Genomic DNA, 57671 nt, shown 5'->3' with positions numbered 1-57671 from the left:
ATTGTTTTGTTACATTTTCAAAACGAATGATTGTTTTCTTCCCCACTTTTTACTCCCTCCTGTAAAAAAAATTTTAGTAGGAAAAGTTGGATGTCCTACCTCTATTAAACTATGACTTATTTATCCATACGTCCCTAAGTCTACCCTTATTATCATAAAAATTAAATAATAAATTTTACTTATTCAAATATAATACTAATTTATTTCATTTGGAGATATATCATAGTATGTTATATCTCCAAATGAACATAATGAATATAAAATTTATATTCCTATAATAAGCAATAATAAGATAGTGAATATTTTCTAAATAATATTTGACAATTATGTGAACATTTAGAATAATGTAATTACAGGAAAGATTATGGAGGAGGTTTATTAAATGAACTCACATGAGAAAATCATAGGGATCACTAAATTAATTACCATTCTACTGTTTATAACTGGGACTTTGACTTTAGCATATGGTATTGTAAGCGGTTTCTCTTCTGTTATCGGAATTGGTATTGGCGTTGAAGTTGGGGCTATCTTTATTGTCCTGATGGGGATGTTCTTTGTCGCTACGGAGGAGATGGTCGAAACTACCTTTAAAGGGATTGAAATAGCTCCAATTGAAAAAAAGAAGCGTCCTCATTTATATGTGGTGAAAAGATAATTTTTTTGCCATTTACATCAAGACTTTTATACATATAAATATTTAACATAGATTTTTTCATCATGATTTAATTTTTTGACAATTTTGTGAACACTCTTGAATAGCATATTCTATAAGGGGGATGATTAAAATGAATCCATTTATCAAAATGATTACGGCTACAAAGATGGTTGGCGCGATAGTTCTCACTCTTGGAATTGCTATTTTTTTATACGGAATGATGATACAGGATTATATTTTCATAACTGGAATTGGTGTTGGAGCTGTGATGGGGGCAGTATTTATCTTTTTAATCGGCATGTTTCTTGTTGCTGCTGAAGAGATGCTTAGAAATGTCCATAAAAAATAAAGAGAGCGTCTACCCCAATAGACGCTCTCTCTTTTCCATTTTACATATCCCATAGGAAGATTAACAATGTTCCTAAGATGGTAACTATAGCAGCAAAGAGCATAAAGAATACTTTACCGTAAATATACCATTTATCCTCTGTTTCCCCTGCATGCATGAATACAACTAGCTGAAGAGACGCTTGAGCAAAAGCAGTTATAATTAAAATGGTCATACCTGTGTTAAATGACAGGTCAAAGAAATATACAGATAGGGCAACTAAAGTTAAAAGAATCGAAGCAATAAAACCATTTATCTGTTTGACAGGAAATAATTCTTTCATTCTTACATCATTCCTTTCAAGTAGATGAAGCTGAAAATAAAGATCCAAACTACATCTAGGAAGTGCCAGTAAAGCGAGAAAATGAATGATTTATTCGTCGTTCTAGGAGTCAAGCCTTCTCTTTTCACTTGAATCATGATAGCTAAGCCCCAGAACAAGCCAAATGTAACGTGGGCACCGTGAGTTCCTAATGTTGACAGTAAAGCGGCTGTAAAGGCACTTACTTGAAGTCCTGCGCCTACATGTACATAATGAATAAATTCATAAATCTCAACACCTAAGAAAGCTAAACCTAATACAAGCGTAATTCCGAAGAATGTCATCATCGCTTTCTTATTTCCAAGACGCATGGCATGAACGCCAAGACCAATCACAAAACTACTTGTTAATAGAATAAACGTTTCGATTAGAACCGGAGTAATTTCAAAAATTTCCGCTCCAGAAGGTCCATTTCCAGTACGATGTTCTAATGTAAAATAAGTCGTAAAGAGTGTTGCAAACAACATAATTTCACATGCAAGGAAAACCCAAAAACCAAAAATATTTAAATCATTTTGTTTTGTACTATATTCTAATGGGAGCGAGTGATCCATTTTCATTAGTTAGCACCTCGCAATTTCGTTTCAGTTTCTTCAATTTCTTTAACCGTAATGTGGCGACCGTCGTCTTTTTCAAATGAACGGAAAGCCATAACGGCAAAGAAAGCAATTGTACTAATGATGACTAATGGCCAGATTGCAAACACGAACGAGAAGCCCCATACAAAGAAGATTGCTCCAAAAATAAATGGCATACCACTGTTGTTTGGCATATGAATTTCTTTGTATTCATCCGGGAATAGATCATGTCCTTTTTTCTTTGCATCCCAGAATGGCTGTCTTGAAGCAACCTGTGGGTCAACCGCAAAGTTGTATTCTGGAACTGGTGTATGTGTCGCCCATTCAAGTGTACGAGCATCCCATGGATCTGCGCTAATATTTCGTGGTGAATAACGAATGCTGTAATATACGTTGTAAACAATTAGCGCGAAACCAATAGCCATAATTCCTGCGCCTATGAATGAAAGCATATTTAATGGTCCAAAGCCAGTTGCCTCAGAATACGTGTACATACGACGTGCTTGCCCATCTAAACCAGTGATATACATTGGGAAGAACGCCAATACAAAGCCGATTGATAGAAGCCAGAATGTCCATTTTCCAATTCTTTCATTTAACATGAATCCGAACATTTTTGGCCAGTAATACGTAAATGCCGCAAGCATTGCATAAACAACACCTGGGATAATCGTATTATGGAAGTGAGCTACTAGGAACATCGTGTTATGGTATTGATAGTCAGCTGCTGACATCGCAAGCATAACCCCTGTTACCCCACCAATTGTAAATAACGGAATAAATCCTACTGAATAAAGCATTGGAACGGTAAAGCGAATCTTCCCTTTCCACATTGTTAGAAGCCAGTTAAATATTTTAACCCCTGTTGGTACTGCAATCGCCATTGTTGTAATCGAGAAGAAGCTGTTAGCTAATGCTCCTTGACCCATTGTAAAGAAGTGGTGGGCCCAAACAAGTAGCGAAAGAACCGAAATAACGACAACCGATCCAACCATTGACTTATAACCGTATAGGTTACGTCCTGAGAAGGTTTGGATAATTTCACTATAAATACCGAATGCAGGTAAGATTAAGATGTATACTTCAGGGTGTCCCCATATCCAGAAAAGGTTGGCCCAAAGCATATCCATACCGCCATTTGTTGATGTAAAGAAATTCGTTCCAAATAGTCTGTCCATCGTTCCCATTCCTAAAGCGATCGCAAAGATTGGGAATACAGTCACAATAATTAAGTTTGCAACAAAAGACGTCCAAGTAAACATTGGCATTCTCATTAATGTCATACCAGGTGCTCTCATTTTGATGATGGTTGTAACCATGTTAATACCTGTCATTAATGATCCTAGACCTGAAATCTGAATCGCTAGCATATAATAGTTCGTTCCAACTGATGTACTGAAATCAGTTCCTGCTAGTGGGAAGTAAGATGTCCATCCAGCATCAGGTGAACCCCCGATGACGAAAGAGATATTAAATAGCATAGCTCCAAAGAAGAACAGCCAGAAACTAATCGCATTCAATCTTGGGAATGCAACGTCACGAGCCCCAATTTGAAGCGGAATTAGATAATTCATAAAAGCAAAGATAAAAGGCATAGCCATGAAGAAAATCATGACAACCCCGTGTGTTGTAAAAATTTCATTATAGTGCTGTGCATCTAGTAATTGATTTTCCGGTGCCGAAAGTTGTGCACGCATCATTATCGCGTCAACACCGCCGCGGAATAACATTAATAAAGCAGCAAGCATATACATAATACCGATACGCTTGTGGTCTGATGTTGTTAACCATTCACGCCATAAATAACCCCATTTTTTGAAATAGGTTAACCCTGCAATAATGGCAATGACTGTTAAACCAATAGCAACCATCGACGCATAAATCGCTGGACTTGGATGTGGTACGGCAAATCGTTCAAAGAACTCCATCCTTAAAAGACTCCTTTCGAGAGAAATTGATAAAACTAATATTTTCGGGCTTAATTAAAGATTTAATGATTACTGTGATCTGAAGAATCATCAGTAAAATGTTCCTCATCTTCTTTAGCTGAAGGCGCATGATCATGCTCAGGTGCTGGTGAGAATTCTAAGTGTGTACCTTTAAATGTCATTTGTCCAAGATGTCCTGGTTCTAATAACTCTTCAAACTTTCCTTCTGTTAAAGGTTCCGCTGTTTCATGTACTTCCTCAACCCACTCATCAAAGTCAGCTTGAGTCATAGCTGTGACATTGAATGTATTTTCGGCAAATCCTTTACCACTAAAGTTAGCATTACGTCCCACCATTTCACCTGGGTGATCTGCTGCTAAGTGAAGTGTCGTCACCATGTCTGCCATCGCGTACTTTTGCCCACCTAATTGTGGAATCCAGAAACTTGTGATTGGTCCAAATGAATATAACTTAAATTCAAGCGGACGATCTTCTGGGATGTATAGATAGTTAACTGTCTCAATATCTTGTTCTGGATAACTAAAATGCCATTTCCAGTTTGAAGATGATGCATAAATGACTAATGGTTCTTGATCTTCGTATTTTTGAGGTGTCGCTTCGACAATGTAGTTACTTTGTACAGATACGAAAGATAGATAAGCCACGATTAAAATCGGGATTCCAAATAAAATAGCTTCAAGCCAAGGATGCCCCTCAATTTCAGGCGGTTCATAATCTGGACTTTGTTTTGAAGCACGATACTTAAATAAGATAATGATTAGAGCAACAAATACAGCAATTACAATAAATGACATAATTCCGATGGAAAGCATTATGTCTTGAGCTTGCCTTTCAGCTTGTGGACCCTTTGGATCGAGAACTAATAACGGTTCACATCCTGAAAGTATGGTGGCAATGGTCATAATCACCATTAAAAAAGCCCCTTTTAACTTCATAATGAATACCCCTTTCTCTAAATATACTAAAATAATTTTTTGATTTTATAGATAGTAAAAGACAAGTAAACCTCAAAAAAAATAATGGTGATTGCAGAAAAGTTCACAAATTGTTCAAATATTATTCGAATATTTGTCACAAATCTCCCCTTCTCCTTTTCGTTTGTTTATATTACCACTATTAACATGATGATAACACAGTTTACGCGAGAAGGTTGTTACAAATTTGTGAATAAAATCTCATCAATAATTATTTTCTGATTATTGGAATGTTTTAACTTGATGACTTTATTAAACCTCTTAATATCACGATTGTAAACCGTTTCAAAACTATTATTTACGAAATTTCGAAAATATACTAATATACGATTCATATCTATTAAAACAGAAAACTGCAAAAATTGGAAATAAAAAACTTCACAAATTATCAACAACTTGTCAAAAATATTTTTTATATCGTAAATAAGGGAGAGCCAACTAACGTTGATTCTCCCTTTTCCCCATAAGTTATTGTTATATTTTTATGTGTGACTTAAATCGTTGACTCTTTATGCCTTAAAACCATGTTTCATTAGCCTGCGATGCCGAATAACCATTCGTACATAATAAAACAAACTGATAACGAGCATTCCGATACTTCCATATAAAAGATATAACTGATTTAGATAGTAACTTACATAGGTGAAAACTAGACTTAGTAGAACAAGCAGAAATGCATCCCGTTTTCTTGAAATAACCATTTCATGTTTCATATTCATTAACTGGCTCGTCTTTTGCCATTCGCGATATTTCTTGGGTTCATCGAGTACTTGTTGAATTTGGTTTGGCAGTGAAACAAGTGGTTTGAGAGTAGATTTTGCAAAGTTTATAACCGTATCCTTTGCCCCTTCCATATTATCCTTTAACCACTGCTTTATGATTGGACTACACATCGCTAATAAATCCATTTTAGGGTCTAATGTATACAAATTTCCTATAAACGTTGAAATCGCTCGTCCTAAAAAGGCATATTCACTTGGCAGTTGAATCGGTTGCTCATTTACGATCTTTTCTATATCCGTCATAATTTCTTCGACAACTTTTGTGTCCTGTGCTTTAATTCCATTATCGCTATATGTATCAACTAACAGTTGGATAATTCTTGCAATCTCATCTTTGTCTGCATGCGGAAGCAGAAATCTCATTCCTTCTAATGCATGTACCACTTTATCATAATCCTTCAACATGATGCCGACAACAATATCACGAATGTGCATAGCATCCTTTTTCTTTATAACCCCAACCATTCCAAAGTCAATCAGTACAATGGTACCGTCCGCTTTCACCATGATATTACCTGGATGTGGATCAGCATGGAATTTACCTTCTTCTAGTAGCTGACCTAGAAAAGCTTCTAGTAAAACATTTGAAATTCTGTATTTATCTATATGATTCTTCTCTAAAAACTCGAGATCAGTAATCCGATTTCCTTCCATCCACTGCATCACTAGTACCCTTTTAGTGGAATAATCTGAGTAATAAGAAGGGATCTCTATTCCAGGAAAATCTTCGTATTTCTTTTTAAAATAAAGACCGTTTTCAAGTTCTTGTTCGAAATTAAGTTCGTCTCCAATGGTTCTCACGAATTCTCGATAAAAAAGCGAGAGATCCATCGAGCTTTCTAGTTTGGTAAATCGTTTTAACATCCATAAAACAATCCGTACCGCTCTAAAATCACTGTAAATGATTTTTCCGATCTTGGGGCGCTGAATTTTAACAGCTACCACATCTCCGTTATGTAATACCCCCTTATAGACCTCACCGATTGAAGCTGAAGCAATCGGATCCTTAGAAATGTCTTTCAGGACGGTTGTATAAGGCTTACCCCATTCCTCTTCCAGTACCACTTTAGCTTTTTCCCAAGAAACGGCTGGAACTTGATCAAGTAAATCAGTTAATTCCTCTAAATAGGCATCGGGCATTATATCTTTACGAGTACTTAAATATTGTCCGAGTTTAATTAAAACACCTTCTAAAGATAATGCTTTTTCCTTATATCTAATCGCCTGCTTTTTAAGCAGTGCCTCCCACTGCTTTTCTGTTTGGTCCGTCCAACTTTGACGATGTCTTTTCCGAAATAGAATAATTTCTATAAAGATTCTAACGGCCATCCACACGATAGTAAAAATCCGATAGAGGGAGAAATACTTCATTATCTTGCCCCTTCCTAAATGATGTTACCTTCATTTAATACCATTATAACCTTAAGCGCATTTTTCAATATGGCTTAAGCCTTAACATTCAATAGAATTATATCGAAAAACGTCATAATTTTGTAACTTATGTCAATCCAATAAAAATACTTTGACAACCGCTTAAAACCAATGTAAATTCAAATAGTATGATATTCAAATAATTAAATATATAAATATAAATAAGGGAGATAGGTTAAAAAATGGTTGGAAAGTTTTTTGTTGATGAAAGGTTCCAACAGTATAGTTGGAAGTCATTGCAAAAGGATTTAGTTTCTGGTATTATCGTTGGAATTATCGCGATTCCATTAGGAATGGCCTTTGCAATTGCATCAGGAGTGAAACCTGAATATGGAATCTATACAACCATTATAGCAGGGATACTCATTTCATTATTCGGTGGGTCAAAATTTCAAATTGGTGGACCCACTGGCGCTTTTATCCCCATTCTCTTTGGAATTGTGGCTGCATATGGCTATGAAAATTTACTTATTGCAGGCCTGATGGCTGGAGTAATCTTGATCTTAATGGGTATTTTCAGACTAGGATCATTGATTAAGTACATCCCGCGACCCGTAACGATCGGTTTTACTACGGGTATTGCTGTTACCATCTTTACTGGGCAAATCGCTAACTTTTTTGGTCTAACTAATATTGAACAAAAGGAAAGCTTCCTTGAAAATCTAGCTGAGATTTTTGCTAATTTTAATACACTCAACGTATATAGCATCTTAACAGCTTTAATCTGCTTGCTTACGATTATTTTCACGCCAAAGTTATTTCCAAAGATACCCGGACCCTTAATGGGTTTGCTTCTATCTACTTTTATAGCAGCCTTTCTTTACCCAGGTGAAGTTGCAACGATTGGTAAAGTTTATGGAGAAATTCCTAATTCATTACCTACGATTTCATTCCCACAAGTTGATCTACAAACGATTGGAAAGCTGATTGGACCTGCCTTTGTTATTGCCATGTTAGGTGGTATTGAGTCCCTGCTTTCAGCGGTTGTAGCGGATGGAATGACGAATAGCCGCCACAATAGTAATAAAGAATTGGTTGGACAGGGAATTGCCAATCTCATTACCCCACTTTTTGGTGGAATCCCTGCGACTGGTGCGATTGCAAGAACTGCAACCAATATTAAGAGCGGTGCCGTTTCCCCGTTATCAGGGGTGATACATGGTCTTGTAGTTTTAATGGTCTTACTGATATTTGCGCCTTATGCTTCTCATATTCCTCTTGCAAGCCTAGCACCGATCCTGATGGTTGTGGCCTGGAATATGAGTGAAAGACATGTTTTTTCCTATATATTACGAACAAAATCTTCAGATTCACTCGTCTTAACCGTAACGTTCCTATTAACAGTATTTGTGGATTTAACCACAGCAGTATCAGTCGGATTACTACTAGCCCTTGTTCTTTTCACAAAAAGAATGGTTGATACACAAGTCATTGCAAAGGCATTACCGAACTTAAACAGTATAAATAAAAAGGTTGAAACCCAAATGGTGTCAGATGGTCATGACTGCCCACAAATCACCATATATAATATTGAAGGTCCCCTATTCTTTGGGGTCGCTCAAACATTCCAACAAACCGTCATGAATACCATCCATCATAAACCTCAAATTCTTTTATTACGAATGGGGAAGGTTCCCTTTATCGATATTACTGGAGAAGCTCATTTAGCTAGTATCGTTAAGGATTTCTCAAAACACGGAACGGTCTTAATATCTGGTTTAAATGAACAACCGAAAGAAATGTTAATGAAAACCGGTTTATATGATATGATAGGAAAGGAATTCTTTTTCGAGCATACTGGTCAGGCCATCCAATTTGGCTTAAATCAGCTTGATCGATCAAAATGTTTAGGTTGTCGACACTTCGCTTTCAGTGAATGTAAAGAATTCTCTAATTCAAAACAATTGGTACATGACATCAAAGAAGTATATACTTCAGTTAATCAATAATAGGACGTCTTATTATTTAAGCGTCCATCTCTTAAGGAGTTGGATTTATGGATCTGGAATTGCAGCAATTCAAGGCTGATTTTTTCAAAGCTCTTGCTCATCCATTACGAATTAAAATTTTGGAAGTACTGACACAAGGTGAATTTAGTGTAAATGAAATTCAAACTGCATTAGGTAGTGAAGGATCAACCGTTTCTCAACAACTTATGGTATTAAGGAATAAGAATATCGTTGTTGGGACAAAGGATGGGAATCGAGTGATTTATTCCCTACGGGATCCGCTAATTATTGATTTACTAGCTGTTGCAAAACAAATCTTTAATAATCATCTTATCGATACCATTACCATTCTGGATAAGTTCCAGGATGGTGATGATGAGGATAAAATGAAAGAAGCATCTGATGAATTATCTTAAAGAGAAAAGGATGTCGGTCATTCCGAAACATCCTTTTTCTTCTTTCTTAAGATTAATCACTAAGCATATTAAAAAATCCACCGATACCGCCTTCACCTTTTGAGGAACCTCCTCCTTGTGGAGCAGCAGCAAATACACGGCTTGCTAGACGGCTGAATGGAAGGGATTGAATCCAAACAGACCCAGGACCTCGAAGTGTCGCAAAAAACAGCCCTTCCCCACCAAACAAAGCTGTTTTAACACCTTTTACCATTTCAATATTATAATCAATCGTGCTTGTCATCGCTACTAAGCAGCCCGTATCCACACGAAGAACTTCTCCTGGCTCTAGATCTTTTTTAATAATCGTCCCGCCTGCATGAACAAACGAAAGACCGTCTCCTTCAAGCTTTTGCATAATAAAACCTTCTCCACCGAAGAAACCTGCACCCATTTTTCGTTGAAACTCAACTCCAACTGATACCCCTTTTGCAGCGGCAAGAAAAGCATCTTTCTGACAAATAATTTTCCCGCCAAGCTCACTTAAATCCATCGGAATAATTTTTCCAGGATACGGGGATGCAAAGGAAACATGTTTTATTCCGCTGCGTTCCTCATTTGTAAAAGCTGTCATGAATAGACTTTCTCCTGTAATGACCCTTTTACCTGCGTTAAGCAACTTGCCCATGAGACCACCACTGCCACCGCTTGATCCATCCCCAAAAATGGTTTCCATTCGTATCCCATCTTCCATCATCATTAATCCACCGGCTTCTGCAACAACTGTTTCACCAGGATCTAGTTCTACCTCAACAAACTGCATGTCATCTCCATAAATCTTGTAACCAATCTCATGATTATTCATATGGACTTCCTCCATTTCAAATTGAAAAGCATTAGCGCCTTTGGAACAAAAGCCATTTTTCCTATAATGCAAACTCAAAGGAGCTTTTCCCTTAGTTGCTCATATCCAATGGACTGCCTTGCACAGGATGTGCAGACATCGACGTTCGTCATAGGACGTAATCGCTTTTAGTCGATGTTCTTCCCTTGAGATAAAGGAAACACGATAAGCACGTTAATGCGAATCGATGTTGACACAATCGTTGAGGAAGATACGAGAAGTCCATTAGGAACTAGACGCTGTAGCTAGTCATTAATCTAATTTCATAAACATATACTTCTGAAGCATAAAATAGGACCAACATTCACTCTATGATTATTGTACTGAAGCTTTTCTCCTGTTTCAATCCATTCTAAAATTATTTTTTGACTTTTAAAAAATTTAGTCACTCAGCCTTAAGTCTTACAGCAAAATACTCTTTGAGTTCATTTCTAACGATTTATAGGATAGGTAAAATATGTTCAGAAAGGGGAGAACATTTTGCGTATTTAGTTATAACGTCCTGATATTTGCTTCATGTATTTTCTCTTTATTAACAGTTTTTTTACAATTTTTGTAAAAGAACTATGCTATGATTTAAATCAGTGTTCAACTTGAAACAAAGGGAGGAGACATTCACGTGTCAATATTTACAAAATGGTCTTTTAGTAACAAAGCAGCAGTAACTTTAATGACGATATTGGTTTTAGTCATTGGAGTGGTTAGCTATTTTAGACTGCCTATGGAGTTTTTGCCGAGCGCAGATAACCCTCAAGTAACCATCATCTCGATGGGGCAAGGAACGGACTCAAAAACAATGGAATCTGAGGTTACAGAACCCATTGAAAGATCCGTTACAGGTATTAACGGAAAAACCTCTGTTATTTCAACAACAGGTGACGGTTTTTCAAAAGTAGACTTATTCTTTAATGCAGGATCGGATATGAAACAGGCAAAACTAGATGTTCAAGAAGCCCTTAACAACGTGTCCCTACCACCATACATAACAAAACCAATCGTATCCCAATTAAACACTTCTATGATTCCCATCGTAAACCTTGCTGTCACATTCCAAGATGGACTAACAACTGAGAATATTGAGTTTGCTCGAGAAACACTTAAACCTTTATATGAAGACATTGAAGGGGTAGCCAATGTTGATGTCTACGGGGCGACAGATTCTGCCGTTACTGTAAAAATCGATAACGAAAAATTAGCGGAGCAACAAGTTCCTCTTCAAGCCGTTATGGGCGTTTTACAAGGGCAAAATACAGCCTTAGCAATTGGAGAACAAATTATTGACGATAAAACGAGTAATATTAAGGTTATTGGTAACTTATCAAGCCTAGATGCTCTAAAAAACTTAACCGTTGCCCCTAACGTTACACTTAATGATATTGCATCAGTCGAAGAAACAAGGGATTCTAATTTTATTAGTCGTTTTAACGGAAAAGAAGGATTGGACATCAGCATTACAAAAGATAGTCAATCAAATGCTGTTGAAGTAAGTAAACAAGTTGAAGAGGTAACAAAAGAAATCAATGAAAAGTACGATCAACAGGAATCCGTTATTTATGTTTCTTCATCTGATTTAGTTGAGACTTCTGTTCAGACGATGATTAAAGAAGTTCTTCTTGGAGCCTTTTTTGCAACTATCGTCATTATGGTGTTTTTAAGAAATATTCGTTCTACTTTTATTACAATTATCTCGATCCCACTGTCCCTTTGTTTAACGCTATTCTTGTTATCTTGGTCAGGGGTAACACTAAACATTTTAACACTCGGTGGCGTAGCCGTAGCAGTCGGTCGATTGGTGGATGACTCGATCGTAGTCATTGAAAACATCTTCCGGAAAATGCAAACAGAAAAATTCTCAGTACAATTAATCATTGATGCTACAAAACAGGTAGGGGTTGCCATCACATCCTCAACGCTAGCAACCGTTGCTGTCTTCTTACCAATGAGTTTACTAAACGGTGGATTACAGGAATTCCTTTTACCATTTGCCTTAACTGTCACATACTCTTTACTCGCTTCGTTACTTGTTGCACTTACTGTTGTTCCATTAATGAGTGCCGGATTATTGAAAAATACAAAACTACGTGAACCAAAACCAGCTGTCCGTTTTCCAAAAATGGTAACCTGGTCTTTAAATCATAAATGGATTGTGTTTACCATTTCAATTTTACTATTAGTTGGTTCTATAGCTACTTATTTTGCTATTCCAAAGGGTGCAGTCGATAATTCCTCTGCCGACTATGTGGTAGCTACTCTAAGCTACCCGAATGAAACACCGATTGAAGAGGTTAAGAAAAATGCAATCGAACTAGAATCTTTCATTTCTGAAATTGATGAAGTAAAAGATTTATTCATGCAAGTTGGATCCCCTTCTGAAGCCGCTCAGTATGGCTGGGTTGGATCTCCTACTGAAGCAAGTTTCAGTATTTTATTAAACAATAAAGAAGATACAGATAAAGTGGTAGAAGAAATTGAAAAGAAAAAGGATCAATATAGCGATGCAACACTGACTGCTACTGCTGCTTCTTTCATGATGGGTTCTTCAAGTACCAACATCACAATAGACATCATTGGAGATGACCTTGCTGATCTTGAAAGTGTAGCAAACACAATTAAAGAAAAAGTAGAAGATATCGATGGAGTAGAAAAAGTGACAACCAATCAAGATGAAAAGAAGACTGTCTATTCTTTAGTGGTTGATCCAACAAAAGGGAATACCGAACAAGTCGCTGGGCAAGTAGGGGTCATGTTAAACAAAACACCAATCGGCACCATCACCTTAGACGGTAGACAAACACCTGTTATTCTTGAACCTGTACTTGACACAAAAACAACAGAAGACATTAAGAATATTCCTGTTATGACAGATACAGGAATGGTTCCGGTATCACAAATTGCAACATTGGAAAGTGAAGAACGCTCTACAACCCAATTCCATAAGGATGGAGAACCATATCTGCAAGTTACAGCCTCTGTAGATCCAGCGCAACTTTCTGATATTGCTACAAAGGTAAATATAGAAATATTCGGTGATCAAGCTGAAAATAAGGGAATCGAAATTCCTGAAGATGTAGAAGTTGCTGTTGGTGGAGCCAGCGCACAACAATCCGAAGATTTTACCGATTTATTCTTAACGATGTTGGTTTCAATTGGGGTAGTATTCTTAATCATGGTTATTACGTTTAAATCTATTAAGGCACCGATTGCGATTCTATGCTCCCTTCCATTAGCTGCAATTGGAGCGATCTTAGGAATTGTCATCAGTGGAATTTCAGTTGATATTACAGCACTTCTTGGGGCATTAATGCTGATCGGAGTTGTCGTCACAAACGCAATCGTTCTGTTAGATCGAGTAAGGCAGAATGAGCAAAAAATGATTATTCGCGATGCGATTGTTGAAGCGGCAGCTACTAGGATGAGACCGATCTTTATGACGGCAGTAGCAACCATTTGTGCCATGCTTCCACTTTTATTCAAACAAACTGAAACGGGCAGCTTAGTTTCACAAAGCCTAGCGATCGTGGTAATTGGCGGTCTAGCAATGGCTACGTTATTAACATTGATTGTGATTCCATGTGTTTACGAGTTACTTTATTTTAGAAAGTCGAAAAAGCAGCGTTTAGCTGAACAAAGCACAAGTGAATTAACAATCTAACAATAGTAGACTGAGGGCTGTCAAGATTTTTGGCAGCCCTTATATATGTTTTTGTAAAACATTAGATTTCTTCTTTTCGACTGTTTTCATAAAAATACAATCAGAATATTGTCGAAAAATGTTTCATGTGAAACTTTTTTGTAGTAATAAACTAGAGCATTCAACGATATCTTATAAACATAAGCTATTATGGTTATTATTAAAAAGAAATCAATTTTAAATAATTTTTTCATTGCATTACAATGTACCAAATTTTCTTAAGGGGATTAAATCATGAATCCATTAGCATCTGAATTTTTTCAACAATCCACACTAGAACTTGCTAAAAGCCTATTAGGTTGTCTTCTTGTAAAAGAAACAGCTGAAGGTACTGCTGCAGGTTATATCGTTGAAACCGAAGCCTATATGGGACCAGAGGATCGAGCAGCCCATAGTTTTGGGGGGCGACGGACGAAACGAACAGAAATTATGTACCATGAAGCAGGTCTTGTCTATACGTATCAAATGCATACCCATACATTAGTCAATGTAGTCAGCGGATCAATTGAAAAGCCAGAAGCGATTCTAATTAGGGCAGTAGAGCCTCATATCGGAGTTACCCTTATGAAAAAACGCCGACATACGGAAAATATGAACAATTTAACGAATGGGCCAGGTAAACTAACAAAAGCTTTAGGTATTACCATGGAAGACTATGGACATTCCTTCATAAAGCCCCCGCTTTACATTGCTCCAGGAATCATTCCGGTCGATATTTCAACAAGCCCTAGAATAGGCATCGAAAACTCCGGTAAAGCCAAAGATTACCCATGGCGTTTTTTCATTACCGAAAATCCATATGTTTCTCGAGCCCGTAAAAAATAAAGCTTTTAGAGATAAAAATACTAAAGCCTGTTGATTTCATTCTAATAAACTATTTATCTATATTTTCACTCAAAATGTACCTCACCACTATATTCCAGTCAAAAAACCTACCAAATTCTTATATCTAGTGCTAAAATAATTAAAAGTTCAAAAATTCACTTGGAATTTTTTTGTTAATAGAAAGCGAGGGAATTGGATTGGCAGAATTACGTAGTAATATGATTAAGCAAGGTGTTGATCGTGCACCGCATCGTAGTTTGTTGCGTGCAGCCGGTGTTAAAGATGAGGATTTCGGAAAACCGTTCATTGCGGTATGTAATTCATATATTGATATCGTTCCGGGACACGTACATTTACAAGAATTCGGAAAAATCGTAAAAGAGGCAATTCGTGAAGCAGGCGGCGTACCATTTGAGTTCAATACCATTGGGGTTGATGATGGAATTGCGATGGGCCACATCGGTATGCGTTACTCATTACCAAGCCGAGAAATCATTGCGGATTCTATTGAAACTGTTGTTTCAGCACATTGGTTTGATGGAATGGTTTGTATTCCAAACTGTGATAAAATTACACCCGGAATGATGATGGCGGCTCTTCGTGTGAACATTCCTACAATCTTTGTCAGTGGTGGACCGATGATGGCAGGTACAGATGCTGCAGGAAATGCACTTGACTTAACTTCTGTTTTTGAAGGCGTAGGAGCCTATCAAGCTGGTAATATTTCAGCAGAACGTTTACAAGAAATCGAACAAGTTGCTTGTCCTACATGTGGATCATGTTCTGGTATGTTTACAGCAAACTCTATGAACTGTTTAGCAGAAGGCTTAGGATTAGCATTACCAGGTAATGGTACGATCCTAGCTGTTGCACCTGAGCGACGTGACTTTGTGAAGAAATCAGCTAAACAATTAATGGATCTGATTAAAAAGGATATTAAGCCTCGTGACATCGTAACGATTGATGCAATTGATAATGCATTTGCATTAGACATGGCGATGGGTGGTTCAACAAACACAGTTCTTCACACTCTAGCATTAGCAAATGAGGCTGAAATTGATTACCCTATCGAACGAATTAATGAAGTGGCAGAGCGTGTACCACATCTTGCAAAAATTGCTCCCGCATCAAGCTATCACATTGAAGATGTTCACAGAGCTGGTGGTGTGAGTGCCATTATTAATGAAGTACTCAAAAAGCCAGGCGCGATGCATGGAGATTGCCTAACAGTATCAGGTAAAACTCTTCGTGAAAACGTTGAAGGTGCTGAAATCAAGGATACAGATGTTATTCGTCCACTTGATAACCCACATTCAGAACGTGGTGGACTTGCGGTTCTTTTCGGTAACCTTGCACCTCAAGGCTCTATCGTTAAAGTTGGTGCAGTTGATCCTGAAGTTGGCGGCTACCATAGAGGACCTGCGATTTGCTTCGACTCTCAAGAAGATGCACTTTCTGGAATCATCACTGGGAAAGTAGAAGAAGGCCATGTTGTCGTTATCCGCTACGAAGGTCCTAAAGGCGGTCCAGGAATGCCTGAAATGCTTGCTCCAACTTCACAAATCGTTGGTCGCGGATTAGGTGCAAAAGTTGGTCTAATTACCGATGGTCGTTTCTCAGGTGCATCTCGTGGAATTTCAATCGGACACATTTCTCCAGAAGCTGCTGAAGGCGGTCCAATTGCATTCGTTCAAGACGGAGATATTATTGAACTTGATATGAATAACCGTAAAATTACCCTTGAAGTTTCTGATGAAGAAATGGAAAAACGCAAAGCCAACTGGAAAGGCTTTGAACCAAAAGTGAAAAAAGGTTACTTAGCTCGTTACTCTAAGCTTGTTACAAACGCAAGCTCTGGTGGAGTTATGAAAATCTAAGGAAATTAAAAAATGAAACCTCCTAAATGGGGGTTTCATTTTTTATCTTGCATATGTGAGGACATGTTTTACAACGTTTAGGTGAACTCTCAAGCAAATAAGAAAAACAACAGGTTTCTCTTACACGCACCTCTTCTTTTAAGTGTCCTATATATCTTTTTGGAACAAAGTATCTTTTTATTGGGTTTTCATCATAATCTCCAAAAAGATTTCCCGGTGCTTCTTTTACAAGATAGTGAAAATCCTTTTTTGCTCTTTCTCGTACTTCTTCCGAATCTGATTTTAATAATATAGATTCATATAACCAAAAAATATAAATGGCGATGTTTTCCCATAGGACTAGTTTTGATAACTTAGTCAGTCTAGATAATTGAACAACAAGAGGATCAACATGCTTTGCAAAAAAGGCCTGTATTGCTTCTTCCCGCCATTCATAACGTTCATCCCTGGCCCACTCTAACTTTGTATGGTCAAAGTAAAATGTCGGAATCCAACCGTTGGCTGCTTCGTCAGTTTGAAGTTTTATATGAGTAAAGGAAATGTCTATTTTCTTATTCCATGAAGAAATCGAATACAAATAAATGGCTGCTAAAAAAGCATATCTTTTGATAAAAATAGAAGCAGTTACCTTTAAGCTAGGTGATCCAATTCGTACCCCTATTTTCTCAAGGTAGTTTAGTAAAGTTCTATCATCAAGCAAATCGATTACAGGTATAGATAAATGGGAAAAATCCTCCTTAGTTGTAAACCGAAACGGCTTTAATTGTTGGATTTCATCTTCTGTAATCACTTCAAACATAAGCCATTTCACCCTGATTTAGTATGTTTCTCCCCTTGCCATGTGGAATACACATTGGAGTACCAAATAACGGATCTACTACAACTTCACAGTTCATCCCAAACACCTTTTTTACTAGATTTTCATTTATCACCCATTCTGGTTTCCCTTGGGCAAGGATTTTTCTATCCTTAATCGCTACAATATTATGTGCATAGCGACATGCTAAGTTTAGGTCATGTAATACCATAACAATCGTTCGTTTTTCCTTCTCATTTAATTCAAACAACAAGTCTAATATGTCCATTTGATGTGCCATGTCTAAATAAGTAGTCGGTTCATCAAGAAGGATAATATCTGTATCCTGAGCGAGCGTCATAGCAATCCATGCTCTCTGACGTTGCCCGCCCGATAAAGAATCAACAAAGCGGTTTTTTAAATCTTCTATTCCCGTAGCAGCTAAAGCGTTTGATACCTTTCCTTCATCCTCTTCTGTCCACTGCTTAAGCCATGTTTGGTAAGGATAGCGCCCTTGCTTAACTAACTGTAATACTGTCAACCCTTCAGGAGCAGTGGATGATTGAGGAAGAATGGCCATTTGCTTTGCGACATCTTTTGTTGACATCTTTGCTATTGCTTTGCCTTCTAATAAAATAGAACCTGATCTTGGCTTAAGGAGTCTTGCTATGGAACGAAGAAGTGTTGATTTCCCGCAACCGTTCCCGCCAATAAATACGGTAATTTCACCTTTTGGAATCTTAAGTTCTAATTCTTCTATAATAATCGAATCACCATAAGATAAGGTTAAACCTTTTGTTTCAATGGCCTCCACGATTCATCTCTCCTTTGGAAAAATAATTTTGGGTCCGTTCACTAAGTAGTGTTCACTTTTTATGAATTTCGAGTCTTAAATAACAAATAGATGAAATAAGGAGCTCCAATTCCAGCAGTAAATACACCCGCTGGGATTTCTAATGGAGAAAACAGAGTCCTTCCGATTAAATCAGCGACCATAACAAGCGTGGCACCAATTAGAGCCGATAGAGGTAACAATACACCATAAGAAGAGCCTACTAATCTTCTTGCCATGTGGGGTGCCATTAAGCCAACGAAGCCAATTCCTCCGGCAAAAGCAACTGCACTCCCAACTAATCCCGTGCTAACTGCAAGAAGGATGACACGTTGTAGTTGAACATGACTGCCCAATCCAACCGCATGATCTTCTCCCAGCTCCTGTATATTTAGATTTCTTGCTAAAATCAATGCAATCATAACGAGTATGAATGTACAAGGAACCAATATACTAACATTCGTCCATGTCGATCCATTCAACGATCCTGTTATCCAAATATTTGCCTGACTAGCCATATAAATCGGACCTTGAATCATCATTAACGTTGTGAAGGCCTGCATAAGGGCAGAAATCCCAATTCCAATTAATACAAGGCGAAAAGGCGAAATCCCATTTTTCCAAGCTAATAAATAGACCAGTATCGCAATAACTACTGCTCCGATAAAGGCCGCTAAGGGCATCCATTTAATACTTACAGTTAAAGCATTACTACTATTGCTAAAAAAAGCTAGAAATCCAACAGCTGCAACTGTTGCTCCTCCCGTAATTCCTAAAATATCTGGTGAAGCTAAAGGATTACGTATCATCCCTTGCAGAATACCACCTGCAACTGCCAGTGAAATTCCGACCAGTAAGGCAATAATAATTCTCGGTAAACGAAACGAAGTTACAACGAGCTGTTCCATCTCTGTACCGCCACCGAAAAACACTTGTACAACGGTTAACGGACTTATTTTCATATCTCCCATACCTGTACTAATAACAAAAACGACTATAGTCGTCAGTAACATACCAATCATTACTTTTGCTGCCCGTTTATCTAATAGAAAGGATACTTTCCCACTGAATAGTCTTATACTTTTATAAAAGTTCACTGTGATCGTAACCCCTTTCGTGCAATGTAAATAAAGAATGGAGTTCCTATAATGGCTGTAACCACTCCAACAGGTACTTCCTGAGGCATGATCAAATAACGGGCTAGAATATCGGCTAATAGGAGAACGATCCCTCCAAACAGTCCTGAAAACGGAATGACCCAACGATGATCAATGCCAACAATGGCTCTTGTTACATGTGGAATGACAATTCCGATAAACCCAATCGGACCAGCAATAGCAACAGATCCACCTGATAATAAAATGATAAAAACCGCCATTCCTATTTTTAAAAGACCTGAATGAAGACCCAAACCTTTTGCTACATCCTCTCCCATTGCTAAAACGTTTATTTTAGAAGCAATGAAAATAGCTCCTATCCAACCAATCATTAAATAAGGCAAAACAGAGAATAAGATCTCTAACTTTCTACCTTGAACAGATCCTGCTAACCAGAATAAGACTTCCTCCAGAGCTGCCTCATCGATCACAAGTAACCCTTGGGTAAAAGATGAAAACATTGCCGCTACCGCCGCACCGGCTAAAGTGAGCTTAATCGGAGTCAGCCCTTCCCTGCCTACTGAGCCAATGGCATAAACACCAATGGCTGCTACAGCCGCACCGATAAATGCTAACCATGAAATAGATTGTAAATCTCCCATTGAAAATATTGTGATGCCTATAACAACAGCAAACCCAGCCCCTGCATTTACACCAAAAACATCTGGTGACGCCAGGGGATTTTTCGCAAGTGTTTGCATAAGTACTCCTGCTACAGCCAAGCTGCTTCCAACGGCGGCAGCAATTAATGCTCTCGGCAATCTTACTGTCGTAATCACAAGGTGTTCATTAGAACCATTATTATTTTTAAAGGCATCCCAAGCCACTTGCCATGTTGTATCTGTATAACCATAGACAATGCTTGCCCACATTAATAGCAGCAATAAAATAAGGGTTACGAAAAGCCCGAATATTTTTTGTGTATTATTTTTAAAGAGCATATCTATTAACCTCTTTTTTCAAAAAAATGTAAAATGATAAATTAAGTCTAATGAATGATTAGTATTCTGTCAATGAGTTTGATAATCATTTTCAATTAAAACCTTTTCATCCCCATTCTGACAATTAGAAATAGATCTAAAATTAGTTATTGACATAGACTAAGAACCATTTTATGATAGTAACAAATCATAAATGAAAATGATTATCATTCACAATTAGGAGGAAGACATATGAAAAACCTGCCCTTATTTAAAACGATTATCCCTTTCCTACTCATCTTAATCCTGGCAGCCTGTGGCAGTGGTAACACTGAAACCAGCAGTTCTAAGGAACAAGATAAGCAAGCAAAAACAGAAGATACTAGTTATACTGTTGAACATGCAATGGGGCCAACTACGATAGAAAAGACGCCTGAAAAAGTGGTTATTTTAACGAATGAAGGTACAGAAGCTTTATTAGCTCTTGGTGTAAAACCTGTGGGAGCTGTCCAATCCTGGACTGGCGATCCTTGGTATGATCATATTGCAGATGAAATGAAAGATGTTCAAGTGGTTGGCCTAGAAGATCAAGTAAATATTGAAGCCATTGCTGCCCTGCAACCCGATTTAATTATTGGAAACAAAATGCGTCAAGAAAAGATTTATGAACAATTGAGCGCGATTGCTCCTACTGTCTTTGCTGAAGATTTACGCGGAAATTGGAAAGTTAACTTTGAACTTTATGCAAAAGCTCTTAACCTAGAGGAAAAAGGGAAAGAAGTTATGGACGCCTACGACGCTCGTATTGCTAGTTTAAAAGAACAGCTTGGAGACAAATTGAATATGAAGGTATCCATGGTTCGTTTTATGGCTGGCGATGTTCGAATCTATCAAAAAGACTCTTTTTCAGGGGTTATTTTAGAACAACTTGGATTTGCCAGACCGGAAAGCCAGGATGTTAATGAATTTGCTATTAAAGGCGCTACAAAGGAACAAATGCCGTTAATGGATGGAGACATTCTCTTCTACTTTACTTATGAAACAGGCGATGGAAAAGCTTCAGAGCTTGAAAAAGAATGGCTAGAAGATCCACTATTTAAAAATCTAGAAGTCGCTAAGAAAGGTGAAGTATACAAAGTTGATGATGTGATTTGGAATACAGCAGGTGGTGTAAAAGCTGCTAATTTAATGCTAGATGATATCGAGAACACATTCTTAAAATAGATTTTATTCTTTTTTGGTTCATATATTCTCTCCTTTTAAATGAACCAACCAAAATTTAAACATTGATCCTATAAGGTAAGGGTCAGGTATTTACAATCCTAGTATTATAAATACCTGACTCTTTTCTCTTTTCACACCCATCCTATCTTATATTTTCCTTATTAAATAATTTTCCCAAAATAAGACTAAACCGTTTTAACAATAGAAATAATTGTGATTAAATGTACGTATTAAGTGACCTTTAAAAACGTTTCAATACCTAAATGAAAGGAGATGATAATTTTGAAAAATACTTCTGTTCGGATTACCACCATCATCGCCGTTTTATTATCTTTTCTGTGGATTTTTGGGTTTGCTTGGTCTATTCAGGATTCTACGTTTGGACATGGTGAAGATGTAGAAGAAAAAGCTACATCGCAGTCAGAGGAGAATGGAACAAGAGAGTTAACTGTTTTAGCACTCGGTGATTCCTTAACAAGAGGAACTGGCGATGAAACGGGTCAAGGATATGTTGGAATGGTTACGACTCAATTAAAAGAAGAGCTGGACAATGTCTTTGTTCATAATCTTGGTATCAGTGGGCAAACCTCGACACAACTCCTTAAACAGTTAAGTGAGAAAAATATCATTCGACAAGTCGAACAAGCCGATGTTATTTTAATGACCATTGGCGGCAATGATCTTTTTCAAGGCGGAGAAACCCTTTCGAATCTTGATTTTGAAAACATTAAAAGTCTTCAGGAACAGTATTTAAAAAACTTAGAACAAATTTTTACAACAATTCGCAACCATAATGAACAAGGAACTGTTTTTATTCTTGGTCTTTATAACCCTTTTATTGAGCTTGACCCAACAAATGTTACGAATGAAGTCGTCCGCGGGTGGAATTACTCTACCGAAACGTTAACAGGAAAATTTGAAAAAGTTGTATTTGTCCCGACCTTTGATTTATTTCAGTTGTCTGTCAACGATTACTTATACACCGATTATTTTCATCCAAACCAAGCTGGATATGAACTAATTGGAGAAAGATTAGCCCCACTGATTACTTGGGAAAAGGAAGTTGAAAGTGATGAATGATGTAACGCTATCCGTTAAAAATTTGCGCAAAACGATCGGACGAAAAGAAATCATCAAAGGCTTAAATTTCGAGTTAGAAAAAGGAGAAGTCTTCGGCTTCCTTGGACCTAATGGAGCGGGAAAAACAACTACGATTCGAATGTTAACAGGACTTATCAAACCAACAGAAGGCTTGATTTCAATTTGTGGTCATGATGTTCGTAAAGATTTTACAAAAGCCATGCAACATTTAGGGTGTATTGTTGAGAACCCTGAACTTTACCCCTTTTTGTCTGGCTGGAAGAATCTCGTTCACTTCGCCAATATGCTTCCAAATGTTTCAGAAAAAGATATAAAAGAAACCGTTGACTTTGTAGGACTCGATAATCGCATTCATGATAAGGTAAAGACCTATTCGCTTGGAATGCGACAAAGACTAGGGATTGCCCAGGCACTCCTAAACCGGCCTCAAGTTTTAATTCTGGACGAACCCACAAATGGTCTCGATCCTGCTGGAATACGAGAGATGCGTGAATTCATTCGGAATTTAGCTCAAAGCGAAGGTTTAAGTGTCCTTGTATCTAGTCATCTATTGAGTGAAATACAGCTTTTATGTGACCGGGTAGCAATTATGAAAGATGGAGAAATTATTAGAATTGACTCTGTTGAAAATCTATTAACCAAACAGGAAAAACTGGTTTGGCGCATTGATCCCCTTTTAAAAGGGAAAGAAGTATTAGAAAGATATACAGATGTATCCATTGATAGAGATTACCTGATTACGACCTATGATAAAGTGAAAGCAGCAGAATGGAGTACGGCCTTAATCGAAGAAGGGGTTTCCATTTTTGAAATGAACCGTAAAGTTCCTGTCCTCGAGGAATTATTTTTACAGCTGACAGGTGGTGAAAGCCATGATTAAGCTCGTGCAAAATGAAATGGTCAAACTGGTCGCTCGAAAAAGACTTATCGTGATATCCATTATTGTCGCGATCCTCGTTGGATTGTTTACGTACGCCCAATATAAGCAAACGATCGAACAACAAGAAAAGCTTGGAACTGATGATTGGCGCGTTGCCGTTCAGACCCGAATTATTGACCTAACGAACCGATTAAGCTCTAGTCGAATGTCGGATGACCAACGTGAACGGTTTCAAATTACATTGCAACAACAACAATATTATTTAGATCATGACATTAATCCATCTGAACCAGGAGCACCAACCTTTGTCAAAATGTTTATTGAGAATGCGGGTCCGATGTTTATCCCATTGCTTGTGATGGTCATTGCCAGCGACCTTGTTTCATCTGAGCATTCCATTGGTTCCATTAAACTTCTGCTAACAAGACCTGTTAAACGATGGCGCATCCTGCTAAGTAAATATTTGACTTTATTGCTGGCAATCTCACTGATCGTTGCGATTGTAGGAATCCTTTCCTTTGTCATTTCCGGTCTTGTTTTCGGTTATAAAGGAATAAATGCTCCTGTCATTACGGGGTTTAGCGCTGCCAATGGGGAATTAGATTTCTCCAATGTAAAAATGATCAGTCAGTGGGAATTTCTCTTAATGGATTTTGGTCTTGTTTGGTTTGTTGCTGTTGTCGTTGGGACACTTTCTTTTATGATTTCAGTATTAATTAGAAGCACAGCCGCTGGCATGGGGATTATGCTGGCTGCCCTTATATCCGGCTCGATTTTAAGCTCGATGGTTTCTTCATGGGATTCAGCTAAGTATTTATTTATGGTGAATTTAAATTTAACGGGCTATTTAAATGGAGTGGCTCCACCTGTGGAAGGAATGACTCTACTATTCTCAATCGCTGTATTACTTCTTTGGTGGCTCATCGCGATTATCATTTCCTTCCTTGTTTTTACAAGGCAGGATGTTTATTAAATAAAAATGCCAAACACCTGGAAAGTGTTTGGCATTTTTTTATAACGGTTCTTTCGCAAGGCTTAAGGCTCGTAATTTAGAGGTCTTTTTATATTGATGCTCTTGCATTTTTTCAAGTATCTCGTCAAGAATGCTGATCCCATCCAACACATATGGACCTTTGTTCAGCATTACGCATTCTGCTTTAGCTCCTTTTGTCGCATCGCTAATTTCCGCTCTTGTCGGAATACCCGTTTTAAGCATCGTGTCAAGTACTTGTGTAGCCCAAACAACCGGGACGTCAGCTGCTTCACAAATCCAAAGAATCTCCTCCTGCAGTTCAGCCAATCTTAGATAACCAACTTCAACTGCTAGATCACCTCTGGCGATCATCACACATAGTGGATTTTTACCAGCTGCCGTTACTAGGATTTCCGGAAGATTTTGTACTCCTTGAACGGTCTCCATTTTGACCATTAAAGCGACCTTTGATGCGCGTTCTTCATCCAGTCTTTTTCTAATTTCGCTTTGAACAAATAAAATATCCTCTGCGTCTTTAACAAATGAACAACCAATAATATCAGCATGTTGGCAAACAAAATCTAAATCACGTTTATCTTTTTCTGTTAAAAGGTCAATGTTAATGTTTTTATCAGGAAAGTTGATTCCCTTTTCCGCTTTTAGTTTAAGACCCTTTTCTATCTTTAATTTCTTTACCCTTACCATCACACCTTGATGTGTAACAGTTTCTACTACTCCTTCTAGCTTTCCATCATCGAGAAAAACAGCGTCTCCGACTTCAAGGGTGGGAATGATTTCTGGAATACTACATCCTAATACAATTTCCGCCCCTTCAAAGCTTTCAAGTTTCTTTTCACCCGTTAAAAAGAACACATCTTCTACGTTTACTTTTGGATTCATTAATGTTGTATAAAGTCGCTCAATCCTGACCTTTGGACCGGCAACATCCATTAAAATTTTACATGGACGATTAAGTTGTTGAGCAGCCTTTTTAATATTTTCAATCATTTTTAACCACACCGTTGGATGATCATGTGCACAGTTTATTCTTGCAACATTCATTCCATGGGCAATCAATTCTGAAACGAAATGATTATTTTCTGCAGCTTCAGTAGGTAGTGTCACCATGATTCTAGTATACCTATTTATAGGGCTATCTCCTAAAACATAATTAGAATGGTCATTTAACTGCTTCCTTCCTAATGTAAAAGAGTGATAAGGAGGATACCCCACTTGGATATCTTTCCTTTCGGTAACTTTTGCTAGCGTTGCAATGACCGAATCAATATTCTCAAGTGTACGCGACTCTAATCTGCCTAAAGAAGATAATCCCCATGGAATTAACGATTTTTGTAATTCTCGTATATCTCTTCTTCTTAAAGCGAGATAGAATGCTAGGTTTAACGCACTACTATTAAATGAAGTTCTTTCAATCCTCGGTTCCCACCGTTGAAACGTTTCCATTCCCTCCTGCTTTATTTCCTTTCTCATCGTTAATAGACAATCGAGCAAATCATTAGGATCTTCAATAAATTCATATTGATTCATTGTTTCAACTCCCTAAATCAATTAATTTTTGAAAACCCTTTCATCCATATCTATATTATAGAATTTTTTTACAACCATTCATTATCAAAATTATGTATATTCTGTTAACAACCTGTAGACCCAATATAAACTTAAGATTTTATTAAAATTCCTTAAATCGTATAGGTATTTTAGACTTTTAGGTCTATTATTATTTATGTGCTTTCTCTCAATCGATAAAAGCATGGGCATTTTCTTAAAAGTATGATAATCTTTCTGCATGGACTTTTTTTTGTGTCATATAATGGATTAGGACAACCCAAATTTTTAGATATGGATCTAAACTTTTTATAAGTATTTACATAGTTAATGGAGGTTTGTAATGGAAAACTGGATTACACAATTTATGGAGCAATACGGCTATATTGGTGTGTTCCTCATGATTGCTTTGGAAAATATCTTCCCACCGATTCCCTCAGAGATTGTTCTTACTTTTGGTGGCTTTATGACAACCTATACGAACATGACCGTGACGGGTGTGGTGATTGCTTCAACAGCAGGGTCGGTAGTTGGGGCTGTCATTTTATATGGTATTGGGTTACTGCTTGATGTGGAACGATTAGAAAAGATTATCGACCGCTGGGGCCATATTTTACGAGTAACAAAAGAAGATATTCATAAAGCCGATGCATGGTTTGATAAATATGGAATTTGGACTGTATTATTTTGTCGGATGGTACCGTTAATTCGAAGTTTAATTTCGGTTCCTGCTGGGATGTCAAACATGAAGTTTGTACTATTTCTTATTTTTACAACAATTGGAACCTTGATTTGGAATATTATTCTCGTCTCTATCGGTGCTGCATTAGGAGAAAATTGGGCTTCAATTTTAAGCTTCATGGATATTTACTCAAATATTGCTTATGCAATCATTGGACTTGGGATTATTATCTTCCTTTTCTACTTTTTCAATAAAAAAAGAAAGAAATCTTAATTTTTAGTGAGGAGAACGTAATCAATGGATTTTATTGAAATACTAAAAGCTATTATCCTAGGAATCGTTGAAGGATTAACTGAATTTGCCCCTGTTTCTTCAACAGGTCATATGATTATCGTAGATGATTTATGGCTTCAATCAGAAGAGTTCCTAGGAAAATATCCAGCAAATACCTTTAAAGTCATGATTCAACTTGGATCAATTTTAGCTTCTGTTATTGTCTTTAAAGACCGTTTTATTGATATTCTTGGATTAAATCGTGTTTTTCATAAGGAAAGCACAAAGAAAGCCGGACAGGGTCATTTCAATCTACTTCATGTCATTGTCGGAATCATTCCAGCAGGGATCTTTGGTGTACTATTTGAGGATTATATTGATGAGTACTTGTTTTCAACGGAAACGGTAGCAATCGGACTGGTCCTTGGTGCGATCTTAATGATTTACGCTGATTTTCAAAGTAAAAAACATAAACCAACTGTTCATAGCTTAGATCAGTTAACGTATAAGCATGCTCTCGTTGTCGGCTTGATTCAATGTTTTTCGTTATGGCCTGGTTTCTCTCGTTCTGGTGCTACCATTTCTGGAGGGGTATTAACAGGCTTGAATCACAGGGTCGCCTCTGATTTTACATTCATCATGGCGGTACCTATCATGGCTGGTGCCAGTTTTATTTCATTAGTCAAAAACCTCGAGTATTTTAGTATGGATGCTTTACCATTTTTCATCGCTGGTTTTATTAGTGCCTTTATCTTTGCGTTAATTTCCATTCGCTTCTTCTTGAAGCTTATTAATAAAATCAAACTCGTACCATTTGCCATTTATCGTATCATTGTCGCGATCTTGATCTTTATTATCTATCTTTAAAATAAGAAGTGGTCCTCTGTCATGTTGCAAAGGACCACCTTTTTGTTGTCTTATTGGGTTGGCGAGTACTTTAACATCGAATTTGATTCAATCCCGATCGAGTTTGGTTCAATTATCTAAACTAAGACTGAAACCATAAGCTGTTTTATAAAAAATTCCTTAAAAAAGCCGAAAAAATAGCCCCAGTTCCAAAACTGGGGCTATTTTCATGTCTATTATAGATACGGACTTTCGTGTTTTGCTTTAAGTTGATTCCAACGGCGTTCTACTTCGTTTTCGAACTCTTTTAATAGCTCGCTGTTTTCTTCTTTTAACATATGTTTTGTTTTACCCATATGTTTCAACCAATCACGTACTTCAATCTTTTTCTTTTTAGCTTCTGGATCGTGAGTAATCGTTGTAATGCCTTTTTCCACTTCATATAGCGGGAAGAAGTTAGAGTTAACAGCCGCACCAACAATTTCTTGTCCTAATGTTTCATTAGACTTCCAGTTTAACGGACATGCAATAAGGATTTTACCATAAACCAATCCTACATTGTTTGCATACCATTGTGCTTTAGCCGCTTTTTTCAATAGGTCACGGTCAAATGCTTCTGAGCCAGTAAACACATAAGGAATATGTGTTGCAGCCATAATTTGAGCTGTATCCTTATGGTGGAATGTTTTACCTTGTTGATGTGATCCAACACCAGAAGTACTTGTCATATGTCCAAGTGGAGTTGAGTATGATAATTGGCTTCCTGTGTTCATGTATCCTTCGTTATCATATTCAAGGATAATCATTTTATGGTTACGTAAAGCTGTACCAATCGCAGGTCCCATACCGATATCCATACCACCGTCACCAGTAATCATAACGAATGTGAAGTCATCGCTTAATCCTAATTCTTCAAACTCACCGCGGCGCTTTCTTTCATGGAACATTTCAACAAGTCCAGATAGAGTAGCTGCACCGTTTTGGAACAAGTTATGGATATAAGTTGCTTTATGTGAACTGTATGGATAACCAGTTGTAACGATCATCCCACAGCCAGTATGGAATAGAGCAACAATATCGCCTTCGATCCCTTTGAAGAATAACTCAAGACCAGAGAAGATACCGCATCCAGGACAAGCTCCATGACCTGAAGAAATACGTTTTGGTTTCTTTGTTAACGCACGTAGTGGTGGGATCTTAACTTTTAATTCTCCCGTTTCTTCATCAGGTGTTACCGTGATAAGACCTGTGCGAACATCTTCTTTTTTCAATGGTTCCACACGACGTTTTGGTGCTAGTTCTGGGTTACCAGGAGTATGACCAAAGTAATCAAATGGAACTTCTACTTTATCAACTTCTACAGCATCTAGTGCTAATTCGAAGAACTTTTCAGCATCATCTGCATAGAAGTCTTTACCACCTAAACCATAAATACGGTTAATAACTTTTGTAGTTGTGTTTCCGTAAGTTTGAAGCGCTGCTCTTACTTCAAGAGCCATGTTACCGCCATGCGCTCCGTAAGAATCCCCACGGTCACCAACTGTAATAGCTTTAACGTTTTTCAATGCTTCAGCAATTTGCTTTTGTGGGAAAGGACGAAGTAAGTTAGGAGAAATAACCCCCGCTTTAATTCCCTTCGCACGTAATTGATCCACCACATCTTTACAAACTTCAGTTGCAGAGTTAAGCATAAATACAGCCACTTCAGCATCTTCCATTTTGTATAAGTCAAGAACTGGATATTCACGTCCTGTTAATTCAAAGTATTCTTTAGAAATTCTTTCGAAGACTTTCTCAGCGTTGTACATAGCTTCAGATTGTTGATAACGGTTGTTGATTGTATCAGGCTCATTCATATAAGCACCAATTGATACTGGGTTATCACGATCTAATGCATGCGGATAGTTTGTTGGTACTGGACCAATGAATTTTTGAACAGCATCATTATCTTTAATTACTTGTACACGTCTCTTTTGGTGGGAAGTGAAATAACCATCATAAGAAACGATAACTGGTAAACGAACTTCTGGATCTTCTGCTAGTTTAATAGCCATGATGTTCATATCGTAAACAACTTGTGGGTCACGAGCCATAAGAATAGGCCAGCCGATATTTAAAGCAAAATAAAGGTCAGAATGGTCACCATGAATATTTAATGGACCAGAAACAGAACGGTTAACTAGGTTTAGTACCATTGGCATACGAGTTCCAGATTGAACTGGTAATTGCTCAAGCATGTATAAGAAACCGTTAGCACTTGTAGCGTTAAATACACGTCCGCCACCAGTAGCCGCACCGTAACAAATCCCCGCAGAACCGTGCTCACCGTCAGCAGCGATTAATTTAATATCATGTTGTCCTCTTGCCTTCATTCCATCTAAGAATTGAGCAACTTCTGTAGAAGGAGAGATTGGATAATAACCCATAATATGATAGTTTATTTGATGGGCCGCATAGGCTGCCATTTCGTTCCCTGATTCAAAAACAATTGATTGTTGAACTGAGCCTTCTGATAACCCAGCTTTTTCTTTATCAATAATGATCTCTTTTGACATGGACTTACTCACCTTTCACTTTAGATATTATTTTACAAGTTCGAATAGATGTGGTACACGATTTGCGTCTGCATATCCGTCATTTGTTTCAACTTCACTTGATAACGCATCAGTAGGACATGCATGTACACATTTTAAGCAGCCTTTACAATATTGATAGTCGATTCCTTTAAGGAACATTTGTGGACGACCTCTTTTGTCAGCGCCTTCTTCCCATACAAAGCAGAAATCTGGGCATGCTGTATCACAAGCAGCACAATGAATACAGCTGTCTTCATGATAATGAGGCAGCACTCCTGAGCGAGAAATACTTAAATCTTTGAAAATACTATTACCTGGATCAATAACAAGTCCACCAATTGGCTGTGTTTCATAACCAAGAGTTGGTTCTGGTCGAACAAACGGTTTAGCAGTTGCGTCTGCACTTGCTTCAAATGTTTTGAATTCAACCTCATTATATCCGCGGTCAAATGTGCGAATATTAGATTCTACTAAGTGAGGATATTTCTTTTCGAAAGTACGACGAATTGTATCTCTCATAGAGTCTGCATCTAAGAAATCAAGAATGCGATATAGTGCACCAAGCATTGCCGTATTTACTTTTGTTTTTTCCTCTAAAGCAATTGCTGTAGCATCAATAACAGCTACAACTCCACCGTCTATGTTCATTAACTCTTTTAACTCATCAGGAGACTTTTTCGAGTTTACTAGAATCGTACTGTCTGGATACATACCACTTGTAATATCTAGTGTTTTATAAAGAGCATCATGGAAAACTGCAACTACATGTGGACGTTCAACAGGTGTTGTGTCACGAATATTAGTGTATGGTTCACAGAAACGGATATGACCTTTTACTGGTGACCCCTTCTTCTCAGACCCATAAGATGAAAAGCTAAGTCCATTAAAACCATTTCCCACTACGCCTGCTTCAGATAATAACTTACCGGCTAAGTTTGCACCTAAGCCACCGATTGATTCAAGACGAATTTCAAAAAATCCTAATTCATTTACTTTGGGTAACCTTGACAAAGTAATTCCTCCGTTCCATCCATATTAATTTCATTAAACATTGTTTAAAATTTTGAATATTCATCATATACCATATTTATTGTAACAGCATAAAAATGTAAGTACAACAGTTTTTTAACGGAAGGTAAAAATGTTTATTTCACTATTAATTTTTTTTTAATAAGTAGGTAACAATTAAAACTAAAATCAATATTTTATAAATATTTATACTATTAAGAAATAACTAATTAGCCTAATACGATTATGTGACAGTACCTTTGTTAGGGCTAAGACAGTTTATCTTTATCTATTTATCATAACAAAAAAACCTCTGTTTCCAGAGGTTTTTTATCTATTTTATTCTGATAGAATTCGTTTTTGACCTTCTAATTCAAGGATTCCCTTTACATTTTGAGTAAATTCTAGGGTACCCATGTAATTTCCTTTTTCATCTCTTATTGCAAAGTAACGAATGTAAACGAACATATCTTTTACAGGAATCCAGAAATCCTCAACATCCTTTACACCTGCTTTAAAATCTTTTAATAGTTTTTCAACAACGTGTACACTTTGAGGTGGATGGCAGTTTTGAACCGTACGACCAATGACTGCTTTTGTACGAGCAAAGATTCTTTCTGGTCCATGAGAGAAATAACGTACAACATCATTTTCATCAATAAACGTAAGGTCAACCGGCAAGTGATTCATGATCGTTTCCAATTGTTTCAGTGATAAGATCCCCGTTTCAAAGCGAATAAATCCATCTTCTGGTTTAATCTCTTCTTTTTCTTCTTCAATCTCCAACGGATGACGTTCAGGCTTCCATTTTTCGGTTGGGGCTGTTAAGCAGTAGCCAATCTCTTCACTTTCTGCTGCAATTTTCACCCATTCATCTTCTGTTAATGTATCAAGTGCCATTGGGAAAAGAATGTTTTCTTCCTTAAAAATCATTTCTGTTACTTCTTTAATGACAAACTTTACAGAACTTCTAATATCACTTTTATTCCCACCGTACTCTACTAAAAATGCCTTTGCTTCTTTAATGGCTAGACGGATGGCATCGTCTACCCCCCACATCACCTTTGTTGGACCATCAATTCCGTACTTTTCAAGATATGGGAAAAGTAAATTTTCCTTTCTTGAGTAATGTTTATCAACATCCATTAGCAAGTTTAAATCTTCAATAAGCTTAAATCTATTTTCATCAGAATCATCTTTTAAAAAGTGGTCTAGGTGAAGGTCCATTTTGAAATTGACAAGCATATCAATTTCTTTATTCTCCATTTTCCACGTATGAATAGGGTGTCCCGGTTGATCTTCTGGCTTTTCCGAACGATGAATTTCTTCGATAGAGCCTTTGAAAATCGCGGTATGAACTGAACATAAACGTTGGACTTCTTCTACCGGAATTCCTTCCTCTATCATCAAGTCATGTTCCATTTGCGAGATTTCTGCAACGGTAACGTCGCCAACCGCTTCTTCGAATTTAGCTTTTACTTCATCAACATCTTTGCCAGCGTGCAATTCCTTAATAATCTCTTTTAACATTTGTTGGCGTTCACTTTTAGTTTCAGTAAAGTTTTCACGGTTATTTATTAATTCGCTCATATATTTCTCCCCCTCTTTCTATTGTTTCACGGTATATCCGTGTTTTTCGAAAGTTTCAATGATTTCAGTAAGTTCAATGTTTCGCATACGAGCACCCTTTGAAATCGTCATGATCCTTCCTGCCGTTTGTAGCATTCCTTGCTTTGTAATTTTTTCAAATCCAAGTTCGGTCATAATTTCTATAATAAAAGAATCTTCTGTACATAATTCGTAAACAGTTTTGTCAAAATCAACGACTTTATCCATCGTAACTCACCTCTTATTAGTGAGAGTAAGTTTCAGAATGACTCACCCTCTTGTTGAGAATGATTATCACACTTGAAGTATAGTGTTTTTATCAAAACATGTTTGTGATATTAATCACTCTAGTTAGCAGGAAATTGCATCCAATTTGTGAACTCTTTTCAGGGCTTGGTTCTATCCCAAGAGGGACAGGCATAAATTTTAGAAGAAATGTTTATTTAAAGGAGAAATAGATCGTGAAAAAATCACTTCCTCTTATAGGATTTATGGCTGTAGTCCTGACAATGATTTATTTAGATTCCCCTTATTCTTTGATTAACAAAGAGCACGTTGAGGTAACAAGTATTCCAAATGAAGTCATTCTTGCAGAACTTGACGCATTGGAGGAACAAACGGAAACTGTAAACTTTTCTGATTCCAATAATCAAGATGAGGAAAATGCTGAGGTAACGAGTTCGTCTGAAGCGAAAGAGGCTTTTGCGGATTATACATTGGAAATGATCTTAGAGGAAAGAATGATTGATGGTGAATATGTCATTGAAGAATATCGTGAATATGAGGTGTATCGAGATGAAGATGGTGACATAATTAAATCGGTGCCAACCTCAAACTTTGATTATTTACGATATTATCAGGAGGAATGAGTCAAGGGGCCCCTTGACTCATTCCTTTTTCATTGATGATATAAAAGGGCTTGGGCAATGCCGACAAAGTATTCTGACTCCCGGATGATGTGGTCTATAACGACTTTAGCGGTTGGATTAGCACTTACTGCTGCACTTTCTGTTTTGATTTGTTGGCACAATTGGATGAACTGTAAGCTTTGTTGCAAGCAGAAAGAGACTAATTGTAACACTTGTTGAGATAAGGCATTGGAAATTTGGTAATTGGATCGAACCACAGATTCAATAAAGCGAATCACTTGTTTATGTGTTTCAGATAATGCTTTTTCCCATTCATGTAAGGCGGTTACAAATTCCGCTTCCAAATTGGATACCAATTCTCTTATCACTACCGTATGTTCCTCTTCCTGATGCTTCCAAAACTCCGCCTCATCTAAAATCCTTAACGGCATCTGACCACCATAATAAAATTGCATATCCATCCCCCCTGTGAATTCTTCGTAACAATATATGGACGGGAATGGTTAATTATGAGTTGCTTCTTTGGACTTGTTTTCTAATTTTTAGCTAGTTCTTGTCTAAAGATTGACTTCTACGGACTTAATCGTCCATCTTAACTTGTTCTTGTCTGAACTCCGGTTTTCTTTTAATTCACCACCGTTTTCTGGAAAAGACACCCGAATATCAACCATTTATAGCTAAAACCATAGAAAACAGGATTAATTGAAATTAATATTTTTATGGACCAAAACTAAACCCTGTATTACTATTAAAATAACAATCCATATTTTAATAGGGAGATTAACACTATGTACATCGAGATTGACAAAAAAGATAAGCGACCACTTTGGTTACAAATTGTAGATCAAGTGATTGAATATATTACAAACGGACAACTCTCACCAGGAGATCCTTTAGTACCAACAAGACAGCTAGCTCGTGAATTATCCATTTCTAGATCTAGTGTGCAGATTGCTTATGAGGAATTGCAGTCACGGGGATATGTCATTACCTCTCGGCGCGGTGGAACAAGAGTTTGCGATATTAAGGCCGACCTATCACAGACTAATACCGAAGAGGCTCCTCCTATTATTCCAGACAACCCGTTATTAGAGGAGAAATCAGAGCGAGTGGAGCACTGGCCAGATGTGAAAACAGAAGAAAAAGCAGAAATCGATTTTCGACTCCATGTTCCATATATTGATGCTACGTTTCAGAAGTCTTGGCGTCATGCCACTAATACTGTCCTAAAAAAGGAGAATTTATTTGACTGGGGATATAGTTCATCGTATGGTCTCTATTCGGTTAGGGAACAAATTTCCCGTTATCTTGCGATTGAAAGAGGCATACATGTCAACCCCGATCAAATTCTATTAACACTTGGTGCTAGACAAACGATGGATATTATTGCACAGGCACTGCTTCAAGAAGGCGATTTAGTTTCGGTTGAGGATCCTGGTTTTCCAGTTGCTTGGTCTTCCATGCGTTATCGCAAAATGGAAATTGATCCTGTTCCAGTCGACAACCAAGGGATCTGTGTTGATCAAATCTCTCCTCATACCAAAATGATCTTTACTACGCCGTCCCATCAATTTCCGAGCGGTGTATTGATGACAGCAAACCGAAGACAGGAATTAATTCAATTTGCTCGCCAAAATCAAACTTGGATTATTGAGGATGACTATGATGGGGAATTCCGTTACCGTGGTGCCCCATTGCCAAGTTTGTACTCACAAATGCCTACGAACATTTTATATTTGTTGAGTTTTACCAAGCTCCTTGCTCCTGGTATCCGTTTAGCAGCCGTAATTGGTCCAGAGGAGGCCATTGAGAGAATGGCAAAAGTACAAGAGTTTGTATGCCGTCACTTACCTATTATGGAGCAACATACTCTTGGGCAATTCTTCGAAACAGGCGATCTATTAAAACACGTTCGACGGATGCGTTCTATTTATCATAAGCGCCATCGTGATATGATTCAGACATTAAACACATCGGGATTATCGAAAAGTTTTCATATTCAAGGAACTGATTCCGGTCTTCATGTCCTTTTGGAGGCTAATCATGATTTTGATGAGTATGGGGCTGTTCAAACGGCATTAAAAGCGGGCATTGGTGTTTTCCCGCTCAGCCCTTATTGTTTAAAGAGCAACCGAAAAGGTTTATTACTCGGATTTGCACATCTAGAATCAAAACAGATTATTCAGGGGATACAGCGCTTGGCTAAAGTGCTGGGATAGCAAGGCTCCAACTGTACCGTTATCTATTTTATGAACAATGTTTACTCGGCTTTTATTATTTCGTCCTTTAGAGCATTCTAAAGGACGCTTTTATATTATTTTGTCCTTGAGACTTGTTCTCTTGGACTTTTTTTATCGTTTTTTCTAAATTTTGTCCTTGAGACGCTCTCTCATGGACTTTTCTTTCATTTTTTTCTCACTTTTGTCCTTGAGACACTTTCAAACAACACTTTTACTTTTTTCGAACCTAAAGTCCCTACTAATCGTGTAAATTCCAAACTACTAAAATGTTATTAAACAAACATTTGTTTAAACTCAATATTGCTAGCAAAATCCCTTATTACCAAATACTGGATGGTGCCTGGCACCTCCCTTAATTTTCCAATCAAACGTTTGTTTACTAAAAAAATACCCACCATTCTAGTATGGTGGGTATCTGTAGGAAACTGCTATTTTACACGGCAACGGCTATGTTTACCATGTTAATAAACAATTCCGTGAATCGGTGGTCATCGGTTAATTCTGGGTGGAATGAGCATCCTAGAAATTGTCCTTCTCGAGCTGCAACAATTCTGCCGTCATGCTCAGCTAGAACCTCTACACCCTCTCCTACTTTTACAACATGGGGAGCTCGGATGAATACCCCTACAAATGGCTTATCCAGCCCTTTGATGGTCAAATCCGCTTCAAAACTATCTACTTGTCTGCCAAAAGAATTACGTTCTACGGTTACATCCATTAATCCAAGATGTGGATTTTCATAACCAACGACTTCCTTTGCTAACAAGATTAAGCCTGCACATGTACCGAACAGCGGCTTACCACTTGCAGCAAATGACTTCAATGGCTCCATAAACCCATATCGATCAATAAGCCTACGCATGGTTGTGCTCTCTCCGCCGGGTAAAATTAAGCCATCGATGTCCTCCAACTGCTCCACTTTTTTCACAACTACGGCTTTTGCGCCGCAGGCTTCAATGGAGCGTACATGCTCACTAACCGCTCCTTGCAATCCCAATACTCCAACTGTCACCATATTCAAGACCTCTTACCAGCCGCGGTCCTGCATGCGATTTTCAGGAGCAATGGAAGCAATTTCAAGACCTTTCATCGGTGTACCTAAGCCTTTTGAAAGTTCTGCAATGAGTTTATAATCTTGATAATGAGTCGTTGCTTCAACAATTGCTTTCGCAAATTTAGCTGGGTTATCTGATTTAAAAATACCAGACCCAACAAAAACACCATCTGCACCTAATTGCATCATCAGCGCTGCATCTGCAGGTGTAGCGACTCCACCAGCAGCAAAGTTTACAACAGGTAATTTTCCATGCTCTTTAATTTGTAAAAGAACTTCGTATGGAGCTCCAAGTAATTTTGCTTCAGTCATAATTTCATCTTCGCTCATATGTACCAATTTACGCACTTGAGCATTGACTTTACGGATATGTCTAACCGCCTCAACAATATTCCCTGTCCCTGGCTCTCCTTTTGTACGTAGCATCGAGGTTCCTTCACCGATCCGACGAGCAGCCTCACCAAGATCACGACATCCACAAACAAATGGAACGGTGAATTCCTTTTTATTTAAATGGAATTCTTCATCTGCTGGAGTTAGAACTTCAGATTCATCGATATAATCGACACCCATCGCTTCAAGGACTCTAGCTTCAACGATATGACCTATTCTTGCTTTTGCCATAACAGGTATACTAACGGCATTCATTACTTCTTCTACAATTGAAATATCTGCCATTCTTGCTACTCCGCCTGCCTTACGAATATCAGAAGGTACACGTTCTAATGCCATAACGGCAACTGCGCCGGACTCCTCTGCAATTTTTGCTTGCTCAGCATTTATGACGTCCATAATGACGCCGCCTTTTTGCATTTCCGCCATTCCTCGTTTTACTCGATCTGTTCCAGTTTGTAACATTTGTAAATCCCCCTTTTAATTCTTTAACGTATTAAAAAGAATATATCAGGATTATGGACTTTTTAAAATATCCATATTTAAAGGAAAAATCAATCCATTTTACACAAAATTAAAACCTCTTCCAATAATTGAAAGAGGTTGTTTGTTATGAACCATGTAAGGTTCCCTTTTTAAATTGCTGTTCCACATCTTGTTCTAACGACAAATTCCTACTTGGAATCGCCAATTTAACGCCTTCTTGTTCAAGTATCTCCATGATATTAAAATTAACGTCTTCCTTCACTTTTAAAAACTCAGCCCAAACCGTTGTTTCTGTAAAGAAATAAATAAAAATACCATAACCGTTTTCTTGATATTGATCAAAAGAAACCAAAATTGTTTCTTTATGAACACCGGGATGGTTAACAAGTAGGTCCTTAATTTTACTAACGACATGTTCAAGTTGTTCTTTAGAAGTGTTGTATAGTACATTTAATTGAAACTGGATCTGCCTTTTTCCCATTTTGCTCCAGTTAATGATCGAATCATTTGATAGAGTAGCATTCGGCACTGTGACTATCGCATCGGCAAAGGTGCGAATTCGTGTGCTACGAAAAGTAATTTCTTCAACGGTTCCTTCTACTGCAGGAGTTTTAATCCAATCACCAATTGTAAATGGTTTCTCTGTAATAATAACAAAGCCTCCAAATAAATTGGCCAGAGCATCTTTAGCAGCGAGTGAAATCGCGAGACCCCCAATCCCTAGCCCTGCAACAAAACTTGTCACATTGTAACCAAACTCTTGAGCAATGACACTAATGGCAATTAAAACAATAATGACTCTTAAAATTCTTGACATAAAGGGAATTAAGATTTTATCAATCTCAAGATCATATCGATTAGTAACGATATCAAAAATACGAGAAGTAGAAGAAGTTAGATTGTACAATCCCCAGCTAATAAAAATCACAATTCCAGAACGTATCATATTCAAAAACAATGGGTCCGCATGATTCAGTAGAGAAGAATAACGGACAGCAGCGTATAGTCCAATTACAATAAAAACCCATTGAACCGGTTTTTCAAATGCCGTAAAAATAGCCGTCAATAAAGTTGTTTTTGCCTTCTTACTAACCCTTAGCAACAAATCAAAGACATATTTTGCGAAGATCTTCCTTAACAGTAGAAATACAAGAAAGATTCCAATGGCAATCGCCGTTTCTGTTAAATATTCAGATGTGAATATCTCAAACGTCATATATGGTTCACCTCATTGTATAGAGCTAAATTTTATCTTATCATATTAAATTACAGATAAGTCAAAACAAAAATCAGAATATCGTACCTTTTACTTTATTCATGGAACGAAATCTCCCTTAAGGATGAAACATTATTACATCTAAAATGTTATAATGAATGAAAATGAGGTGAAAACATGGCACGTGAGCGCAAATTTTCGAAACAGGAATTATTTCAACATACGAAAGAACTTCTCCTTCACCATCATTATGAGGGGTTTACTTTTAGTTTGCTTGCTAATCGTTTACAGGTATCAAGGGGAACATTGTATAAATACTACGAAAACAAAGAAGAGCTCATTACGGACTTTATGCTGGATGAAATGAGTCAATTTCTTATTAGTCTTAAAGACATTGACCAATTTGATTCCTTCAATGCTCAATTTGACTTCCTTCTAAATTTAATCTTACAAAAAACGGATATACATCAATTAATAGGGATGAGTCATCAAATTCCAATCCAAGTTAACGAAAAGGTTCGAGCTAACAAGAAAAAATTAGATGAAATGCACTTGGATATGTATCACCGTTTACAAAATTTTATTTTTTTAGGAAGAAAGGAAGAAAAATTAAAACCCCACTTAGCTGATGGTTTAATTCTAGGGTTTATTTTTCAAACGGTTTCTATACCTAATCATTTTGGGGTCCCACAAACGGAATGGATCCAATCGATTAAGGAAATTCTTTCTGACGGAATGTTTACAAAGAATTAATTGACACTATTGTTACTTTAAAAGATAATTAGGTGACAGTAGTGTCATTTTTTATTTTTTCAATGTGACACATCTGTCACTTTAAATTAATAGATAATAAAAGGAGAGAATGTATGAGGACATTCATTCAATGGATTACCGACCGTATAACTACCAAAAAAGGAATGTGGATCACCTTATCTATTTGGTTAGCAGTCACTTTCTTATTAGTCTTTTTTGCACCTAGCGCCAAGGACTATGAAGTTTCGAGCATTCAATCATTACCAGATGATGCAAAGTCAGTGATTGCAAACGAAAAGGTTGATCATTACTTTTCAGAACAAGATGGAATTCCTGGTATCTTTGTCTTTCAAGCCAATCATGATGATAAGTTGACATTTGAAGAGTTAGTCTCCTTTTTTCAAAAATTAGAGGCTGAAGACATTGACGGATTAGAGCAAGTAGTTCCATTAACTAGCCTTCCCCCACAAGCAGCAATGGGATTCTTTTCAGAGGATCAAACAACTGCAGTGATTCCGTTATCCTTTGACTCTCGTTTAGAATCGAAGGAATTAAGAGATCGGGTGGAACAAATTCACGCAGTGGCTGAGGACTTTAGTGAACTAAACTTAAATATAACGGGACCCGCTGGAATTGCCGTCGATTCGTTAAATCTTTTTTCCAGAGCGGATATTGTTCTATTGCTATCAACTGTTGGAATTGTACTTATTTTATTAATTCTGATTTATCGTTCGCCATTATTAGCGTTAATTCCGCTACTAGCCGTTGGGTTTATTTATATGGTGATGAATCAAACGCTGGGTTTGATGGGAAAAGCAGGGTTAGTGATTAGTAATCAAACGTTCTCGATTATGACGATTCTATTGTTTGCGGCCGTTGTCGATTACTCCTTATTTGTGTTCGCACGGTTTCGAGAAGAGCTGAAACAGCATGAAAGTAAATATGTTGCGATGAAAATGGCCATGCGTGAGACGGGCATGCCAGTATTCTTTGCAGGCGGAACCGTGCTAGCAGCAATGTTAGTTTTATTCTTTGCCCAATTTGGTGATTATCGAAACTTTGCACCAACCTTTGGAACAACCATGGTCATTATTATGATAGCATCAATTACACTCATTCCAGCACTTTTTACCTTGTTCGGCAGAAAGTCATTTTGGCCTAAAATTCCTCATGTTGGAGATGAGACAGTCAAGAGTCATTCCATCTGGAGTAAAATCGGTCGACTTGTTGTAAAAAAACCAGGTTTAACAGCAAGTGTAATGGGAATCTTCCTTCTTGTCTGTGCAAGTAATATAGCCAACCTAACCTATGAGTTCGATACGATGAAATCCTTCCCTGAGGATATGGAATCGAGACAAGGTTATGAAATTCTAGAAGAAAAATTTCATAAAGGTGATTTAGCGCCAACGACCGTTTTATTGGAAAGCGAGAAGGCTCTAACAGCACAAGATCAGGAAGCCTTGATCAATGAATTATCCGAGCAACCGCTCGTTTATAATGTTCGAGTGAATGGAATAACTGAGGATCAAAAGGTACTTAATCTAAACTTGACGTTTGATGAAAGTCCTTATGCAGTTGAGACGTTGGATGCCTTAGAAAAAATGAGGGATACTTCTTCAACAATTTTAGCGGATAGCAATCTAAAGGGGCAACTCCATTTTTCCGGTGAAACGGCAACAAAAGTTGACGATCGCTCTGTAAATAACCGAGATCTCATTGTTATTGTTTTACTTGAAACGATATTAATTTTTGTGCTATTGATCGTTTTAGCAAAGTCGTTTAAAATGCCGATTTACATGATGGGGACGATTTTAATTTCTTTCCTTGCTGCACTAGGATTAGGGATGTTCTTTAGTAGTCTATTCTTTGATATTAGCACGATTAGCAACCGTGTTCCTCTCTACTCCTTTGTTTTCCTTGTCGCACTAGGGATCGACTATAATATTATTTTAATTTCACGATACCAAGAGGAGCGAAAGAAACATTCTGTTCGGGAAGCCGTTGAAATTGCCGTTGCTAACACAGGAGGCGTAATCTCGTCTGCAGGAATTATTCTAGCTGCAACTTTTGCTGTCTTAATGACACAACCAATTCAATTACTTTTTGTGTTCGGGTTTATCGTAGCTGTAGGAATTTTATTAGATACGTTCTTAATAAGAGGTATTCTCTTACCAGCATTACTTGTTTTATTGGAAAAAGATCAGCCTTCCAAGGAAACGGTATAGCCAACCTTTAATTTTATGAAAGAAATGAACGTTCTTGTTGTTTAGGTAATCGAAAAGGCTAATTCTAACAAGCATAGAATTAGCCTTTTTTCTTTATTATTTTACTTTTTCAAGCTCAGCAAGAAAGTTACTGTTTAAAATTTTGATATACGTCCCTTTCATTCCTAGGGAACGAGATTCAATTACACTTGCGCTTTCTAATTTTCTTAATGCATTAACAATAACTGAGCGAGTAATTCCTACTCGATCAGCAATTTTTGAAGCAACGAGTAATCCTTCGATTCCATTTAATTCTTCAAAAATATGTTCAACAGCTTCTAATTCACTGTATGATAAAGAACTAATTGCCATTTGAACAACCGCCTTATTACGAGCTTCTTTCTCAGCGACTTCAGAGCGTTCACGCATAATTTCGATTGCAACCACTGTTGCACTATATTCTGCCAATAATAAATCGTCATTATCAAAGGCTTGATCTACCCGGGATAAAATTAAAGTTCCTAATCTTTCCCCACCGCCGATGATGGGTACTAGAGTAGTTAAGCCGGATTTAAATATATCTTTGTTTTCAGGAAAGGCGCTATACTCACTATCAACATCTACATTGGCCAACGTTTCATTAATTTGTAATAGGATTTCTCTGTAAGAATCTGTAGCTTGACCTGTTTCTAATACCTGATTAATTCGATCACTGATCACTTGCTGGTTCATTGCATGACCATGAACTTTACCATCTGTGCTAATAATAAAAACATTTGTGTTAATAACTTCACGTAGTAGTTCAGCCATTTCAGTAAAGTTTACATTACTGCCCTTAGCACTTTGCAGCATTGCATTAATTTTTCTAACTCTTGTTAATAGTTCCATGTTTCCTCCTATATTTAAGTCGAACTTCGACATCTTTTAATTACATAATTAACTCTCATCTTCCAATCTTCCAAAATATATCACTTTTCACACATTTATAATAACATCATATATGATAAAATACAATTTTCAACAAAATTCTACAAAATATCACAAAAAATTAATAATTAAAGGGAAAGACAGATACCCTCCAGAAACTGGAAGGTATCTGTCACCCTTTTTTATGCTCTACTTTACTACTTGTCCGACCGCTTTTAACACTTCAATTCTACTCATTTTCTCTTTGCCTTCCATTAAGGCTTTAAGGGTTCCGTGAGCCAGCACTAATGGAATTTTGCAGAACTTAATGATGCTATCGGTTTTCAAGGAGGTCATATAAAGGTCTGCCATTTCAAGGTTTTTACGTGCATAGGCAAACATTTCTTCTAATCCCCAGCCATCAGGGAAGAAGTTAACGCCCCTCGTTTCATCTTCTTTGTAATTACGGAGGATGTTGACCGCCTGTAACCCCCGACCAAATGCAATCGCTAAATCTTCATCTGTTTCAGTATTATCATACCATTTCCATATATCATTGAGCATTACACCCACTAAACCAGCTACATAATAAGTGTACTCATCTAAATCACCTTCTGATTTGATCACCCAGTCTTTTTCAACCCATTTAGCCATCCCGCTTGCCATGGTTGCAGTAGCATCCAACATTCTTTCAACAATTCCAGATGGACAAACTCCAATCCAATCCCCTAGTTTTAATGTTACATCAGGAAGAACCGATTGATATGGCTGAAATAGACTTGTTAAGTCTTCTTTATAAGTGGTTTTTTTCAGGATTTGGTGGATGGAGAGTAATAAATGGCTTTTTTCATTTGCTGGGAGCTCGGGGTGATCCTCTATTTCATCTATTGCTCTCATACATAAATAAGCCGAAGCTACTGCTTCTTGTAATCCTTGAGCCAGATAGGTAATTGGAATATAGAAAGTTCTACTCGTTTCTTTCAACACTCGTCTAGCTTCTTTATTTATAAAATTCGCTTCACTCACCTTAATTCCCCCTAAATCCTATCTTTCACAGTACATTTTTAAAATAAGGAATACTATTATTTTATAGGATAGATCCCTTTTTGTCATATTATAACTAAATAACGTTTATCGACCCAATATTATTATCGTATCCCAAAAAATAGTTCATAAAAAGTTCATTGACTTGTAAAAATTTAAATTCATATAATAAATCAATTAAAGTTACTTTTTCCCAAAGGAGGAAACTATGAATTTTCCTACATTAGTGTACCATGAAATCCGAAAAAAAACCGAGTTTAACCCAGAAAATAAGTCATCCATTGATGTGAAACAGGATTATGATGATATTCTCCCATCACCTCTTTTTGTCACCCTCGAACAATTTGAGGAACAAATGAAATACCTGCATCAACATCAATTTCATACCTTAACCTTGGAGGAAGTGAAAGGTTTCTATTATGAGGGAAAAGATATACCGAAAAAATCAATTCTCATCACTTTTGATGACTGTTATCAATCCATGAAAAAATATGCCTATCCCGTTCTAAAAGAATATGGATTTCATGCTGTGTCATTCGTCGTGTCAAGCTGGCTACACGATGAAAAGAAGGAATTCAATCCTGACCACTCGGTTTGTTTAACGAAAGATGATTTAGCAGAAATGGCTGATATATTCGAATATGCAAACCACACCGATTCTTTCCATCAGCGAACAGATCTAAAAACAAGTATCATCATGTCCACAAGTGATGAAGAGTTTGCTAAGGATTTGGACAAGTGTAATGAATATGTCCAGGTGAAAGATGTTTTTGCTTATCCATTCGGTTTATTTAATGAAAGAAATGTCAACCTTTTAAACGATAAAGGATTCAAGTTGGCTTTCACAACCCAAACAGGACCAAACACAATAGAAACAGAAACCCTTCGCTTAAAAAGAAATGTGGTTCCCTATTTAATGGAATTAGATGCTTTTAAAAATTTGGTAGGATAACAAGGAGAACGAACATGAAAAACAGACTTATTACATTTATGATGCTTGTAGCTATGTTATTACTAGCTTCATGCGGAAATGGAAACACCACTGAAAATACAAAAGATACAACTGAAACTGAAAATGAATCAAAAAATACAGCTGCAAAACCTTCTGGTGAGGAATTTTCAGTTGGAATTCTTGCTGCAGAATCTGGAATTCCGATTATTTTAGCAAAGGAAAAAGGATTTTTTGAAGAAGAAGGTGTCAACGTATCGATTAAACCCTTTTCAAATCCTATGGATCGAAATGTTGCCGTACAAGCTGGTCAATTAGATGCTACAATTGGTGACGTCATGACGAATGCTTCATTTAAAGAAAATGGTATTAATATGGTCATCACATCCGATATTAGCGAGGATTTTAAAATTCTTTCTTCTCCTAATTCAGGGATTACAGAAATGAAGCAGTTAGATGGTAAACAAGTGTCCCTTGTGCCTAACTTCATTTTGGAATACATTATGGATGAGTTTGCTAAAGAAGAGAATTTCTCATACGAAATTAAGGAAATCGCCTCTTTCTCGGGAAGAGCTGAAGCCCTTCTTCAAGACCAAATAGATGGTGTGATCTTTACAGAGCCACAAGCAGGTCTGTTAGTTCAACAAGGTGCCCATCTTTTAGGAAGTTCAAAAGAAGCGGGGATTAAGGGTGGTACAATCTCATTTACGGAAGAATTCCTTAAGGAAAAACCAGAAGATATTAAAGCCTTCTATCGTGCTTATAATAAAGCCGTTGATTACATGAACGAAACAGATGCTTCTGAATACAGCGATATTTTGGCTGATTATCAATTCCCTGAAGCGATGAGCACCTATTTAACAAACTTACCTTATGACCTTGAGCATGCTAACGCGATTGACCAAGAACAATTTGACAGCATCATTACTTGGACAAAGGAAAAAGGTCAAATTAAAAACACATATTCATATGAGGATTTAACAGATTTCTCTTTTATTGAAAAATAAAAACAAAAATGAGGTTGCCCCAATAGAGCAACCTCATTTTTATTTCTGATTCCACGGTGTAAAATGCGCCTCCAACCAATCCAATAACTTAAAGAATAACAGTCCAATAAAACCCAACACGACAATTCCTGAGAACATTTCAGGATAATTCATTTTTGACCAAGCGCTTAAGATGAAATATCCCACTCCATAGGTAGTCGCGTAGTTTTCAGCAAAAAAGAGCGTAGCCAGTGAAATGCCAATACTAATTCTTAAGCCAGAGAACACTTGTGGCAGTATCGCTGGAATGATTAAATACCGGTATTGCTGCTTATACGATGCTGAAAAACTATCCATGACTTTAAAATAAGTGGAAGGGATTTGCATGACTCCATCCCGAACGGAGAGGATCATTTGAAATACAATGATAAAAATGATTAACAAAATCTTGGATACATTTCCAAGCCCGAATAGCAGCATGAACACAGGTAAGAACGCAACCTTTGGAATCGGGTACATATAGTATAAAAATGGTGAAAACATACGATTAAATGTTTTGTTCACTCCAAGTAAAATACCTAAAGGGATCCCGATGATTAACGAGATACTAATAGCGGTTACGACACGCAATAAACTCCCTAATGAATGTAGGGCGAGCTCCCCCGCAACCGTTTCTAAATAGATAAAGGTTTCCAGTGGAGATGGGATCGTATGAGTGGGAATAGCACGATGAAGGATTTCCCAAAATAGAACAAAGCTAAGAAAGCCGATAACAATTTGACTGTTGACTATTTTTTTATAAATCTTCATTTCCCAATCTCCACATTCATTAATTTTCGAATATTGATACAAGCCTCATAAAACCCTAGCTGCTCCTTGGCATTGACCTGAGAAAAGTAAGGATTTTCAACGCGATGAAAACTCCCATCCTCTTTTAAAATTAAAACGACTTTCCCTAAAAAAACAGCTTCTTCAATATCATGTGTCACAAACAGCATGGTGGTCTGAAGTTTTTGTTGCTGTTTTAAGATAAGACGTTGAATATACTCCTTCGTCATGGCATCTAATGCTGAAGTTGGTTCATCCATTAACAAGAGTTGTGGTTTTCCAATTAACGTCCTTGCTATGCCAACTCGCTGCTTTTGACCCCCGCTTAATTCATGAGGATATTTATCTTTTAAATGATCTAGTTCCATTTCTCGTAAAAGATTCAGTACTTGCTTTTCCCTATCTCGCACATTCTTAAGTTTCAGCGGCATGGCTATTGACTCAAACACCGTTTGCCATGGGAAAAGCCCTAAATCCTGAAATAAAAAGGCAATATGGTCCGTTTTTGCAACAGACTCTCCTTCTATTGTGATACGACCACTATTAGGTTGTAAAGATCCTGATATCAGATTTAATAATGTACTTTTTCCAACTCCAGATTTACCAATTAAGGCATAGGAAGTTCCTTTTTGTAAGGATAGGCTCACATTTTCAAAAATCGTCTGTCCTTTAAATTGGAAAGAAACCTCTTCTAGCCTTACAAACGCTTCATTCTGTTTCATTCTCTTCATCCTTTATTTCCAAGTAGATTCATCATATCATAGAAATCCCTGTAAACTGAATATCCATCAAAAAGACTGTCAATTAGCTACTCCAGTACCGTTATACCTTGATGTGTGATTGACAAAATGATAATTTATGAATATAATTATACTATATTCAAGATATTTTATATCGAGATAAGAAGGACTTTCAGGAGGTGATTCACATGGAAAGACAATGCAAAAGTGAGCCCTTTAAAATTTTAATGGAAACATCTAAACAGATTCAAGATCAAATTAAGTTGGAAATTAGCAAAAATGATTTAAATATCACAGAGTTCTCCGTTCTAGAAACTCTTTATCATAAAGGACGACAAACCATCCATCAAATCGGAAAAAATATTTTAATCTCTAGTGGGTCCATGACGTATGTAATCGATAAATTAGAGAAAAAAGGCTACTTAAAACGAACGGGTTGTCCGGATGATAGACGAGCTATTTTTATTACGTTAACCCCAAGCGGTGAAGAATTAATGAATAACATCATGCCAGAATATCAAACGTTTATTAATAAAATGTTTGATTCGTTAAATCATGAAGAAGCAGAATCGTTAGTTAGACTTTTACAAAAGGTAAAAGCATAAAGTTTTCACTATGAGAAAATATCTCGATATCAAGATAACCTCAACATACAATGCATCTTTCTTGCCATTCCTTTTCTCAAGAAATACAGTTAAAGAAGCTAGCATGTTAAAGGCAAAACACATCAAGATCCGCAGAAAAAACGATAGCCTGTTTCCATTTTGAGCCCCTTTTCAATAAGGGTAAGAAAATTTAAGAACAAGGAGAGGTAATGATGATATCGATTGATCCTGCGCAAAATGCAGAAAGAGAAAACTATAAACTCTTGATTGGAAGTATCATTCCAAGACCGATTGCTTTTGTAACCTCCATGTCAAAAGACGGGGTGTTGAATGGCGCTCCTTTCAGCTATTTTAATATCGTTTCCTCTAACCCGCCAATGGTATCCGTTTCCATCCAGCGATCAACTGGGAAACAAAAAGACACAGCTCGCAATATATTAGAATCGAAAGAATTTGTCATTCATATTGTAGACAATCTAAATGTAGACGCTATCAATCAAACAGCAGCGAGTCTTCCACCTGACCAAAGCGAAATTGAGCTAGCCAAGTTAACACCAGTCCCTAGTACAAAGGTTTCCGTTCCAGGAATTAAGGAAGCAAAAATACGCTTTGAATGCCAATTAGAGCATTCTGTTGAACTAGGCGGAGTGGATTCTCCTGGGTGCGACCTCATAATAGGTAAAATTGTGCAATTCCATATTGAAGATTCTATTTATGAAAACGGTCGAATTGATCCAGTTGGTCTAGGTGCGGTAAGTCGGTTGGCAGGTACAAATTATGCTAAAATTGGCGAGATATTTTCAATTGCACGACCAAAATAAGAAATAAATTAGGTCTGGGTAAGTCGGATCCATACAGTAGAAATTCATCTTATTAAGATTTCTTTCTAATGAACTTGAAAAATAACACACGTCAGGATAGAAGGCTAAAATGGATTAGCTTCTGTCCTGACGTGTTTTTTAGTCATTACTCTTGGTCTCGATGATCTTCAGTTTGAGCAATCTTTAGTCCAGCATGCTCTTCATCATTCTCAACCAGATATTTTAGGATCGATAATTTGTTGTTCCAAAATTGCTCATAGTAAGAAAGCCATTGTTTTACTTCCTGTAAGGGTTCAGGGTGTAATTGATAAATTTTCTCCCTTCCCTCTTTACGACCATGAACTAAATTGGCTTCTGATAGGACATTCAAGTGTTTAACAACCGCAGTACGACTTATAGAAAAATGCTCGGTTATTTTAGAAATCGGCAATTCCTTTTGAGCTAGCAGGCGGAGAACCTCTCTTCTCGTTGGATCAGCAATTGCTTGAAAGACATCATATTTAACCGCCGACACTTATCCCTCAACAACCTTTTTAAGACGTTCATGAACAATTTGTTCCCAGCCCTTGTCCATTGTTTCACGGATTTCAGAAGCTTTCCTGTTCGCTTTACTAATGGTTTCCGTATTCCACCCACCATGGATGAGTGTAAACTCAGTCTTTTCCTCTCCTAAATCTTTTAAAATAAAGGAAACAACCCAACCGTCTGTATCCCAAGAAAACTTAATTAGATGAGGTTCTTCAACTTCTAAGACCCTACATGGTGATGGACCGAATGGAGATTGGATATGAAATTCATGGCCAACCTTAGGTTCAAAATCATTCTGCATAAACCACGCAGAAATCCCGTCTGATGACGATACTTTCTCCCATACCTTTTGAATCGATGCATGTAAAACAATCGTTTGTTTAATATCTGGTAATCCTTGTACATTCTCTGCCACATTCATTCTCCTTTATTTATCAAATATAACACCTTTTGGTTTCGCTTCATATATTATAACACCCTTTGGTTTCATGTCAAGCAACATAGGGTGCCAGGAACCCTCCATAAATTGGAAAATTATCTCTAGCTTTTATTATATCTAAGTATAATGATTTACATTTAAAATTATTTCATTTATACTGTTTATTTATTAAATATTATGAAAGTTAAAATATTATGATATAGAAACTTCGGAGGGGAAAAAATGTATTTTGAAGAGTTTGAAGTGGGAAAAGTATTCCGTTGCGAACCGTTTTTAGTAACAGCCGAGGAAATTCATACGTTTGCGAATCAATATGATCCACATCCCATTCATGTTGATCCTCAATACGCTAAAGAACATTCTATTTTTAACGGCATCATTAGCTCAGGATTTTTAACAGTAAGTGCCGTTTGGGGACAGTGGATCCGCTCAGGTGTATTTGGTAATGAATTTATTGTTGGAAAGAACTTTGACTATATAAAGTTTACAAATCCAGTTAGAGCCAATGATGTGTTAACAGCAGAAATCGAAGTGGTAGCCTTAAGACAAACATCAAATCAATTTCGCGGAGAAGTTACCATCAAGTTCACTGTCACCAATCAAAAAGAAGAAGTGGTCATGTTATCACAAATGAGTGCATTATTAAAAACAAAAGCAACTATATCTGAAACATCACCATCCTACTAATCTATATAGAAAGACCGTCTCTAGGCAGCTGTCAACACATGACCTGACTAATTGCCTTAGGAGGCAGTCCTTTTTTGTGTGCCTTTTTGAACTTATTTTAATCGGATACTTCCCATGCTTGATTACAATATTTTCCAACCTCTCAAGGAAGGCCCTATTTAATTCAAATTTCCTTTTACACTTTTGTAATAAAAATGTAGTTTTTTTAACATTTACTTATTTTTAGGTTTGCTCGATAAAAGCTCTTATTATACGTGTTTATCATTTTTTTAATCTATGTACTGTACTAAGCGTATTTATTTGATTTGTAATTTAAAGTGTCAATCTTCGTAATAAAGCAACCAAATCTTGGTACGTCTGACTGAGATTAAGTGGGAATATCATACAGCTCAACCATATTTTGTAGGTACTTTTCACCTTTTTATCCAGTTATCATAGTCTTGTTCAATCATTTATTACGAATTTATTAAATTAAAAACTATGATAATTTGGAGTGTGATTTCATTTGAAAAAACAAATTTTCTCTGCTGTTGTAGCACTTGGAATAATGTCCAGTTTTACTAATCAAGCAGATGCCCACGAAAAAACACATACAGTAAAGCCTGGTGAAACCCTCTGGAGAATTTCACAAAACCACAATCTAACAACACAAGATTTAATGCAGTATAACAACTTATCATCCTCAACAATTTATGTAGGACAAACCATCTCCCTACTTGCACCGCATTCACACGATCACACTTATACTGTGAGATCTGGAGATACTTTATACAGTATTGCAAATAAACATAATACATCTGTATCAAATTTAAAAAGTGCAAATAACCTCTCTACTAATCTCATTCATGTAGGACAAGTCTTAACGATTCCTAATGGGACTCAATCAACAAGTACCTCTCCATCAACAAGTTCTTACACTTACACAGTGAAGTCGGGGGATACTTTATGGAGAATTGCAAACAATCATGGTCTATCGGTTACTCAATTAAAATCCTATAATCAATTAACAAATGATACAATTCATGTTGGTCAAGTATTGCATTTGACGTCTGGTACAACGAGCTCCCCTGCACCAGCGCCTAATGTTAGCTCTTCTTTCAATGCTGATGCATTAATTGCTGAGGGTAAAAAATATATGGGCGTTCCTTATAAGTGGGGTGGCAATACACCAGCAGGATTTGACTGCTCAGGTTTCTTAAAATATGTCTACAACACACAAGGCATTACGATTCCAAGAACAGTTGCAACGATTTGGGATGCCACAAAAGCTGTGTCTTCCCCACAAAAAGGAGACATTGTCTTCTTTACAACTTATAAAGCAGGTCCGTCACATGCGGGAATCTATCTTGGTAATAACAAATTCTTACATGCAGGTACTTCTACTGGTGTTACAATATCCGATTTAAATAATTCATATTGGAAACCACGCTATTTAGGAGCTAAATCAGTAAAATAGGTAACAATTTAAGAAGGATGAGGCTATCCAGAAAGCAAAAGCGCCAGACACTTTTTGGACAGCAACATCCTTTTTATATTGTAACTACTCTTTCACTAATTAACTTCTCGGCAAATAACCTGCATTTCATTTGAATTTCTTCCTCGTCCTCATAAAAGCTATCCACCTTCAAACCTTTTGTAACCAAATTACACCCTTGATTCTCCAAGGTTTCTTCTAATCTATCAACGGCTCTTGCGAAATGCTCATAAGTCGAATCTCCAGGACCAAATACAGCACCTAACTTCCCTGTTAAATCGATCTCACTCAACTCCTCATGAAAGGCAAGGATTTCATCTGATAAATCGCCATCACCCCATGTATAGCTTCCAATTAGAACGCTCTCAAATGTTTCGAGTTCTTCCGCATAAGCGTCAAACACATCCCGTAATACTACTCGGTCTCCTGCTTTTGTTAACTCCTCCATGATCGTTTGAGCCATTAGCTCGGTGGTTCCTGTCATACTAGCGTAAACGATGATGGTTTTCATCCTATCGCTCCTCTTGACATATAATCGGTTAATACCGTATAAACATTACAAACCAATCATAATTCAAGATGTATATATATAAATTGATCTTCATCAATTTTTTCAAAAAGAGGGAAAAGCGTTTTAACCGGGCCTGCCCTCTTTTGAAAAAGTTTTATTTAATTTTACTTTGCCTTATCAACCCAATGATGATTGGGATGAATGTCCCACCGAGAATGATAGGCATGAACCAAACTCCAAATCCATCCCACCAACCTAATGCAATTGAAATGGACTCAACTAAAATGAGAGCAAATATGATCAGGCAAATATTTTTCAGCTGATTTAATAGCTTTCTGCTATGCAAATAGAACTGTTCAGCATTTGATTCATTCATCCGACTTGGATAATTATGCATTTCTGGAAATCTCTCAAAGACTTGCATCATGACAAATGTAAAAAGCCCAACAGCTAGTAAAATAAGCAATTCCATTTTAGAGCCCCATCGATCAACCTCACCCACTGCATTATAATGTGCCGGAACTTCTTCTGGAAGTGTATTCCAAACAAAAATTAGAAAAAAGACCGAACACAAATAAATCACAATTCCAATGATGTCCCAGACCCACTCCCCGGTAGTTTTAGGAATTTTGATTTTTGGACGATTCCAATTATTTACCATCCCAATCTCCCTTCAAAACTATCTTTTCTTCTTTTATTTTACATCAGTTAAACTTCACATTAAATATCTACTAAAAAAGCCCAACAAGAGGTTCTCCCTCCTGCTAGGCATCAAACACTACATTAGTTCTCTTGAATATCTTTACGGTTTTTCTTTAATAGCTTAGATAATACTTCATAAACGATTGGTACGATAATTAAGGTTAACGCAGTCGAACTGATTAATCCGCCGATCACCGTAATTCCTAGGTCTTTTGAAATAAGACCCCCACCTGAACCGATTGCTAATGGAAGCAACGCACCAATTGTCGCAATAGCTGTCATAAGGATTGGACGTAAACGAGTCATTCCTGCTTCTAAAATCGCTTCACGCATCGTCATTCCGTCACGTTCCATATGAATGATTCGATCTACCAACACAATGGCATTTGTGACGACAATCCCAATTAACATGAGTAGTCCCATCATTACCTGTACCGAAATGGTTTCCCCTGTAATATATAACCCTACTAATGAACCGATCACGGCAAATGGTAAGGAGAATAGAATAGCAAATGGTGCTAGCCCTTCACCAAATGTAACAACAAGAATAAAGTAGACAATCGCTACCGCCGCAATCATGGCAATTCCTAGCTGTGTAAATGTTTCCTGCATATCAGCCGCAACTCCGTCAATCCCAACTGTTACACCTTTTGGTAGATCAAGATCTTCAATGGCCTCATCCACTTCTGATGTTGCTTTCGAAATATCTTTGTCTAAAATAGTACCTGAAACCGTTGCATAGTACTCACCAGCACTACGAGATAGAGTATTTAACGTTGTCCCTTCTTCAACCGTTACAAGCTCTCTTAATGGCATCATCGTTCCAGTTGCAGTTGGAACTGGTTTGTCTAACATTTCATCGATTGATTTCGGTTGCTCCTCGACTCCTCGCTCACTCTTAACAATGACATCAAGTGACTCGCCATCTTTTTCAATGGTTGTTAGAACATCTTTAGAGTGATCTGGGCTTAGCATCATCACAATTTGCCCAGCTGTTAGACCATATTGTAATAATTCGTCTTGATCCACTTTAAACGTATATTCAACGTAAGCATCTTCTGCAGTGGTCGTTATATCTTCTAAACGTTCATTTTCTTCCATAACGTCTTCAACCATTTTAACAGCTTCATTTAATCGATTTAAATTTTCGCTGTAGAACGTGTAGCTTACTTCATTGGTTGCGACTCCCATAGAGGCAAAGTCTTGGCTCTTCCATTCCCCAGATTGTCCAATGTTCGTAACATATTCTTCAATTTCATCACGTACTTCCGGGAAGTTCTTCATTTCGTCATCAAAAATGAGGTACATTAAAGCACCGTTTGAACCCCCACCCATCATCGCGGACATTGGGTCCGTACTGTCTGTAATCGATAATTGAAGAATCTCAATATCATCACGTTTTAATAAATCTTCCTCAAGAGCTGTTACATTCGCTAATGTATCTTCCTCAAGTTCACCAGTTGCTGGTGTATATGTTAAATACATGACCTTCTCTTCCGAAGAACCTAAGAAGCTGAATCCGATTAATGGTGTTAACGCAATACTTCCACCTAATAAGACCACTGCAATCAGTGAAGAAATCACTTTATGATTGAGTGACCAATTTAACACCTTTTTATACCCGTTTGCTAACTTACCAGCTTCCTTGTGCTTAATTACAGTTTTTTCACTGTATAATTTCTTCTTAAATAATGTATGTGATAGTGCTGGTACAATGGTAATCGCAACGATTAACGATGCACCTAAAGCAAATGTCATCGCAAGAGCAAATGGCATAAATAATTCGCCAACCATTCCACCTACAAACATTAACGGCGCAAAGACGGCTACCGTAACTAATGTAGAAGACAGAATCGGTTTAAACATCTCGATCGTAGCTTCACGGATTAAGGCACGACCCGATAATTTTTCTTCTTTTAAATGAAGTCTTCGATAAATATTTTCAACGACAACGATTGAGTCATCAATCACCCGTCCAATTGCGATCGTGATCGCACCGAGTGTCATGATATTTAGCGTAATATCCATCCAATTTAACAGCAAAAAAGCTGCAAAAACAGAAACTGGGATCGAAATAATAGAAATAATCGTTGATTTAAAATCACGCAAGAAAAGAAGAATAATGAATACCGCGATAACTCCACCTAAGACGGCTTTTTCAACCATTGAGAACACTGCTTCTTCAATGGGTTCCCCTTGGTCAAGAGAGAGATCAACGACTAATCCTTCAATTTTTTTCTCTTCATCAGCAATTAATTCCTTTACGTCGTTCACAACATCCACTGTGTTGGCCTGTTGTTCTTTTACAATTTGAATCGCAATCGCATCTTCCCCATTGGTTCGGGCAACTGATTCAACTTTGCCGACTAATTGAATGTCAGCAATTTCGCTTAATTTTACAAATGGTACTGGGTTTGTTTCTGACGGTGTGACCGGAATTAACATTTCTTTTAATTCCTCTTCGGTCATGAACTTCCCGTCAACAGCAACCGCTTGTTCCCCTTCTTCAAACTCATATAAACCTAGTGATACACCTAAGTTACTTGCTTGAATAAGATCTTTGACATCTTGCTCTGTTAAGCCAAACTCTTCTAACTTTTCCTGATTATATTGAAGTTCAACTTCTTCAATATGCTGGCCGGTAATCGTAGCATTTCCGACACCATCTAATTTTTCGATTTTTGGTAATAGAACTTCTTCTACTGTCGATGTTAATTCGACAATGTCTTCTGTTTCACTACTCACACTTAATGCCATAACGGGCATCATATTCATACTAAGCGCTGTAATGACAGGCTCCTGTGCATTTTCAGGGAGATTGATCGCTTCCAAAGCATTCTGCAAGGCACGTTTTGCCTCGTCCATATCCGTCCCGTATTCATACTCTACTTGAATATTAGACATATTTGAGTAGGAATTTGAGTAGACTGCCTTCACATCTTCAAGCCCTTCAACGGCTTTTTCGATCGGAATCGATACATCTTCCATTACTTTTTCTGGTGTTGCTCCTGGATAAACGTCCATTACCATTAAGAATGGTATCGAAATATCCGGAATGGTTTCCATTTTCATCCTTGTACCTGAGTAAATCCCCGATACGGTGATAATAATCGTAAGCAACCAAACGGCTAATTTGTTCTTCAAGACAAAATTGACTAAACCTTTCACTCTTACACCTGCCCTTATTGACTCTTTTGACTCACTTTTTTATACTAATGACTAGCCGGTCATTTGTCAACGAAGGACATTAGGAGAGAATGCAAGATGACAAAAAAACAATTAATCTTAGAAAAGGCATCAGAACTGTTCGCAAAGCAGGGTTTCGAGGCCACTTCCGTTCAGCAAATCACGGATTATTGCGGGATTTCAAAAGGCGCCTTTTATCTATCCTTCAAGTCAAAGGATGAGTTAGTTCAGACGCTAATCGATCAAGTAATGATGCGATATATTTCAGATATTGACCACATAGTCAACCGTTCAGAGAATGAAAACGATACCCTTTTTGACTTTTATTATACTTCCTATCACTTTTTCGAAAAGCATTCGGATTTTGCCAAAATCTTTATTAAAGAACAAATGCACTCTATTAATGAAGAAGTCCTAACGAAGTTGCAGTCTTATAACAGGACGCTGGAAGAACTAATCCTGTCCATGATTCATCGTATTTATGGGGATACTGTAAATCCATTTAAGTATGATTTCATGTATTATATAAAAAGCTTTTTAAATGCTTTTTCGGATTTGTTTTTATACTATAATGCACCGATTAATTTGGAATTAATGTGTGAATCACTTGTAGAAAAAACAAATCTAATTGCTAGCCATACAAAAACTACATTTATAACAGAAGAAATAGGTCTTTTACTGCAACAACCAAATCATGAAGATATCACAATGACTCAGCTCCTCATTTTATTAAAAAAGAAAATTGACGAATTAGAAGAATCGATTGAAAAGGAGTCATTAATTTTAATCAAAGAGGATCTCCAAAATCCTGTGTACAGTCTTGCGATAATCAAAGGTTTAATTGGAAATCTTAAGGGAAATCCTAAGTGCAAACAGATTGCTTATATC

Annotated in this window: 53 protein-coding genes (2 of these 53 running past the window's edge); 24 read left to right on the top strand and 29 right to left on the bottom strand. The window is 37.2% G+C overall.

Annotated features, from left to right (window positions below; all coding sequences use genetic code 11):
- Window positions 1–46, bottom strand: the 5' portion of a protein-coding gene (locus Q5760_RS01495) for an ABC transporter ATP-binding protein (RefSeq protein ID WP_428910530.1). It extends 1058 nt beyond the left edge of the window; only the first 46 of its 1104 coding nucleotides appear in the window; the start codon lies at window positions 44–46; its stop codon lies off the left edge, out of view.
- 336 nt (window positions 47–382) lie between these two features.
- Between Q5760_RS01495 and Q5760_RS01490 the strand changes: the two genes are divergently transcribed.
- Together Q5760_RS01490 and Q5760_RS01485 are read left to right on the top strand one after the other, a co-directional pair.
- Window positions 383–655 carry a hypothetical protein gene (locus Q5760_RS01490; protein ID WP_428910529.1) on the top strand — a complete coding sequence of 91 codons (273 nt, stop codon included), beginning with the start codon at window positions 383–385 and terminating at the stop codon, window positions 653–655.
- 130 nt (window positions 656–785) lie between these two features.
- Window positions 786–1004 (top strand): hypothetical protein, encoded by a 219-nt coding sequence (locus Q5760_RS01485; protein WP_428910528.1) that lies wholly within the window; start codon window positions 786–788, stop codon window positions 1002–1004.
- 40 nt (window positions 1005–1044) lie between these two features.
- On the opposite strand, the gene qoxD is transcribed toward Q5760_RS01485, so the two are convergent.
- The 5 genes from qoxD to Q5760_RS01460 all read right to left on the bottom strand — a co-directional run bounded on the left by qoxD (window position 1045) and on the right by Q5760_RS01460 (window position 7019).
- On the bottom strand, window positions 1045–1326 hold the full coding sequence (gene qoxD, locus Q5760_RS01480; protein ID WP_428910527.1) for a cytochrome aa3 quinol oxidase subunit IV: 282 nt from the start codon (window positions 1324–1326) through the stop codon (window positions 1045–1047).
- 2 nt (window positions 1327–1328) lie between these two features.
- On the bottom strand, window positions 1329–1925 hold the full coding sequence (gene qoxC, locus Q5760_RS01475) for a cytochrome aa3 quinol oxidase subunit III (protein WP_428910526.1): 597 nt from the start codon (window positions 1923–1925) through the stop codon (window positions 1329–1331).
- Complete coding sequence (gene qoxB, locus Q5760_RS01470) at window positions 1925–3871, bottom strand: cytochrome aa3 quinol oxidase subunit I (RefSeq protein WP_428910525.1); 1947 nt, start codon at window positions 3869–3871, stop codon at window positions 1925–1927. Before qoxB ends, qoxC begins: the two co-directional genes overlap by 1 nt.
- A gap of 62 nt (window positions 3872–3933) precedes the next feature.
- A complete protein-coding gene (gene qoxA / locus Q5760_RS01465; protein WP_428910524.1) occupies window positions 3934–4827 on the bottom strand; it encodes a cytochrome aa3 quinol oxidase subunit II in 894 nt (297 codons plus the stop codon).
- A 548-nt stretch (window positions 4828–5375) separates the two neighbouring features.
- Complete coding sequence (locus tag Q5760_RS01460) at window positions 5376–7019, bottom strand: ABC1 kinase family protein (protein WP_428910523.1); 1644 nt, start codon at window positions 7017–7019, stop codon at window positions 5376–5378.
- A 242-nt stretch (window positions 7020–7261) separates the two neighbouring features.
- Between Q5760_RS01460 and Q5760_RS01455 the strand changes: the two genes are divergently transcribed.
- Together Q5760_RS01455 and Q5760_RS01450 are read left to right on the top strand one after the other, a co-directional pair.
- Window positions 7262–9028, top strand: a complete 1767-nt coding sequence (locus Q5760_RS01455; protein WP_428910522.1) for a SulP family inorganic anion transporter — start codon at window positions 7262–7264, stop codon at window positions 9026–9028.
- A gap of 47 nt (window positions 9029–9075) precedes the next feature.
- The gene (locus Q5760_RS01450; protein WP_428910521.1) at window positions 9076–9444 is read left to right on the top strand and encodes an ArsR/SmtB family transcription factor; all 369 of its coding nucleotides are present in this window, start codon (window positions 9076–9078) and stop codon (window positions 9442–9444) included.
- 52 nt (window positions 9445–9496) lie between these two features.
- On the opposite strand, the gene Q5760_RS01445 is transcribed toward Q5760_RS01450, so the two are convergent.
- Window positions 9497–10288: a TIGR00266 family protein gene (locus Q5760_RS01445; RefSeq protein WP_428910520.1), complete on the bottom strand. Its 792-nt coding sequence runs from the start codon at window positions 10286–10288 to the stop codon at window positions 9497–9499.
- A gap of 658 nt (window positions 10289–10946) precedes the next feature.
- Here Q5760_RS01445 and Q5760_RS01440 point away from each other — a divergent pair.
- The 3 genes from Q5760_RS01440 (at window position 10947) to ilvD (ending at window position 16720) form a co-directional block, all read left to right on the top strand.
- Window positions 10947–13979: an efflux RND transporter permease subunit gene (locus Q5760_RS01440; RefSeq protein ID WP_428910519.1), complete on the top strand. Its 3033-nt coding sequence runs from the start codon at window positions 10947–10949 to the stop codon at window positions 13977–13979.
- Between the two features lie 273 nt (window positions 13980–14252).
- Window positions 14253–14843, top strand: coding sequence for a DNA-3-methyladenine glycosylase (locus Q5760_RS01435; protein ID WP_428910518.1), 591 nt, complete (start codon window positions 14253–14255; stop codon window positions 14841–14843).
- Between the two features lie 197 nt (window positions 14844–15040).
- Window positions 15041–16720 (top strand): dihydroxy-acid dehydratase, encoded by a 1680-nt coding sequence (gene ilvD / locus Q5760_RS01430; RefSeq protein ID WP_428910517.1) that lies wholly within the window; start codon window positions 15041–15043, stop codon window positions 16718–16720.
- Window positions 16721–16742: 22 nt separating this feature from the next.
- Here ilvD and Q5760_RS01425 read toward each other — a convergent pair whose 3' ends face one another.
- From Q5760_RS01425 to Q5760_RS01410, 4 genes are read right to left on the bottom strand one after another with little or no spacing between them, the layout of a single operon-like run.
- Complete coding sequence (locus tag Q5760_RS01425; RefSeq protein WP_428910516.1) at window positions 16743–17519, bottom strand: IucA/IucC family C-terminal-domain containing protein; 777 nt, start codon at window positions 17517–17519, stop codon at window positions 16743–16745.
- Window positions 17512–18330 (bottom strand): ABC transporter ATP-binding protein, encoded by an 819-nt coding sequence (locus tag Q5760_RS01420; protein WP_428910515.1) that lies wholly within the window; start codon window positions 18328–18330, stop codon window positions 17512–17514. Before Q5760_RS01420 ends, Q5760_RS01425 begins: the two co-directional genes overlap by 8 nt.
- Window positions 18331–18389: 59 nt before the next feature.
- Window positions 18390–19445, bottom strand: a complete 1056-nt coding sequence (locus tag Q5760_RS01415) for a FecCD family ABC transporter permease (RefSeq protein WP_428910514.1) — start codon at window positions 19443–19445, stop codon at window positions 18390–18392.
- Window positions 19442–20446, bottom strand: coding sequence for a FecCD family ABC transporter permease (locus tag Q5760_RS01410; RefSeq protein WP_428910513.1), 1005 nt, complete (start codon window positions 20444–20446; stop codon window positions 19442–19444). Before Q5760_RS01410 ends, Q5760_RS01415 begins: the two co-directional genes overlap by 4 nt.
- A 231-nt stretch (window positions 20447–20677) precedes the next feature.
- Here Q5760_RS01410 and Q5760_RS01405 point away from each other — a divergent pair, with 231 nt between their 5' ends.
- From Q5760_RS01405 to Q5760_RS01390, 4 genes are all read left to right on the top strand, one after another.
- Window positions 20678–21649, top strand: a complete 972-nt coding sequence (locus tag Q5760_RS01405) for an ABC transporter substrate-binding protein (RefSeq protein WP_428910512.1) — start codon at window positions 20678–20680, stop codon at window positions 21647–21649.
- 282 nt (window positions 21650–21931) lie between these two features.
- Window positions 21932–22729, top strand: a complete 798-nt coding sequence (locus Q5760_RS01400; protein WP_428910511.1) for an SGNH/GDSL hydrolase family protein — start codon at window positions 21932–21934, stop codon at window positions 22727–22729.
- Window positions 22722–23630, top strand: a complete 909-nt coding sequence (locus tag Q5760_RS01395) for an ABC transporter ATP-binding protein (protein WP_428910510.1) — start codon at window positions 22722–22724, stop codon at window positions 23628–23630. The genes Q5760_RS01400 and Q5760_RS01395 overlap by 8 nt, the downstream gene beginning before the upstream one ends.
- The gene (locus tag Q5760_RS01390; RefSeq protein WP_428910509.1) at window positions 23623–24603 is read left to right on the top strand and encodes an ABC transporter permease subunit; all 981 of its coding nucleotides are present in this window, start codon (window positions 23623–23625) and stop codon (window positions 24601–24603) included. The genes Q5760_RS01395 and Q5760_RS01390 overlap by 8 nt, the downstream gene beginning before the upstream one ends.
- Before the next feature lie 39 nt (window positions 24604–24642).
- Here the strand turns inward: Q5760_RS01390 and Q5760_RS01385 are convergent, their stop codons facing one another.
- The gene (locus Q5760_RS01385; RefSeq protein WP_428910508.1) at window positions 24643–26151 is read right to left on the bottom strand and encodes a pyruvate kinase; all 1509 of its coding nucleotides are present in this window, start codon (window positions 26149–26151) and stop codon (window positions 24643–24645) included.
- A 361-nt stretch (window positions 26152–26512) separates the two neighbouring features.
- Here Q5760_RS01385 and Q5760_RS01380 point away from each other — a divergent pair, with 361 nt between their 5' ends.
- Window positions 26513–27124 carry a DedA family protein gene (locus tag Q5760_RS01380; RefSeq protein ID WP_428910507.1) on the top strand — a complete coding sequence of 204 codons (612 nt, stop codon included), beginning with the start codon at window positions 26513–26515 and terminating at the stop codon, window positions 27122–27124.
- A gap of 24 nt (window positions 27125–27148) precedes the next feature.
- Window positions 27149–27991 (top strand): undecaprenyl-diphosphate phosphatase, encoded by an 843-nt coding sequence (locus tag Q5760_RS01375; protein WP_428910506.1) that lies wholly within the window; start codon window positions 27149–27151, stop codon window positions 27989–27991.
- A gap of 215 nt (window positions 27992–28206) precedes the next feature.
- On the opposite strand, the gene Q5760_RS01370 is transcribed toward Q5760_RS01375, so the two are convergent.
- The 4 genes from Q5760_RS01370 to Q5760_RS01355 form a co-directional block, all read right to left on the bottom strand.
- Entirely contained in the window at window positions 28207–30525 is a 2319-nt protein-coding gene (locus Q5760_RS01370; RefSeq protein WP_428910505.1) for a thiamine pyrophosphate-dependent enzyme, read from the bottom strand.
- Window positions 30526–30552: 27 nt separating this feature from the next.
- Window positions 30553–31557 carry a 2-oxoacid:acceptor oxidoreductase family protein gene (locus tag Q5760_RS01365; protein ID WP_428910504.1) on the bottom strand — a complete coding sequence of 335 codons (1005 nt, stop codon included), beginning with the start codon at window positions 31555–31557 and terminating at the stop codon, window positions 30553–30555.
- A gap of 336 nt (window positions 31558–31893) precedes the next feature.
- On the bottom strand, window positions 31894–33144 hold the full coding sequence (locus Q5760_RS01360) for a DUF438 domain-containing protein (protein ID WP_428910503.1): 1251 nt from the start codon (window positions 33142–33144) through the stop codon (window positions 31894–31896).
- An 18-nt stretch (window positions 33145–33162) separates the two neighbouring features.
- Window positions 33163–33390 (bottom strand): DUF1858 domain-containing protein, encoded by a 228-nt coding sequence (locus tag Q5760_RS01355; RefSeq protein ID WP_428910502.1) that lies wholly within the window; start codon window positions 33388–33390, stop codon window positions 33163–33165.
- A gap of 233 nt (window positions 33391–33623) precedes the next feature.
- On the opposite strand from Q5760_RS01355, the gene Q5760_RS01350 reads away from it, so the two are divergent.
- Window positions 33624–34031 (top strand): hypothetical protein, encoded by a 408-nt coding sequence (locus Q5760_RS01350; protein ID WP_428910501.1) that lies wholly within the window; start codon window positions 33624–33626, stop codon window positions 34029–34031.
- Window positions 34032–34060: 29 nt separating this feature from the next.
- Here the strand turns inward: Q5760_RS01350 and Q5760_RS01345 are convergent, their stop codons facing one another.
- Complete coding sequence (locus tag Q5760_RS01345) at window positions 34061–34486, bottom strand: DUF2935 domain-containing protein (protein WP_428910500.1); 426 nt, start codon at window positions 34484–34486, stop codon at window positions 34061–34063.
- Window positions 34487–34819: 333 nt separating this feature from the next.
- Between Q5760_RS01345 and Q5760_RS01340 the strand changes: the two genes are divergently transcribed.
- Window positions 34820–36250 (top strand): PLP-dependent aminotransferase family protein, encoded by a 1431-nt coding sequence (locus Q5760_RS01340; protein WP_428910499.1) that lies wholly within the window; start codon window positions 34820–34822, stop codon window positions 36248–36250.
- A 454-nt stretch (window positions 36251–36704) separates the two neighbouring features.
- Here the strand turns inward: Q5760_RS01340 and pdxT are convergent, their stop codons facing one another.
- The 3 genes from pdxT to Q5760_RS01325 form a co-directional block, all read right to left on the bottom strand.
- Complete coding sequence (gene pdxT, locus Q5760_RS01335) at window positions 36705–37286, bottom strand: pyridoxal 5'-phosphate synthase glutaminase subunit PdxT (protein WP_428910498.1); 582 nt, start codon at window positions 37284–37286, stop codon at window positions 36705–36707.
- A gap of 12 nt (window positions 37287–37298) precedes the next feature.
- Window positions 37299–38183, bottom strand: a complete 885-nt coding sequence (gene pdxS, locus Q5760_RS01330) for a pyridoxal 5'-phosphate synthase lyase subunit PdxS (RefSeq protein WP_428910497.1) — start codon at window positions 38181–38183, stop codon at window positions 37299–37301.
- A gap of 145 nt (window positions 38184–38328) precedes the next feature.
- Window positions 38329–39420: a mechanosensitive ion channel family protein gene (locus tag Q5760_RS01325; RefSeq protein WP_428910496.1), complete on the bottom strand. Its 1092-nt coding sequence runs from the start codon at window positions 39418–39420 to the stop codon at window positions 38329–38331.
- Window positions 39421–39597: 177 nt separating this feature from the next.
- Between Q5760_RS01325 and Q5760_RS01320 the strand changes: the two genes are divergently transcribed.
- Together Q5760_RS01320 and Q5760_RS01315 are read left to right on the top strand one after the other, a co-directional pair.
- On the top strand, window positions 39598–40173 hold the full coding sequence (locus tag Q5760_RS01320; protein WP_428910495.1) for a TetR/AcrR family transcriptional regulator: 576 nt from the start codon (window positions 39598–39600) through the stop codon (window positions 40171–40173).
- A gap of 113 nt (window positions 40174–40286) precedes the next feature.
- Window positions 40287–42398, top strand: coding sequence for an MMPL family transporter (locus Q5760_RS01315; protein ID WP_428910494.1), 2112 nt, complete (start codon window positions 40287–40289; stop codon window positions 42396–42398).
- A gap of 96 nt (window positions 42399–42494) precedes the next feature.
- Here the strand turns inward: Q5760_RS01315 and codY are convergent, their stop codons facing one another.
- Window positions 42495–43265: a GTP-sensing pleiotropic transcriptional regulator CodY gene (codY, locus tag Q5760_RS01310; protein WP_428912469.1), complete on the bottom strand. Its 771-nt coding sequence runs from the start codon at window positions 43263–43265 to the stop codon at window positions 42495–42497.
- A 228-nt stretch (window positions 43266–43493) separates the two neighbouring features.
- Window positions 43494–44309 (bottom strand): squalene/phytoene synthase family protein, encoded by an 816-nt coding sequence (locus Q5760_RS01305; RefSeq protein ID WP_428910493.1) that lies wholly within the window; start codon window positions 44307–44309, stop codon window positions 43494–43496.
- Window positions 44310–44535: 226 nt separating this feature from the next.
- Here Q5760_RS01305 and Q5760_RS01300 point away from each other — a divergent pair, with 226 nt between their 5' ends.
- Window positions 44536–45279, top strand: a complete 744-nt coding sequence (locus tag Q5760_RS01300; protein ID WP_428910492.1) for a polysaccharide deacetylase family protein — start codon at window positions 44536–44538, stop codon at window positions 45277–45279.
- 14 nt (window positions 45280–45293) lie between these two features.
- Window positions 45294–46283 carry an ABC transporter substrate-binding protein gene (locus Q5760_RS01295; protein ID WP_428910491.1) on the top strand — a complete coding sequence of 330 codons (990 nt, stop codon included), beginning with the start codon at window positions 45294–45296 and terminating at the stop codon, window positions 46281–46283.
- A 39-nt stretch (window positions 46284–46322) separates the two neighbouring features.
- On the opposite strand, the gene Q5760_RS01290 is transcribed toward Q5760_RS01295, so the two are convergent.
- Together Q5760_RS01290 and Q5760_RS01285 are read right to left on the bottom strand one after the other, a co-directional pair.
- The gene (locus Q5760_RS01290; RefSeq protein ID WP_428910490.1) at window positions 46323–47072 is read right to left on the bottom strand and encodes an ABC transporter permease; all 750 of its coding nucleotides are present in this window, start codon (window positions 47070–47072) and stop codon (window positions 46323–46325) included.
- Entirely contained in the window at window positions 47069–47812 is a 744-nt protein-coding gene (locus tag Q5760_RS01285) for an ABC transporter ATP-binding protein (RefSeq protein WP_428910489.1), read from the bottom strand. The genes Q5760_RS01290 and Q5760_RS01285 overlap by 4 nt, the downstream gene beginning before the upstream one ends.
- A 206-nt stretch (window positions 47813–48018) precedes the next feature.
- Between Q5760_RS01285 and Q5760_RS01280 the strand changes: the two genes are divergently transcribed.
- Together Q5760_RS01280 and Q5760_RS01275 are read left to right on the top strand one after the other, a co-directional pair.
- Window positions 48019–48435 carry a MarR family winged helix-turn-helix transcriptional regulator gene (locus Q5760_RS01280; RefSeq protein ID WP_428910488.1) on the top strand — a complete coding sequence of 139 codons (417 nt, stop codon included), beginning with the start codon at window positions 48019–48021 and terminating at the stop codon, window positions 48433–48435.
- 212 nt (window positions 48436–48647) lie between these two features.
- Window positions 48648–49256 carry a flavin reductase family protein gene (locus tag Q5760_RS01275; RefSeq protein WP_428910487.1) on the top strand — a complete coding sequence of 203 codons (609 nt, stop codon included), beginning with the start codon at window positions 48648–48650 and terminating at the stop codon, window positions 49254–49256.
- A gap of 145 nt (window positions 49257–49401) precedes the next feature.
- Here the strand turns inward: Q5760_RS01275 and Q5760_RS01270 are convergent, their stop codons facing one another.
- Together Q5760_RS01270 and Q5760_RS01265 are read right to left on the bottom strand one after the other, a co-directional pair.
- The gene (locus tag Q5760_RS01270; protein ID WP_428910486.1) at window positions 49402–49770 is read right to left on the bottom strand and encodes an ArsR/SmtB family transcription factor; all 369 of its coding nucleotides are present in this window, start codon (window positions 49768–49770) and stop codon (window positions 49402–49404) included.
- A complete protein-coding gene (locus tag Q5760_RS01265; protein WP_428910485.1) occupies window positions 49771–50199 on the bottom strand; it encodes an SRPBCC family protein in 429 nt (142 codons plus the stop codon).
- A 246-nt stretch (window positions 50200–50445) separates the two neighbouring features.
- Here Q5760_RS01265 and Q5760_RS01260 point away from each other — a divergent pair, with 246 nt between their 5' ends.
- Window positions 50446–50910, top strand: coding sequence for a MaoC family dehydratase (locus tag Q5760_RS01260; protein WP_428910484.1), 465 nt, complete (start codon window positions 50446–50448; stop codon window positions 50908–50910).
- Window positions 50911–51415: 505 nt separating this feature from the next.
- Window positions 51416–52366 (top strand): LysM peptidoglycan-binding domain-containing protein, encoded by a 951-nt coding sequence (locus Q5760_RS01255; protein ID WP_428910483.1) that lies wholly within the window; start codon window positions 51416–51418, stop codon window positions 52364–52366.
- Window positions 52367–52439: 73 nt separating this feature from the next.
- Here the strand turns inward: Q5760_RS01255 and Q5760_RS01250 are convergent, their stop codons facing one another.
- The 3 genes from Q5760_RS01250 to Q5760_RS01240 all read right to left on the bottom strand — a co-directional run bounded on the left by Q5760_RS01250 (window position 52440) and on the right by Q5760_RS01240 (window position 56765).
- Complete coding sequence (locus Q5760_RS01250; protein ID WP_428910482.1) at window positions 52440–52895, bottom strand: flavodoxin; 456 nt, start codon at window positions 52893–52895, stop codon at window positions 52440–52442.
- A 154-nt stretch (window positions 52896–53049) separates the two neighbouring features.
- Window positions 53050–53556: a DUF1648 domain-containing protein gene (locus tag Q5760_RS01245; RefSeq protein ID WP_428910481.1), complete on the bottom strand. Its 507-nt coding sequence runs from the start codon at window positions 53554–53556 to the stop codon at window positions 53050–53052.
- A gap of 122 nt (window positions 53557–53678) precedes the next feature.
- Window positions 53679–56765, bottom strand: coding sequence for an efflux RND transporter permease subunit (locus Q5760_RS01240; protein WP_428910480.1), 3087 nt, complete (start codon window positions 56763–56765; stop codon window positions 53679–53681).
- Between the two features lie 96 nt (window positions 56766–56861).
- On the opposite strand from Q5760_RS01240, the gene Q5760_RS01235 reads away from it, so the two are divergent.
- A protein-coding gene (locus tag Q5760_RS01235; protein ID WP_428910479.1) for a TetR/AcrR family transcriptional regulator crosses the window boundary here: on the top strand, window positions 56862–57671 show its 5' portion. 24 nt of this gene lie beyond the right edge of the window; 810 of the gene's 834 nt are visible here — the first part of the coding sequence; the start codon lies at window positions 56862–56864; its stop codon lies beyond the right edge, outside the window.

The organism is Niallia sp. Kr1, from assembly GCF_050389805.1.
Classification (GTDB): domain Bacteria; phylum Bacillota; class Bacilli; order Bacillales; family Cytobacillaceae; genus Bacillus_BD.
The sequence above is the reverse complement of the archived record's forward strand: the minus strand, read 5'-3'. Positions and strand labels throughout refer to the sequence as shown.

What these genes read in the sequence shown, in the direction of transcription:
- Q5760_RS01490 (WP_428910529.1), top strand. Translation starts at nt 383, where the DNA reads ATGAACTCACATGAGAAAATCATAGGGATCACTAAATTAATTACCATT.
- Q5760_RS01485 (WP_428910528.1), top strand. Translation starts at nt 786, where the DNA reads ATGAATCCATTTATCAAAATGATTACGGCTACAAAGATGGTTGGCGCG.
- qoxD (WP_428910527.1), bottom strand. Translation starts at nt 1,326, where the DNA reads ATGAAAGAATTATTTCCTGTCAAACAGATAAATGGTTTTATTGCTTCG.
- qoxC (WP_428910526.1), bottom strand. Translation starts at nt 1,925, where the DNA reads ATGAAAATGGATCACTCGCTCCCATTAGAATATAGTACAAAACAAAAT.
- qoxB (WP_428910525.1), bottom strand. Translation starts at nt 3,871, where the DNA reads ATGGAGTTCTTTGAACGATTTGCCGTACCACATCCAAGTCCAGCGATT.
- qoxA (WP_428910524.1), bottom strand. Translation starts at nt 4,827, where the DNA reads ATGAAGTTAAAAGGGGCTTTTTTAATGGTGATTATGACCATTGCCACC.
- Q5760_RS01460 (WP_428910523.1), bottom strand. Translation starts at nt 7,019, where the DNA reads ATGAAGTATTTCTCCCTCTATCGGATTTTTACTATCGTGTGGATGGCC.
- Q5760_RS01455 (WP_428910522.1), top strand. Translation starts at nt 7,262, where the DNA reads ATGGTTGGAAAGTTTTTTGTTGATGAAAGGTTCCAACAGTATAGTTGG.
- Q5760_RS01450 (WP_428910521.1), top strand. Translation starts at nt 9,076, where the DNA reads ATGGATCTGGAATTGCAGCAATTCAAGGCTGATTTTTTCAAAGCTCTT.
- Q5760_RS01445 (WP_428910520.1), bottom strand. Translation starts at nt 10,288, where the DNA reads ATGAATAATCATGAGATTGGTTACAAGATTTATGGAGATGACATGCAG.
- Q5760_RS01435 (WP_428910518.1), top strand. Translation starts at nt 14,253, where the DNA reads ATGAATCCATTAGCATCTGAATTTTTTCAACAATCCACACTAGAACTT.
- Q5760_RS01425 (WP_428910516.1), bottom strand. Translation starts at nt 17,519, where the DNA reads ATGTTTGAAGTGATTACAGAAGATGAAATCCAACAATTAAAGCCGTTT.
- Q5760_RS01410 (WP_428910513.1), bottom strand. Translation starts at nt 20,446, where the DNA reads ATGCTCTTTAAAAATAATACACAAAAAATATTCGGGCTTTTCGTAACC.
- Q5760_RS01405 (WP_428910512.1), top strand. Translation starts at nt 20,678, where the DNA reads ATGAAAAACCTGCCCTTATTTAAAACGATTATCCCTTTCCTACTCATC.
- Q5760_RS01395 (WP_428910510.1), top strand. Translation starts at nt 22,722, where the DNA reads ATGAATGATGTAACGCTATCCGTTAAAAATTTGCGCAAAACGATCGGA.
- Q5760_RS01390 (WP_428910509.1), top strand. Translation starts at nt 23,623, where the DNA reads ATGATTAAGCTCGTGCAAAATGAAATGGTCAAACTGGTCGCTCGAAAA.
- Q5760_RS01385 (WP_428910508.1), bottom strand. Translation starts at nt 26,151, where the DNA reads ATGAATCAATATGAATTTATTGAAGATCCTAATGATTTGCTCGATTGT.
- Q5760_RS01380 (WP_428910507.1), top strand. Translation starts at nt 26,513, where the DNA reads ATGGAAAACTGGATTACACAATTTATGGAGCAATACGGCTATATTGGT.
- Q5760_RS01375 (WP_428910506.1), top strand. Translation starts at nt 27,149, where the DNA reads ATGGATTTTATTGAAATACTAAAAGCTATTATCCTAGGAATCGTTGAA.
- Q5760_RS01370 (WP_428910505.1), bottom strand. Translation starts at nt 30,525, where the DNA reads ATGTCAAAAGAGATCATTATTGATAAAGAAAAAGCTGGGTTATCAGAA.
- Q5760_RS01360 (WP_428910503.1), bottom strand. Translation starts at nt 33,144, where the DNA reads ATGAGCGAATTAATAAATAACCGTGAAAACTTTACTGAAACTAAAAGT.
- Q5760_RS01355 (WP_428910502.1), bottom strand. Translation starts at nt 33,390, where the DNA reads ATGGATAAAGTCGTTGATTTTGACAAAACTGTTTACGAATTATGTACA.
- Q5760_RS01345 (WP_428910500.1), bottom strand. Translation starts at nt 34,486, where the DNA reads ATGCAATTTTATTATGGTGGTCAGATGCCGTTAAGGATTTTAGATGAG.
- Q5760_RS01340 (WP_428910499.1), top strand. Translation starts at nt 34,820, where the DNA reads ATGTACATCGAGATTGACAAAAAAGATAAGCGACCACTTTGGTTACAA.
- pdxT (WP_428910498.1), bottom strand. Translation starts at nt 37,286, where the DNA reads ATGGTGACAGTTGGAGTATTGGGATTGCAAGGAGCGGTTAGTGAGCAT.
- pdxS (WP_428910497.1), bottom strand. Translation starts at nt 38,183, where the DNA reads ATGTTACAAACTGGAACAGATCGAGTAAAACGAGGAATGGCGGAAATG.
- Q5760_RS01325 (WP_428910496.1), bottom strand. Translation starts at nt 39,420, where the DNA reads ATGACGTTTGAGATATTCACATCTGAATATTTAACAGAAACGGCGATT.
- Q5760_RS01320 (WP_428910495.1), top strand. Translation starts at nt 39,598, where the DNA reads ATGGCACGTGAGCGCAAATTTTCGAAACAGGAATTATTTCAACATACG.
- Q5760_RS01315 (WP_428910494.1), top strand. Translation starts at nt 40,287, where the DNA reads ATGAGGACATTCATTCAATGGATTACCGACCGTATAACTACCAAAAAA.
- codY (WP_428912469.1), bottom strand. Translation starts at nt 43,265, where the DNA reads ATGGAACTATTAACAAGAGTTAGAAAAATTAATGCAATGCTGCAAAGT.
- Q5760_RS01300 (WP_428910492.1), top strand. Translation starts at nt 44,536, where the DNA reads ATGAATTTTCCTACATTAGTGTACCATGAAATCCGAAAAAAAACCGAG.
- Q5760_RS01295 (WP_428910491.1), top strand. Translation starts at nt 45,294, where the DNA reads ATGAAAAACAGACTTATTACATTTATGATGCTTGTAGCTATGTTATTA.
- Q5760_RS01290 (WP_428910490.1), bottom strand. Translation starts at nt 47,072, where the DNA reads ATGAAGATTTATAAAAAAATAGTCAACAGTCAAATTGTTATCGGCTTT.
- Q5760_RS01285 (WP_428910489.1), bottom strand. Translation starts at nt 47,812, where the DNA reads ATGAAACAGAATGAAGCGTTTGTAAGGCTAGAAGAGGTTTCTTTCCAA.
- Q5760_RS01280 (WP_428910488.1), top strand. Translation starts at nt 48,019, where the DNA reads ATGGAAAGACAATGCAAAAGTGAGCCCTTTAAAATTTTAATGGAAACA.
- Q5760_RS01275 (WP_428910487.1), top strand. Translation starts at nt 48,648, where the DNA reads ATGATATCGATTGATCCTGCGCAAAATGCAGAAAGAGAAAACTATAAA.
- Q5760_RS01260 (WP_428910484.1), top strand. Translation starts at nt 50,446, where the DNA reads ATGTATTTTGAAGAGTTTGAAGTGGGAAAAGTATTCCGTTGCGAACCG.
- Q5760_RS01250 (WP_428910482.1), bottom strand. Translation starts at nt 52,895, where the DNA reads ATGAAAACCATCATCGTTTACGCTAGTATGACAGGAACCACCGAGCTA.
- Q5760_RS01245 (WP_428910481.1), bottom strand. Translation starts at nt 53,556, where the DNA reads ATGGTAAATAATTGGAATCGTCCAAAAATCAAAATTCCTAAAACTACC.